The 56,279-nt window shown below is 70.4% G+C and carries 49 protein-coding genes and 1 pseudogene (1 of these 50 cut by a window edge); 25 read left to right on the top strand and 25 right to left on the bottom strand.

What is annotated here, in order from left to right:
• Positions 1-368: the beginning of a CDP-diacylglycerol--serine O-phosphatidyltransferase gene (gene pssA, locus ACFVX4_RS15100; protein WP_202553726.1), read on the bottom strand. It extends 490 nt beyond the left edge of the window; only the first 368 of its 858 coding nucleotides appear in the window; it begins with the start codon at positions 366-368; its stop codon lies beyond the left edge, outside the window.
• The gene (locus tag ACFVX4_RS15095; protein WP_266429156.1) at positions 355-1,002 is read right to left on the bottom strand and encodes a phosphatidylserine decarboxylase; all 648 of its coding nucleotides are present in this window, start codon (positions 1,000-1,002) and stop codon (positions 355-357) included. The genes pssA and ACFVX4_RS15095 overlap by 14 nt, the downstream gene beginning before the upstream one ends.
• 2 nt (positions 1,003-1,004) lie before the next feature.
• On the opposite strand from ACFVX4_RS15095, the gene ACFVX4_RS15090 reads away from it, so the two are divergent.
• Positions 1,005-1,148 (top strand): hypothetical protein, encoded by a 144-nt coding sequence (locus ACFVX4_RS15090; RefSeq protein ID WP_266429158.1) that lies wholly within the window; start codon positions 1,005-1,007, stop codon positions 1,146-1,148.
• Positions 1,149-1,183: 35 nt separating this feature from the next.
• On the opposite strand, the gene ACFVX4_RS15085 is transcribed toward ACFVX4_RS15090, so the two are convergent.
• The 8 genes from ACFVX4_RS15085 to ACFVX4_RS15050 form a co-directional block, all read right to left on the bottom strand.
• A complete protein-coding gene (locus ACFVX4_RS15085) occupies positions 1,184-2,389 on the bottom strand; it encodes an acyl-CoA dehydrogenase family protein (RefSeq protein WP_389976445.1) in 1,206 nt (401 codons plus the stop codon).
• A gap of 2 nt (positions 2,390-2,391) precedes the next feature.
• Positions 2,392-2,919 (bottom strand): MaoC family dehydratase, encoded by a 528-nt coding sequence (locus ACFVX4_RS15080; protein ID WP_266429162.1) that lies wholly within the window; start codon positions 2,917-2,919, stop codon positions 2,392-2,394.
• A 2-nt stretch (positions 2,920-2,921) separates the two neighbouring features.
• Entirely contained in the window at positions 2,922-3,884 is a 963-nt protein-coding gene (locus ACFVX4_RS15075; RefSeq protein ID WP_385338505.1) for an HpcH/HpaI aldolase/citrate lyase family protein, read from the bottom strand.
• On the bottom strand, positions 3,881-5,893 hold the full coding sequence (locus tag ACFVX4_RS15070; protein WP_389976442.1) for a protein meaA: 2,013 nt from the start codon (positions 5,891-5,893) through the stop codon (positions 3,881-3,883). The genes ACFVX4_RS15075 and ACFVX4_RS15070 overlap by 4 nt, the downstream gene beginning before the upstream one ends.
• A 1-nt stretch (position 5,894) precedes the next feature.
• Positions 5,895-7,268 (bottom strand): crotonyl-CoA carboxylase/reductase, encoded by a 1,374-nt coding sequence (gene ccrA / locus ACFVX4_RS15065; protein WP_389976439.1) that lies wholly within the window; start codon positions 7,266-7,268, stop codon positions 5,895-5,897.
• A gap of 370 nt (positions 7,269-7,638) precedes the next feature.
• Positions 7,639-8,433, bottom strand: coding sequence for a GNAT family N-acetyltransferase (locus ACFVX4_RS15060; protein WP_389976436.1), 795 nt, complete (start codon positions 8,431-8,433; stop codon positions 7,639-7,641).
• A gap of 80 nt (positions 8,434-8,513) precedes the next feature.
• Positions 8,514-9,329, bottom strand: a complete 816-nt coding sequence (locus tag ACFVX4_RS15055; protein WP_385339086.1) for a TetR family transcriptional regulator — start codon at positions 9,327-9,329, stop codon at positions 8,514-8,516.
• A gap of 133 nt (positions 9,330-9,462) precedes the next feature.
• A complete protein-coding gene (locus tag ACFVX4_RS15050) occupies positions 9,463-11,244 on the bottom strand; it encodes a 3-hydroxyacyl-CoA dehydrogenase family protein (protein ID WP_389976433.1) in 1,782 nt (593 codons plus the stop codon).
• A 360-nt stretch (positions 11,245-11,604) separates the two neighbouring features.
• Here ACFVX4_RS15050 and ACFVX4_RS15045 point away from each other — a divergent pair, with 360 nt between their 5' ends.
• Positions 11,605-12,186, top strand: coding sequence for an adenylosuccinate lyase (locus ACFVX4_RS15045; protein WP_389976431.1), 582 nt, complete (start codon positions 11,605-11,607; stop codon positions 12,184-12,186).
• A 13-nt stretch (positions 12,187-12,199) separates the two neighbouring features.
• On the opposite strand, the gene ACFVX4_RS15040 is transcribed toward ACFVX4_RS15045, so the two are convergent.
• The 3 genes from ACFVX4_RS15040 to ACFVX4_RS15030 all read right to left on the bottom strand — a co-directional run bounded on the left by ACFVX4_RS15040 (position 12,200) and on the right by ACFVX4_RS15030 (position 15,628).
• Complete coding sequence (locus ACFVX4_RS15040; RefSeq protein ID WP_389976428.1) at positions 12,200-12,769, bottom strand: GNAT family N-acetyltransferase; 570 nt, start codon at positions 12,767-12,769, stop codon at positions 12,200-12,202.
• Between the two features lie 61 nt (positions 12,770-12,830).
• On the bottom strand, positions 12,831-14,435 hold the full coding sequence (locus ACFVX4_RS15035; protein ID WP_389976425.1) for an alpha/beta hydrolase: 1,605 nt from the start codon (positions 14,433-14,435) through the stop codon (positions 12,831-12,833).
• Between the two features lie 152 nt (positions 14,436-14,587).
• Positions 14,588-15,628 (bottom strand): Rv2578c family radical SAM protein, encoded by a 1,041-nt coding sequence (locus ACFVX4_RS15030; RefSeq protein ID WP_389976422.1) that lies wholly within the window; start codon positions 15,626-15,628, stop codon positions 14,588-14,590.
• A 620-nt stretch (positions 15,629-16,248) separates the two neighbouring features.
• On the opposite strand from ACFVX4_RS15030, the gene ltrA reads away from it, so the two are divergent.
• The 4 genes and pseudogenes from ltrA to ACFVX4_RS15010 form a co-directional block, all read left to right on the top strand.
• Positions 16,249-17,505, top strand: coding sequence for a group II intron reverse transcriptase/maturase (ltrA, locus tag ACFVX4_RS15025; RefSeq protein ID WP_389976419.1), 1,257 nt, complete (start codon positions 16,249-16,251; stop codon positions 17,503-17,505).
• 193 nt (positions 17,506-17,698) lie between these two features.
• Positions 17,699-18,142: an SRPBCC family protein gene (locus tag ACFVX4_RS15020; protein ID WP_385339070.1), complete on the top strand. Its 444-nt coding sequence runs from the start codon at positions 17,699-17,701 to the stop codon at positions 18,140-18,142.
• A 187-nt stretch (positions 18,143-18,329) separates the two neighbouring features.
• Entirely contained in the window at positions 18,330-20,789 is a 2,460-nt protein-coding gene (locus ACFVX4_RS15015) for an MFS transporter (protein ID WP_389976416.1), read from the top strand.
• 138 nt (positions 20,790-20,927) lie between these two features.
• A pseudogene (locus ACFVX4_RS15010) lies at positions 20,928-22,305 on the top strand (SpoIIE family protein phosphatase); the annotation flags it as partial.
• Between the two features lie 43 nt (positions 22,306-22,348).
• Here ACFVX4_RS15010 and ACFVX4_RS15005 read toward each other — a convergent pair.
• The gene (locus ACFVX4_RS15005; protein WP_389976413.1) at positions 22,349-23,779 is read right to left on the bottom strand and encodes an amidase; all 1,431 of its coding nucleotides are present in this window, start codon (positions 23,777-23,779) and stop codon (positions 22,349-22,351) included.
• 47 nt (positions 23,780-23,826) lie between these two features.
• Between ACFVX4_RS15005 and ACFVX4_RS15000 the strand changes: the two genes are divergently transcribed.
• From ACFVX4_RS15000 to ACFVX4_RS14990, 3 genes are read left to right on the top strand one after another with little or no spacing between them, the layout of a single operon-like run.
• Entirely contained in the window at positions 23,827-24,477 is a 651-nt protein-coding gene (locus ACFVX4_RS15000; RefSeq protein ID WP_389976410.1) for a TetR/AcrR family transcriptional regulator, read from the top strand.
• Positions 24,474-25,367: an alpha/beta fold hydrolase gene (locus ACFVX4_RS14995; protein WP_389976407.1), complete on the top strand. Its 894-nt coding sequence runs from the start codon at positions 24,474-24,476 to the stop codon at positions 25,365-25,367. Before ACFVX4_RS15000 ends, ACFVX4_RS14995 begins: the two co-directional genes overlap by 4 nt.
• Positions 25,368-25,425: 58 nt before the next feature.
• Positions 25,426-25,983, top strand: a complete 558-nt coding sequence (locus ACFVX4_RS14990; protein WP_389976404.1) for a DinB family protein — start codon at positions 25,426-25,428, stop codon at positions 25,981-25,983.
• A 72-nt stretch (positions 25,984-26,055) separates the two neighbouring features.
• On the opposite strand, the gene ACFVX4_RS14985 is transcribed toward ACFVX4_RS14990, so the two are convergent.
• From ACFVX4_RS14985 to ACFVX4_RS14975, 3 genes are read right to left on the bottom strand one after another with little or no spacing between them, the layout of a single operon-like run.
• Positions 26,056-26,463, bottom strand: a complete 408-nt coding sequence (locus ACFVX4_RS14985) for a GntR family transcriptional regulator (protein ID WP_389976401.1) — start codon at positions 26,461-26,463, stop codon at positions 26,056-26,058.
• A gap of 45 nt (positions 26,464-26,508) precedes the next feature.
• Positions 26,509-27,483 carry an ABC transporter permease subunit gene (locus ACFVX4_RS14980; protein WP_389976398.1) on the bottom strand — a complete coding sequence of 325 codons (975 nt, stop codon included), beginning with the start codon at positions 27,481-27,483 and terminating at the stop codon, positions 26,509-26,511.
• The gene (locus tag ACFVX4_RS14975; RefSeq protein WP_389976395.1) at positions 27,480-28,424 is read right to left on the bottom strand and encodes an ABC transporter ATP-binding protein; all 945 of its coding nucleotides are present in this window, start codon (positions 28,422-28,424) and stop codon (positions 27,480-27,482) included. Before ACFVX4_RS14975 ends, ACFVX4_RS14980 begins: the two co-directional genes overlap by 4 nt.
• 216 nt (positions 28,425-28,640) lie before the next feature.
• On the opposite strand from ACFVX4_RS14975, the gene ACFVX4_RS14970 reads away from it, so the two are divergent.
• The 5 genes from ACFVX4_RS14970 to ACFVX4_RS14950 all read left to right on the top strand — a co-directional run bounded on the left by ACFVX4_RS14970 (position 28,641) and on the right by ACFVX4_RS14950 (position 35,709).
• Positions 28,641-29,474 (top strand): M55 family metallopeptidase, encoded by an 834-nt coding sequence (locus ACFVX4_RS14970; RefSeq protein WP_389976392.1) that lies wholly within the window; start codon positions 28,641-28,643, stop codon positions 29,472-29,474.
• Positions 29,467-30,810, top strand: a complete 1,344-nt coding sequence (locus tag ACFVX4_RS14965) for a M20/M25/M40 family metallo-hydrolase (RefSeq protein ID WP_389976389.1) — start codon at positions 29,467-29,469, stop codon at positions 30,808-30,810. Before ACFVX4_RS14970 ends, ACFVX4_RS14965 begins: the two co-directional genes overlap by 8 nt.
• Before the next feature lie 18 nt (positions 30,811-30,828).
• A complete protein-coding gene (locus ACFVX4_RS14960; RefSeq protein ID WP_389976386.1) occupies positions 30,829-32,811 on the top strand; it encodes an LpqB family beta-propeller domain-containing protein in 1,983 nt (660 codons plus the stop codon).
• A complete protein-coding gene (locus ACFVX4_RS14955; protein ID WP_389976383.1) occupies positions 32,808-33,752 on the top strand; it encodes an LD-carboxypeptidase in 945 nt (314 codons plus the stop codon). The genes ACFVX4_RS14960 and ACFVX4_RS14955 overlap by 4 nt, the downstream gene beginning before the upstream one ends.
• Positions 33,753-33,879: 127 nt before the next feature.
• Positions 33,880-35,709 carry a CocE/NonD family hydrolase gene (locus tag ACFVX4_RS14950; RefSeq protein ID WP_389976380.1) on the top strand — a complete coding sequence of 610 codons (1,830 nt, stop codon included), beginning with the start codon at positions 33,880-33,882 and terminating at the stop codon, positions 35,707-35,709.
• 16 nt (positions 35,710-35,725) lie between these two features.
• Here ACFVX4_RS14950 and ACFVX4_RS14945 read toward each other — a convergent pair whose 3' ends face one another.
• Positions 35,726-36,898 (bottom strand): LacI family DNA-binding transcriptional regulator, encoded by a 1,173-nt coding sequence (locus ACFVX4_RS14945; protein WP_389976377.1) that lies wholly within the window; start codon positions 36,896-36,898, stop codon positions 35,726-35,728.
• 318 nt (positions 36,899-37,216) lie between these two features.
• On the opposite strand from ACFVX4_RS14945, the gene ACFVX4_RS14940 reads away from it, so the two are divergent.
• From ACFVX4_RS14940 to ACFVX4_RS14925, 4 genes are read left to right on the top strand one after another with little or no spacing between them, the layout of a single operon-like run.
• Entirely contained in the window at positions 37,217-38,539 is a 1,323-nt protein-coding gene (locus ACFVX4_RS14940) for an ABC transporter substrate-binding protein (RefSeq protein ID WP_389976374.1), read from the top strand.
• A 56-nt stretch (positions 38,540-38,595) separates the two neighbouring features.
• Entirely contained in the window at positions 38,596-41,781 is a 3,186-nt protein-coding gene (locus tag ACFVX4_RS14935) for a hypothetical protein (RefSeq protein WP_389976371.1), read from the top strand.
• Entirely contained in the window at positions 41,778-42,839 is a 1,062-nt protein-coding gene (locus tag ACFVX4_RS14930) for an oligogalacturonate lyase family protein (RefSeq protein WP_389976368.1), read from the top strand. The genes ACFVX4_RS14935 and ACFVX4_RS14930 overlap by 4 nt, the downstream gene beginning before the upstream one ends.
• Before the next feature lie 59 nt (positions 42,840-42,898).
• A complete protein-coding gene (locus ACFVX4_RS14925; protein WP_389976365.1) occupies positions 42,899-43,462 on the top strand; it encodes a GNAT family N-acetyltransferase in 564 nt (187 codons plus the stop codon).
• On the opposite strand, the gene ACFVX4_RS14920 is transcribed toward ACFVX4_RS14925, so the two are convergent.
• Both ACFVX4_RS14920 and ACFVX4_RS14915 read right to left on the bottom strand, forming a co-directional pair.
• Positions 43,459-44,205 (bottom strand): carbon-nitrogen hydrolase family protein, encoded by a 747-nt coding sequence (locus ACFVX4_RS14920; RefSeq protein WP_389976363.1) that lies wholly within the window; start codon positions 44,203-44,205, stop codon positions 43,459-43,461. The genes ACFVX4_RS14925 and ACFVX4_RS14920 overlap by 4 nt on opposite strands.
• 77 nt (positions 44,206-44,282) lie before the next feature.
• On the bottom strand, positions 44,283-45,908 hold the full coding sequence (locus tag ACFVX4_RS14915; RefSeq protein WP_389976360.1) for a glycosyltransferase family 39 protein: 1,626 nt from the start codon (positions 45,906-45,908) through the stop codon (positions 44,283-44,285).
• Between the two features lie 366 nt (positions 45,909-46,274).
• Here ACFVX4_RS14915 and asnB point away from each other — a divergent pair, with 366 nt between their 5' ends.
• Positions 46,275-48,122, top strand: coding sequence for an asparagine synthase (glutamine-hydrolyzing) (gene asnB, locus ACFVX4_RS14910; RefSeq protein ID WP_389976358.1), 1,848 nt, complete (start codon positions 46,275-46,277; stop codon positions 48,120-48,122).
• A gap of 145 nt (positions 48,123-48,267) precedes the next feature.
• Here the strand turns inward: asnB and ACFVX4_RS14905 are convergent, their stop codons facing one another.
• Together ACFVX4_RS14905 and ACFVX4_RS14900 are read right to left on the bottom strand one after the other, a co-directional pair.
• On the bottom strand, positions 48,268-48,426 hold the full coding sequence (locus tag ACFVX4_RS14905; protein WP_389976356.1) for a hypothetical protein: 159 nt from the start codon (positions 48,424-48,426) through the stop codon (positions 48,268-48,270).
• Positions 48,405-48,791, bottom strand: coding sequence for a hypothetical protein (locus ACFVX4_RS14900; protein ID WP_389976354.1), 387 nt, complete (start codon positions 48,789-48,791; stop codon positions 48,405-48,407). Before ACFVX4_RS14900 ends, ACFVX4_RS14905 begins: the two co-directional genes overlap by 22 nt.
• Before the next feature lie 104 nt (positions 48,792-48,895).
• Here ACFVX4_RS14900 and ACFVX4_RS14895 point away from each other — a divergent pair, with 104 nt between their 5' ends.
• From ACFVX4_RS14895 to ACFVX4_RS14885, 3 genes are all read left to right on the top strand, one after another.
• Positions 48,896-49,915 carry a hypothetical protein gene (locus tag ACFVX4_RS14895; RefSeq protein WP_389976351.1) on the top strand — a complete coding sequence of 340 codons (1,020 nt, stop codon included), beginning with the start codon at positions 48,896-48,898 and terminating at the stop codon, positions 49,913-49,915.
• Between the two features lie 139 nt (positions 49,916-50,054).
• Positions 50,055-50,249: a hypothetical protein gene (locus ACFVX4_RS14890; RefSeq protein ID WP_389976348.1), complete on the top strand. Its 195-nt coding sequence runs from the start codon at positions 50,055-50,057 to the stop codon at positions 50,247-50,249.
• Positions 50,212-50,511, top strand: coding sequence for a hypothetical protein (locus ACFVX4_RS14885; RefSeq protein WP_389976345.1), 300 nt, complete (start codon positions 50,212-50,214; stop codon positions 50,509-50,511). Before ACFVX4_RS14890 ends, ACFVX4_RS14885 begins: the two co-directional genes overlap by 38 nt.
• A 19-nt stretch (positions 50,512-50,530) precedes the next feature.
• On the opposite strand, the gene ACFVX4_RS14880 is transcribed toward ACFVX4_RS14885, so the two are convergent.
• Entirely contained in the window at positions 50,531-50,866 is a 336-nt protein-coding gene (locus ACFVX4_RS14880; protein WP_389976343.1) for a DUF6204 family protein, read from the bottom strand.
• Positions 50,867-51,120: 254 nt separating this feature from the next.
• On the opposite strand from ACFVX4_RS14880, the gene ACFVX4_RS14875 reads away from it, so the two are divergent.
• Positions 51,121-53,091 carry a DUF5107 domain-containing protein gene (locus tag ACFVX4_RS14875; RefSeq protein ID WP_389976340.1) on the top strand — a complete coding sequence of 657 codons (1,971 nt, stop codon included), beginning with the start codon at positions 51,121-51,123 and terminating at the stop codon, positions 53,089-53,091.
• 51 nt (positions 53,092-53,142) lie between these two features.
• On the opposite strand, the gene ACFVX4_RS14870 is transcribed toward ACFVX4_RS14875, so the two are convergent.
• Together ACFVX4_RS14870 and ACFVX4_RS14865 are read right to left on the bottom strand one after the other, a co-directional pair.
• A complete protein-coding gene (locus ACFVX4_RS14870) occupies positions 53,143-53,508 on the bottom strand; it encodes a VOC family protein (RefSeq protein ID WP_385333370.1) in 366 nt (121 codons plus the stop codon).
• Positions 53,509-53,615: 107 nt separating this feature from the next.
• Positions 53,616-54,425: a methyltransferase domain-containing protein gene (locus ACFVX4_RS14865; RefSeq protein WP_389976337.1), complete on the bottom strand. Its 810-nt coding sequence runs from the start codon at positions 54,423-54,425 to the stop codon at positions 53,616-53,618.
• Positions 54,426-54,605: 180 nt separating this feature from the next.
• Here ACFVX4_RS14865 and ACFVX4_RS14860 point away from each other — a divergent pair, with 180 nt between their 5' ends.
• Complete coding sequence (locus tag ACFVX4_RS14860; protein ID WP_389976334.1) at positions 54,606-55,190, top strand: TIGR03086 family metal-binding protein; 585 nt, start codon at positions 54,606-54,608, stop codon at positions 55,188-55,190.
• An 89-nt stretch (positions 55,191-55,279) separates the two neighbouring features.
• On the top strand, positions 55,280-56,131 hold the full coding sequence (locus ACFVX4_RS14855; protein ID WP_389976331.1) for an SMP-30/gluconolactonase/LRE family protein: 852 nt from the start codon (positions 55,280-55,282) through the stop codon (positions 56,129-56,131).
• Positions 56,132-56,279 lie beyond the last annotated feature (148 nt).

Here is a 56,279-nt window from a genome sequence, read left to right as displayed (position 1 = left end):
TACGCCGGGGCGAGCCCGAAGCTGATCAGGTCCGAGAGGTTGTCCAGCTCGGCACCCATCGGCGAGGAGCGCAGCTTGCGCGCCACGAGCCCGTCGAAGAGGTCGAAGACCGCCGCCAGGAGCATCAGGATCACGGCGGTGGCCGCGGAGTGCCGGGCCATGCCGCTCTCGTCGCTGCCCGTGAGGTGCGGGATGAGGATTCCGGTGGTGGTGAAGTACACCGCCATGAAGCCGCACGTGGCGTTACCGAGAGTGAGGGTGTCCGCTATCGACAGCCGCAGAGAGAGCGGCATGTCCTCGCCGGCGTCCTCCTCGGACTCCGACTCGGGCACCCAGCCGGCCTGTGTATCAGGATCAATCACGGTCAATTCGAGTCACCCCCGCGGTGGTGGCCTGGCCGACCTCGACCGCGACATCGACACCTTCCGGAAGGTAGATGTCGACCCGCGAGCCGAAGCGGATCAGACCGATGCGCTCGCCCTGTTCCACCTTCGTGCCCTGCGGGATGTACGGGACGATGCGCCGGGCGACCGCACCCGCGATCTGCACCATCTCGATGTCGCCGAGCTCGGTGTCGAAGTGCCAGACAACGCGCTCGTTGTTCTCGCTCTCCTTGTTGAACGCCGGAACGAACCCGCCGGGGATGTGCTCGACCGACGTCACCGTGCCGGCCAGGGGCGCACGGTTGACGTGGACATTCAGCGGACTCATGAAGATCGCGACGCGGGTGCGCCCGTCCTTCCACGGCATGATGCTCTGCACCACGCCGTCGGCCGGCGAAATGACCCGGCCCTGGGTGATCTCGCGCTCGGGGTCGCGGAAGAACCACAGCATGCCCGCCGCGAGCGCGGTGGTGGGCACGGCGACCGCGGCCCAGCGTCCGGACTTGCGGGCCCGGGTGAGGCTGAGCGCCGCGGTGGCGACGGTCGGGAGGAGCCACGGCGAAGCTCCGCGCGCAAGGCGGACCCCGCCGCGTGGTGCAGAGGTTTGGCTGTCGGGCATGGATGACCTTCGTAGCGGATGATGCCGCGCTGGCAACGGGGGACGGCGGCTTTTCCGGCGATGTTATCGGTTGCGAGCAACAACTGGGCAAGCCAGCAGCCGAGTCGGACGGCTGGAAGGCACCGGCCGAGGATGACAGGGTGTGATCTTCTTCGCGGCTAAATTACCCCGAAAGGGACAATCACCCCTGGATCCGATACTCCTCGAGGATTCGGCGCCCGATGATCATTTTCTGGATCTCGGCGGTACCTTCACCGATGAGCAGCATCGGGGCCTCCCGGTAGAGGCGCTCGATCTCGTACTCCTTGGAGAAGCCGTAACCGCCGTGGATGCGGAAGGCGTCCTCGACGACTTCCTTGCAGTACTCGGAGGCGAGGTACTTCGCCATCCCTGCCTCCAGGTCGTTTCGTTCCCCGGAGTCCTTTTTGCGCGCTGCATTTACCATCATCGCATGGGCGGCTTCGACCTTGGTGGCCATTTCGGCCAGCTTGAACTGGATCGCCTGGTGCTGGGCGATCGGCTTTCCGAAGGTCTGGCGCTGCTGGGCGTAGGAAACGCCCAACTCGAATGCGCGCTGTGCGACGCCACAGCCACGCGCGGCCACATTCACCCGGCCGACCTCGACTCCGTCCATCATTTGGTAAAACCCTCGACCGGTGGTGCCGCCCAGCACCCGATTGGCCGGAATTCGTAGCCCATCCATGATGAGTTCGGTCGTGTCGACGCCCTTGTAGCCCATTTTGTCGATCTTGCCGGGAATGGTGAGACCGGGCCGGACCTCGCCGAAACCGGGCTCCTTCTCCACCAGGAATGTAGTCATCGACTTGTGCGGGGCGGTCCCCTCGGGGTGGCCTTCGTCACTCCGGCACAGAACGGCGACGAGCGAGGACGTGCCACCGTTCGTCACCCACATCTTCTGGCCGTTGAGGACGTACTCCTCGCCTTCCCTGACGCCCTTGGAGGTGATTGCCGAGACGTCCGAGCCCAGCGCCGGCTCGGACATCGAGAACGCGCCCCGGACCTCGCCCAGCGCCATGCGCGGCAGGAACGTGTCCTTCTGCTCCTGGGTGCCGTGCTGCTTCAGCATGTACGCCACGATGAAGTGCGTGTTGATGATTCCCGACACGCTCATCCAGCCGCGGGCGATCTCCTCCACGCACAGCGCGTATGTGAGAAGCGACTCACCCAGGCCCCCGTACTCCTCGGGGATCATCAGCCCGAACAGGCCGAGCTCCTTGAGCCCCTCGACGATCTCGGTGGGGTACTCGTCACGGTGCTCCAACCGGGTCGCGACCGGAATGATCTCCTTGTCGACGAAATCCCGGACCGTGGAGAGGATTTCCTGCTGGACGTCGTTGAGGCCGGCGGTCTGGGCGAGTCGCGTCATGGCTACTTCTCCACGTTCTTCTGCGAAGGCTGGTTCAGCTCCGGGCGGCCGGGCTGCTCGCCGCCGCGTTCCTTGATGTACGTCTCGGTGGGGACCATCACCTTGCGGCGGAACACGCAGACGAGTGTCCCGTCCTGCTTGTAGCCCTTGGTCTCCACGTGGACGATTCCGCGGTCGCTCTTGGATTTTGACGGAGTCTTGTCGAGAACGGTCGTCTCGCCGTAGATCGTGTCGCCGTGGAAGGTCGGTGCGACATGCTTCAGCGACTCGACCTCCAGATTGGCGATCGCCTTTCCGGAGACGTCCGGGACGGACATGCCGAGCAACAGCGAGTAGATGTAGTTGCCGACTACAACATTCTTTCCGAAATCGGTCGTCCGTTCCGCGTAGTTGCTGTCCATGTGCAACGGGTGATGATTCATGGTCAGCAGACAGAAGAGGTGGTCGTCGTACTCGGTGACCGTCTTCCCGGGCCAATGCTTGTAGACCGCACCGACCTCGAACTCCTCGTATGTGCGTCCGAACTGCATGATCAGGCCTCCGGTGCTTCGAACTTGGAGGTGCGCTGCATACCGGCCGCGCGGCCCTTGCCCGCGATGACCAGGGCCATCTTGCGGCTCGCCTCGTCGATCATCTCGTCGCCGAGCATCGCCGAGCCCTTCTTGCCGCCCTCCTCGGAGGTGCACCACTCGTACGCGTCGAGGATCAGCTCGGCGTGGTCGTAGTCCTCCTGCGAGGGCGAGAACACCTCGTTGGCCGCGTCGACCTGGCCCGGGTGGAGCACCCACTTGCCGTCGAAGCCCAGCGCCGCCGCACGGCCCGCGACCTCGCGGTACGCGTCCACGTCACGGATCTGCAGGAAGGGACCGTCGATCGCCTGGAGGTCGTGCGTACGCGCCGCCATCAGAATGCGCATCAGGATGTAGTGGTACGCGTCCGCGCCGTACCCGGGCGGCTGCTGACCGACGACCAGGGTCTTCATGTTGATCGACGCCATGAAGTCGGCCGGGCCGAAGATCAGCGTCTCCAGGCGGGGCGAGGCGGCGGCGATGTCGTCGATGTTCACCAGGCCCTTGGCGTTCTCGATCTGTGCCTCGATGCCGATCTTCCCGACCTCGAAGCCCATCGTCTTCTCGATCTGGGTCAGCAGCAGGTCGAGGGCGACGACCTGCTGGGCGTCCTGGACCTTGGGCAGCATGATGCAGTCGAGGTTCTGACCGGCGCCCTCGACGACCGTGACGACATCGCGGTACGTCCAGTGCGTGGTCCAGTCGTTGACCCGCACGACCCGGGTCTTGCCCGTCCAGTCACCGTTGTTCAGCGCGTCGACGATGGTGTGCCGGGCGCCCTCCTTGGCGAGCGGCGCGCAGGCGTCCTCCAGGTCGAGGAAGACCTGGTCGGCGGGGAGGCCCTGGGCCTTCTCCAGGAACCGCGGGTTCGAGCCGGGCACTGCCAGGCACGAACGGCGCGGACGCAGGCGGTTGACGGCAGTCATGCGGGGACCTCCAGAGGGTCGAGCTTGTTCGCTTTCCGGATCTCGTCGACGATACGGCCGATGATCTCCGTGATACCGAAATCCTTCGGGGTGAATACGGCGGCGACACCGGCCCCGATCAGGGCCGACGCGTCGGCGGGCGGAATGATCCCGCCCGCGATGACCGGGATGTCGGCGGCGCCCGCCTCGCGCAGCCGGGTGAGCACGTCCGGTACGAGCTCGGCGTGCGAGCCGGACAGGATCGACAGGCCGACGCAGTGCACGTCCTCGGCGAGCGCGGCCGAGACGATCTGTTCGGGGGTCAGCCTGATCCCCTGGTAGACGACCTCGAAACCGGCGTCACGGGCCCGTACGGCGATCTGCTCGGCGCCGTTGGAATGTCCGTCCAGGCCCGGCTTGCCGACCAGCAGCCGCAGCCGTCCGGCGCCCAGGTCGGCCGCGGTGCGGGCGACCTTCTCGCGGACCAGGGCGAGCGGGGTGCCCGCCTCGGCGGTCACCGCGACCGGCGCGGACGAGACGCCCGTCGGGGCCCGGAACTCGCCGAAGACATCGCGCAGCGCCCAGGACCACTCGCCGGTGGTGACACCCGCGCGGGCGCACTCCACGGTCGCTTCCATCATGTTGTCGGTGCCCGCCGCGGCCTTCTTCAGCGCCGCCAGCGCCTCGGTGGCGCGGGCCTCGTCGCGGTTGTCGCGCCAGTCGTGCAGGGCGGCGACGACCCTGGCCTCATTGGCGGGGTCGACCGTCATGATCGCCCCGTCGAGGTCCGCGGTGAGCGGGTTCGGCTCCGTCGTCTCGTAGATGTTGACGCCGACGATCCGTTCCTCGCCGCCCTCGATCCGGGCCCGGCGGGCGGCGTGCGAGGAGACCAGCTCGGACTTCAGATAGCCGGACTCCACGGCCGCCATGGCGCCGCCCATCCGCTCGATCCGGTCGATCTCGGCGAGCGACTCGGCGACCAGCTCGTCCACCTTGGCCTCGATGACGTGCGACCCGGCGAAGATGTCCTCGTACTCCAGCAGATCGCTCTCGTGCGCGAGCACCTGCTGGATACGGAGCGACCACTGCTGGTCCCAGGGCCGGGGGAGCCCCAGCGCCTCGTTCCACGCCGGCAGCTGGACGGCGCGGGCGCGGGCGTCCTTGGAGAGGGTGACGGCCAGCATCTCCAGGACGATGCGCTGGACGTTGTTCTCCGGCTGCGCCTCGGTCAGCCCGAGCGAGTTGACCTGGACGCCGTAGCGGAAGCGGCGCTGCTTGGCATCGGTGATGCCGTACCGCTCGCGGGTGACCTGGTCCCAGATGCGGCCGAAGGCGCGCATCTTGCACATCTCCTCGATGAACCGGACGCCCGCGTTCACGAAGAAGGAGATCCGCGCGACCACATCGCCGAACCGCTCCTCGGGCACCTGACCGGAATCGCGCACGGCGTCCAGGACCGCGATGGCCGTCGACATGGCGTACGCGATCTCCTGGACCGGAGTGGCCCCCGCCTCCTGCAGGTGGTAGCTGCAGATGTTGATCGGGTTCCACTTCGGGATGCGGTTGACCGTGTACGTGATCATGTCGGTGGTCAGCCGCAGCGAGGGGCCGGGCGGGAAGACGTGCGTCCCGCGCGAGAGGTACTCCTTGACGATGTCGTTCTGCGTGGTGCCCTGGAGCTTCGTGGGATCGGCGCCCTGTTCCTCGGCGACCACCTGGTAGAGCGCCAGCAGCCACATCGCGGTGGCGTTGATCGTCATCGAGGTGTTCATCTGCTCCAGGGGGATGTCCTGGAACAGCCGGCGCATGTCACCGAGGTGCGAGACGGGCACGCCGACCCGGCCGACCTCGCCGCGGGCGAGGATGTGGTCGGGGTCGTAACCCGTCTGCGTCGGCAGGTCGAAGGCGACCGACAGGCCGGTCTGGCCCTTGGCGAGGTTGCGCCGGTAGAGCTCGTTGGACGCCTCGGCGGTCGAGTGACCGGCATACGTCCGCATGAGCCACGGGCGGTCCTTCTGACGCCCGCTCATATCAGACGTCCCTGCTGTGTTCGTCGGCCCGCTCCGCTGACGCGTCACGGAACAGATTGATGGCGTCGATGTGCTGCTCGCGCAGTTCCTCGTTGCGCACGCCCAGCCCCTCGCGCGGCGCCAGCGCCAGCACGCCGACCTTGCCCTGGTGGCGGTTGCGGTGGACGTCGTACGCGGCCTGGCCGGTCTCCTCCAGGGAGTAGACCTTCGACAGCGTGGGGTGGATCTTGCCCTTGGCGACCAGCCGGTTGGCCTCCCACGCCTCGCGGTAGTTGGCGAAGTGCGAGCCCACGATCCTCTTCAGCGACATCCACAGGTAGCGGTTGTCGTACTCGTGGTTGTAGCCGGAGGTGGAGGCGCAGGTGACGATCGTGCCGCCCTTGCGGGTCACGTACACCGAGGCGCCGAAGGTCTCGCGGCCCGGGTGCTCGAAGACGATGTCCACGTCCTCGCCGCCGGTGAGTTCACGGATGCGCTTGCCGAACCGCTTCCACTCGCGCGGGTCCTGGTTGTGCTCGTCCTTCCAGAACCTGTAGCCCTCGGCGTTGCGGTCGATGATCGCCTCGGCACCCATCTTCCGGCAGATGTCGGCCTTCTGCTCGTTGGAGACGACACAGATCGGGTTGGCGCCGCCGGCCAGCGCGAACTGCGTGGCGTACGAGCCGAGTCCGCCGCTGGCGCCCCAGATCAGCACGTTGTCGCCCTGCTTCATGCCGGCGCCGTTGCGCGAGACGAGCTGGCGGTACGCGGTGGAGTTGACCAGGCCGGGAGCCGCGGCCTCCTCCCAGCTGAGGTGCTGCGGTTTCGGCATCAGCTGGTTGGACTTGACGAGTGCGATCTCCGCCAGGCCGCCGAAGTTGGTCTCGAAGCCCCAGATGCGCTGCTCGGGGTCGAGCATCGTGTCGTTGTGGCCGTCCGAGGACTCCAGTTCGACCGAGAGGCAGTGGGCGACGACCTCGTCGCCGGGGTGCCAGGCGTTGACGCCGGGACCGGTCCGCAGGACGACGCCCGCCAGGTCGGAACCGATGACGTGGTACGGCAGGTCGTGGCGCCTGGTGAGCTCGCTGAGCCTTCCGTAGCGCTCCAGGAAGCCGAAGGTGGACATCGGCTCGAAGATCGAGGTCCACACGGAGTTGTAGTTGACCGAGCTCGCCATGACGGCGACCAGGGCCTCGCCGGGCCCGAGTTCGGGCACCGGGACCTCGTCGAGGTGCAGCGACTTGCGGGGGTCCTTGTCGCGGGTGGAGAGCCCGTGGAACATCTCGGTCTCGTCCTTGTGCACGGTCACCGCGCGGTACGACTCAGGAATGGACAGGGCCGCGAAGTCCGCGGCTGTGCTGTCCTGCGATTGGATCGCGTCCAGGATTTCCTTCACGGTGTGCCTCCGGCGGATGGGGGCGCTGAGGGATCGCTTGAGAGTCCCTGCGAGCAAGAGGGGAGCGGTGTGGTGTGGAGGTGGTGCCGTCGGTTCGGCTGTCAAAGCTTCGGCTTGCTCTGTGGAGCAGAAGGGGTTGCCTGTGACGCAGGCGTCCGGGCGCGCAGGCAAATCGCTTGCGGGGACAGCCGGCGTACGTGAGATCTCAGCACGCCGGCCGCCCGGACAACTTCAACGTATGGCACTCCGTGACACCTGGCAAGGCACTCGGTGCCAACAATTTCTCTCACTTGTCACCCGCAGGGCACCGATGAGCGGTGAGGGGGGTGTTTCGCAGGGATATGCCGGGTAGGTGAGGGCGAATGATCGATCAGTGAGACCGGTACACATAGGGGGTCGTGGTGCTCAGGGCCACGAATCCGAGCCGCCGGAGGATCGGGCTGCTCATGTCGGAGGCATCGACCTGAAGGTAGCGGTAGCCGCGCTCCGCCGCGATCCGGGCGCGGAAGGCCACCAGGGCCCGGTAGACGCCCTTCCCGCGCCACGCCTCGACCGTTCCGCCGCCCCAGAGCCCCGCGAAGCCCGTGCCCGGGTACAGCTCCATCCGGGCCGAGCTCACCGGCTCGTCGCCCACCATGGCGAGGACGCCGACGAAGCCGTCCGGATTCTCGGCCAGCCTGGCCAGCACCTGATGCCGCAGCCGCGACCAGTCCGAGCCGAACGCCCGCTCATGGGCGCGGGCCATCAGCTCCACGTCCTCCGCGTCACTCACGGTGCGCAGCCGCACGCCGTCGGGGAGTTCCACCGCCGTCGAGAGGTCCGCGACCGGGGCGACCAGCAGGGTCTCCGGCTCCTCCGCCTCGAAACCGGCCGCCAGAAGCCTGTGCGCCAGATCGGCCGGCCGGTCGTGCGCGTACAGCTTCCACTCGAACTCGCCGTGCCCGAGCGCCGCGTAGTGCGCCACCTGGGCCGCGATCACCGCGTCCGCCCGTGCGGGATCCAGGTCCGGGGCCGACCAGACGACGCCGTTCCAGTCGTCGGCCGTGCCGACCTGCCGTACGACGTCACCGGTGCGCTCGACCCGGACGCCGGGGCCGTCGGGGCGGGCGTGCTCGCGCATCTCGCGGTCGAAGAGGGCCAGCAGTGCTTCGTGATCATGATTCATCCGCCCACCACAGCACCGGTGCGCGGCTGCGGCAACCAGGATTCGGCGGTGGTGCGGGCGTGCCGGCCGGCACGCCCCGGTCAGCGGTCCTGGAGCGCCTGCTGGATCGTGCGCATCACTTCGTCGAGCGGCGCGTCAGTGCGCGCCACGGCGACCAGCACCTCGCCCTGGGACGTCACCGAGGCGGCCGGCTGCTTCGCGGGCTCGGCGCCGACGGTCCGGCCGGCCCCGATGCCGGTCCCGAAGGTGTCGCGGACGATCGCGAAGGCATGGTCGAGCTGAGCCTCGACGTCACCCTCGCCGCCCGCCCGCAGCCAGCGGCGCAGCACATGGTTGTGCGCGGTGACCACGGCGGACGCCGCGACCTCCGCCAGCAGCGGGTCGTCGTTGCCGACGTGGTGGTCGCGCTCGTCGAAATGGCCCAGCAGATAGCGGGTGAACAGCCGCTCGTAGCGGGCCACCGAGGCGATCTCCGCCTCGCGCAGGGTGGGGACCTCGCGGGTCAGCTTGTAACGGGCCACGGAGACCGCGGGCTTGGCCGCGTACATCTTCATGACTTCCTTGATGCCGCGGCAGACGGTGTCGAGGGGGTGCTCGTGCGCCGGTGCGGCATTGAGGACGGCCTCGGCCCTGACGAGGGTGTCGTCGTGGTCCGGGAAGATCGCCTCTTCCTTGGAGCGGAAGTGCCGGAAGAAGGTCCGCCGGGCGACTCCGGCGGCGCCCGCGATCTCGTCGACCGTCGTTGCCTCGTACCCCTTCGTGGCGAAGAGTTCCATCGCCGCGGCGGCCAGTTCACGGCGCATTTTGAGCCGTTGGGCGGCGGCGCGCGTGCCTGCGGCACTTTCCGGGGCGTCGGGCGCGGCGGAGACACGGGGGGACCTGGCGGGCTGGGACATGGTGTGAACGTACTGCATCGGGTCGGGGGAGTGCGCCCGTGGGGGCGGGCCGCCCGAAGGATCGAGCAGCCCTCCCCACCCCGCCCCCGGCCCGGAGGGGCCGACGGCGGGTTCCGCGGCGTCGCGGACCCTCTCAGCGCCGGGCATGTTCGCGGAAGCCGCGCCCCGTCTTGCGGCCGAGGCAGCCGGCGGCCACCAGATGTTCGAGCAGCGGAGCCGGAGCCAGACCCGGGTCGCGGAACTCGCTGTGCAGCACCTTCTCGATGGCCAGGGAGACATCGAGCCCGACGACGTCGAGCAGTTCGAACGGGCCCATCGGGTAGCCGCCGCCCAGCTTCATCGCGGCGTCGATGTCGTCGAGGGTCGCGTAGTGCTCCTCGACCATCTTGATCGCGTTGTTGAGATACGGGAACAGCAGCGCGTTCACGATGAAACCGGCCCGGTCCCCGCAGTCCACCGGGTGCTTGCGGACCTTGGCACAGACCTCACGGACGGTGGCGTGGACGTCGTCGGCGGTGAGCACCGTACGGACCACCTCGACCAGCTTCATCGCCGGCGCCGGGTTGAAGAAGTGCATCCCGATCACGTCCTGCGGACGCGAGGTGGCCCGCGCGATCGCCACGACCGGCAGCGACGAGGTGGTGGTGGCGAGGACGGCACCCGGCTTGCAGACCTTGTCCAGGGTCCCGAACAACTGCTGCTTGACCGCCAGGTCCTCGGCGACGGCCTCCACCGCGAGATCGACATCGGCGAAGGCGTCCAGCGAACCGGCCGCGGTGATCCGGGCCAGGGCCCCGTCCCGCGCCTCGGCCGTCAGCCGCCCCTTGGTGACGGAACGCTCCAGCGACTTGGCGATCCGGCCCTTCGCCGTGTCCGCCTTCTCCTGGCCGCGGGCGGCGAGCACCACGTCGTACCCGGCCTTCGCGAAGACCTCGGCGATCCCCGAGGCCATCGTCCCGGAACCCGCGACACCCACCGAACGCACCGTACGCCCGGCCACCGCCGACCGGTCGTCCTGCGGGGTCAGCGCGTCCGGCATCACGGTCTGGCTGCCGGACGCCTCGTACGTGTAGAAGCCGCGGCCCGACTTGCGGCCGGTCAGCCCCGCCTCGCTCAGCTGCCGGAGAACGGGCGCCGGGGCGTGCAGCCGGTCGTGCGACTCGGAGTACATCGCCTCCAGGACGGTACGGGCGGTGTCGACCCCGATCAGGTCGAGGAGGGCGAGCGGTCCCATCGGCAGACCGCAGCCGAGCTTCATCGCCGCGTCGATGTCCTCCCGGGAGGCGTAGTTGGCCTCGTACATCGCGGCGGCCTGGTTGAGGTACCCGAACAGCAGCCCGTCGGCGACGAAGCCCGGCCGGTCGCCGACCGCGACCGGCTCCTTGCCCAGGCTGCGGGCGAGCGCGGTGACCGCCTCGACGGCCGGCGGCGCGGTCAGCACCGAGGACACCACCTCGACCAGCTTCATCGCCGGTGCCGGGTTGAAGAAGTGCAGACCGAGCACGCGCTCGGGGCGCAGCGATTCGGCGGCCAGCCGGGTCACCGAAAGGGCGTTGGTGCCGGTCGCCACGATCGCGGTGGGGGAGACGATCGCGTCGAGCTCCCGGAAGACCTGCTGCTTGATCTCGTACGACTCGGGCACGACCTCGATGACCAGCTCCGCCTCCGCGGCGGCCCGGAGGTCGGCGAAGGTACGGAACCGGGCGAGGACATCGCTCCGCTCCTCCTCGGTGATCCGCTCGCGCCGCACCGCGCGGGCGGTCGAGGCTTCCAGGGCGGCGACGGCCTGACGGGCGGCCGCGTCGCTGATGTCGATGCCGATGACCTCGTGGCCGGCGCGGGCCAGGACCTCGGCGATGCCGGTGCCCATGGTGCCGAGGCCGACGACGGCAATGGTGCTGAGCGGGGTGTCCATCACGGGACTCCAGAGAATGAGTGACGACTGTGAGGAGGCACGGCGCGCACTGAGAGGGAGAACCGGCGCGACACGTGCGGGAATTGCGTGTCGTGGTACTCGGGGCCGGGGCGCGATGAGCACGCCAGGACCCGGAAGGGGCGACGGACTCTGTCCCGGAGTCACGTCTCGCAAAACTGCCGAACCGACAAGCACTCCGGGTGGCTGCGTCACCAGGCCACCGGAGCAAGCGGGGATCGTGTCCCGCTCACATGAGGTTAACTGCTCGGTAACGAGCGCGCCAGCCCCCGGCCGTTGTGCGCCATGCCACATTCCCCCCGCCCCTCGATACGCAGAGTCCCCGCCGATACGCTGACGGTCATGGACGAGGAGTTCCGGTCGCTGGCGGACCGGCTTGCTGACGAGGCGGACGCGGCGGGGGAGTCGGCGGCGTACCGCGGACTGCTCGCCACCGAGGACGAGGAGGAGCTGGCCCGCGTCCTGGTGGAACGCGAACGCCCGCTCTGGGCCCGCGAGATGGCCGCCTTCCGGCTCGGCTGCGGCGGAGACCGGCGGGCCTTCGAGGCTCTGGTCCTGCTGCTCAACCACCGCGACCCGGAGCGGTGTGTCTCCGCCGCCCACGCCCTGGTGTGCCTCGGCGACCCCCGCACACCCCGGGCCGCCGCCGCCCTGGCGACCAACACCCTGCGCACCGCGTACGCCCTGCACCCGGTGCGGCTGCTCACCGCGCTGCGGGCCCCGGAGTCCGTACCGGCGCTGATGAGCACCCTGGAACGGCTGCTCGCCCCGGACGGCCCGTACTGGCGGGTGGCGCTCGCCTGTGTGGAGGGGCTCGGGCAGCTGGGGGACGAGCGGGCCCGCCCGCTGCTGGCGGCCGCTCTGCCGCACCCCAGGCTGGGCGGCGCGGCCCGCGACGCGCTCGGCCGGCTGGGCGCGTCGTGAGGAAGCGCCGGGCTCAGGAGGCGGCGGGGCCGCCGAGAGCGCGTACGTACCGCACTTCGGGCACGAGCGCGCCGTCCGCCTCGAAGGACTCCTCGGCGCCGTCGGGACGGAAGCCCGCGCGCTCGTAGAAGCGGCGGGCCGGGGTGTTCTCCTTCAGGACCCACAGCGCCAGGTCCGGGAAGCCGTCGGCTGCGGTGCGGGTGAGTGTCTCCGCCATCAGGGCGCGGCCCGCCCCGGTCCCGATCTGCTCGGGCGCCACGTAGAGCGCGTACAGCTCGCCCCGCGCGAGCGGCTTGCCGTTCTCCCGGTACGGCCCGTAGCAGGCCCAGCCGATGACACCGAGGCCCGGCCGTTCGGCCACCACGTTCACGATCGTGCTGCTCCCGGTGAAGGACGCGCGGCGCCGCTCCACGTCCTCGGCGACGGCGAGGCCCATGTCGTCCAGGTACGACTGCGGCACCAGCCCCGCGTACGCGGCCTGCCAGCCGCGTACCCGGACCCGAGTGACCGCCTCGCAGTCGTCGACGGTCATGTCCCGCACACGTATGTCGGAGGGCAGGGCGGCCGTGGTCCTTGTCGTCATACGGGCCATCCTGGCGCATCCGCCAGGATGGCCCGTACGCGAGTCGGGCCGCGGGCCGCCGTCAGCCGCGGAAGCCGAGCAGCCCGTGCAGGGTGCTGCCCCTGCTGCCGGAATCCGTTCCCCGGGCCGACTTCACCGCCGCCCTGCCGGTCAGCGGTTTCGGGTCGGGAGACTTGGCGCAGACCGCGTCCGCGTCGGCCCGGATGCCTTTGCCGCGCGGGACGGTGCCCTTGTCGAGATAGTCCGCCAGATAGGTGTCCAGGCAGTCGTTGCCGCTCAGTGTGATGCCGTGATTGCCGCCGCCCTGCTCGACCACCAGGCTGGAGTCGCGCAGCTTGCGGTGCAGGGTGACTCCACCCTCGTACGGTGTGGCCGCGTCCTCGGTGGCCTGGAAGAGCAGCACCGGCGGCAGGCTGTCGTTGGAGACCCGTACCGGGTTCAGCGGCTCCACCGGCCAGTCGGCGCACGGGGCGTTGTACCAGGTGTTGTTCCAGGTGAAGAAGCGTGCCTTGTCGTGCACCTTCCAGCTGTCGTTGCGCCAGGTGTTCCATTGACGGGGCCACTGGGTGTCGCGGCACTGCACGGCCGAGTAGACCGAGTACCCGTTGTCGGCCTTCGCGTCGACCGCGCCGAACTTCTTGTACGCCTTCACGAGCGCGTCCTGGTCCTGGTCGTTCACATACGCCGCGAACGCATCGGCCAGATAAGGCCAGTAGCCGTTGTAGTAGCCGCCGGGCAGGAAGGTGTCCTCCAGCTCGCTCGCCCCGATCTTCCCGCCCGCGGGGTGCGCCTTGACGGCGGCACGCATCGCGTACCAGGCATCCTCGACCTTCGCCGGGTCGCTGCCGAGCCGGTACGTGGTGTCGTGCTTCGCGACCCAGGCGGCGAACGCCTTGTGGCGGGCGTCGAAGGCGTAGTTCTGGCCGATGTTGTCGTCGTACCAGACGCCCTCCGGGTCGACGTTCGAGTCGAGGACCAGGCGCCGCACCCGCTCCGGGAACAGCTTGGCGTACACCGCGCCGAGGTAGGTCCCGTACGAGTACCCGAAGTAGTTGAGCTGCTGGGAGCCGGTTGCCTGCCGGATCACATCGAGGTCCTTGGCGGCGCTGACCGTGTCCATGTAGGGCAGCAGATCCGGGTACTTCTCGCCACATGCCTGCGCGAACGAACGGGCCCGGTTGCGGTTGGCCTCCTCGACCGCGAGCGAGTCCGGCACCGAGTCGGGGCGCAGTGGATCGAAGTACTTCGGTACGCAGTCCAGCGCGGGCTCGCTCTTGCCGACGCCGCGCGGGTCGAACCCGATCACGTCGTACTGCGCGGCAACCGACTTCGGCAGCGAGGACGCCACGAAGCCGGCCATCGAGAGGCCGCTGCCCCCGGGGCCGCCCGGGTTGACGAGCAGGGGACCCTGGAAGGTCTTCGCGGTGTGCGGAATCCGGGACAGGGCGAGGGTGATCTGCCGACCCGACGGATCGTCATGATCGAGCGGCGTACTCACCGATGAGCACTGCAGGCTCGGGTACGACTTGGTGCCGCAGTCGGTCCATCTGAGCTCGGCTGCGGTGTGCTGCGCACCGTTGTCGGCGGTCGCCGGGGGCGGTGCGGCGGTCACCAGACCGGCAACCGTCGCACCGACGGCGAACAGAATTCCTGAACGTTTCGTCATATGGCCTCCCGTGGTGGGGGAAACACGGCTGCGGGTGGCGCAGCCCCCGCCGCATGCTCCCCGCATTTGCGCCAGGAAGGACCTGTTGTGTCAAGAGTTGACCCGTTTGCCCGCGTTGGTTACGTCAGAGCCTCCGCGACGGTTCCGGCAGATCAGAGCAGGGTCAGCTGGGTGGGCCCGGGGCCGTCGAGCGGCGCGTGCTGTTCCTTCCGTGCCGGGAGCCGTCGGGCCGCGCCGCGGTGCGAGGGCCCGATGCCGAATTCGGCCGCCAGCTCGTGGACGTACCGGGTGATGCGGCGCTGGTACCGCTTGGGCGCGTAGGCCCCCTCGGCGTACAGCCGCTCGTAGCGCCGCACCAGATGGGGGTGGTGGTTCCCGAGCCACTGTATGTACCACTCCCGGGCGCCGGGCCGCAGATGGAGGACGAGCGGGGTCACCGAGGTCGCCCCGGCGGCGGCGATGGCGCGGACCGTGGCGCGCAGCTGGTCCGGATGGTCGCCGAGGAACGGGATGACGGGGGCCATCAGTACGCCGCAGTCGATGCCGTGCTCGCTCAGGGTGCGGACGGCGTCGAGGCGGCGCGCGGGGGAGGGGGTGCCGGGCTCGACGGTGCGCCACAGTGCGTCGTCGACGAAGCCGACCGAGACGGAGATGCCGACGTCGGTGACCTCGGTCGCCTGCCGCAGCAGGTCCAGATCGCGCAGGATCAGCGTTCCCTTGGTCAGGATCGAGAACGGGTTGGCGTGATCACGCAGGGCCGCGATGATGCCGGGCATCAGCCGGTACCGGCCCTCGGCGCGCTGGTAGCAGTCGACATTGGTGCCCATCGCGATGTGCGCGCCGTGCCAGCGGCTGGACGCGAGCTGGGCGCGCAGCAGCTCCGGGGCGTTGGTCTTGACGACGATCTGGGAGTCGAAGCCGAGGCCGGTGTCGAGATCCAGATAGCTGTGGGTCTTGCGCGCGAAACAGTAGACACAGGCGTGCGAACAGCCCCGGTACGGATTGACCGTCCATTCGAACGGCATCCGCGATGCGCCCGGTACCCGGTTCACGATCGAGCGGGCCCGGATCTCATGGAAGGTGATCCCCCGGAACTCGGGGGTGTCAAAGGTGCGCGTGGTCACCGCGTCGGCGGTGAAGAGCGCGCTGTTCCCGGTCGTGGCGGGGTTCTCGACCAGATTGTCCCAGCGCATGGACGCCTCCTCGGTAGCACTGGACAGAGAATAGAACACTTGGTGTGCCACGAATGCGGAAAGGGTTCGAATTGTAGGAAGAATTCTGGAAGCAATGCTTCACGAGAGATGAAGGATTGGCCCTTCGGAACCGCCCTGCGGGGGGAGGTTTCAAACCGCCACATGCTGCGGGAGTGGTAACGCGACCGTGGTGAGCGATGTGGAAAAGGCGCCTCAAGGCGTCAGGTAGGGATTAGGAAGACGAACGCAAGTGAACCGCTGATGAAGTGTCGTTATCTATAAGGTGGCATCAAAACCGGGGGAATCATGTGTCCTCCGGGAGGAGTCTGGCGGAAACCCGTTTACTGGCCAGGCGGTGTCCGGCATGAAGGCGGCGTGAGCCTAATCTGCTGCTCTTGTGAGGAACGTGGGAAGGCGTGTCTCGATACTGCTCCTGGTTTTGGGAGCGAGAGGGAGAGCCCCAAGCGGAGGTCCCGCGAGGGGCGGAGTACCGATGCGGGAGACGCTGGCGGACCAGCTCGTAGTAGTGGGGAAGCACCTGTAATGGGTGTGGAGCGAAGGGGCTGGGTCATTCGTAGCTATGTATGTCTGGTCAACCGGATGTTCTCCGGGAGGAGCCGATGAACAAGCTGAAGTCACCGAACAAGCCGTTTGACATTTCCAAGTGGGAAGTCATGGAGGCTTTCCGAGACGTCAAAAAGAATCAGGGCGCATCTGGAGTGGATGGTCAGTCCATTGACGAGTTCGAGAAAGACTTACGGGGAAACCTGTACAAGCTCTGGAATCGAATGTCGTCAGGGACGTACTTTCCTCCGCCGGTGCGTGCAGTTGAGATTCCGAAGCAGCACGGGAGCGGGACTAGGATGCTCGGCATTCCTACCGTTGCCGACAGGGTTGCGCAGACTGTAGTGGCACGGCATCTGGGAATCCGAGTGGATCCAATTTTCCACGAGGACTCATACGGGTATCGGCCACGAAAGTCAGCCCTGCACGCGATCGAAACGTGCCGGCAGCGCTGTTGGAAGCGTGACTGGGTCATCGATTTGGATATCCAGAAGTTCTTCGACAGCGTGCGCTGGGACCTGGTCGTCAAGGCTGTGCAGGCTCACACTGACGCCGTCTGGGTGAAGTTGTATGTAGAACGGTGGCTGCGTGCACCGCTTCAACTGCCCGATGGCTCCTTGCAGATGCGGGACCGAGGGACCCCCCAGGGGTCGGCGGTCTCGCCCGTTCTCGCGAACCTGTTCATGCACTACGCGTTCGATACCTGGCTCACGAGGGAGTACCCGGGGCTGGAGTTCGAACGCTACGCGGATGACGCGGTTGTTCACTGCGTCTCCCTCCGTCGGGCCCAGGAGGTCCTGGCGGCGTTGGAGGACAGGATGGAAGAAGTCGGGCTGCGGTTGCATCCCGACAAGACCAGGATTGTGTACTGCAAGGACTCGAACCGGCGCGGCTCGTATGAGCACACGTCGTTCACGTTCCTTGGATACACCTTCCAGGGCCGTGAGGCGTGGTCGCGGCGCACGGAGAGGTGCTACACCAGCTTCCTGCCTGCGATCAGCAAGGATGCCCTGAACAAGATCAGCAGTGAAGTTCGCTCCTGGCGACTCCACAAGCAGGTCAGAGCGACGTTCCATGAGCTCGCGCGGCGGGTCAACCCCATCGTGCGGGGCTGGATCCAGTACTACGGGGCCTTCTACGGCTCCAAGCTGGTTCCCCTCCTCCTGCGCATCAATGCCTACTTGTTGCGCTGGATCAGGAAGAAGTACAAGCGGTTCCATTCGTTCAAGAAAGCTCACGCGTGCTGGCAGCGCATCACCCGCCAGCACCCGAGGCTCTTCGCCCACTGGGCGCTGAACCCGAGAGCTTGGTGACCAGGATGACAAGAGCCGTGTGAGCTGAGAGGTTCACGCACGGTTCTGTGGGAGCCCGGAGGTGAGATTCCTCCGGGCCACCCGACTTCCCTTGATCGTTTTCTCCCCTTCGTCCCGGACCGGATTTTGAGCGGCGTGCCGGAGGTGATTGGCTCAGCACACCCCCGAACAACCGAGTGCTGGAGGAACAGCCATGGCGCAGGTCGAGGCCACGACAGAGCGAGTCATCGCGGCGGACGCGGAGACGGTGTTCGACGCGCTGGCCGACTACAAGGAGGTCCGGGGCAAGGTGCTGCCCGGACACTTCAGCGAGTACGAGGTGCGTGAGGGCGGTGACGGCGAGGGCACCCTCGTCCACTGGAAGCTCCAGGCCACCAGCAAGCGGGTGCGCGACTGCCTGCTGGAGGTCACCGAGCCCACCGACGGCCGGCTCGTGGAGAAGGACCGCAACTCCTCGATGGTCACCACCTGGACCGTCACCCCGGCCGGTGAGGGCAGGTCGAAGGCCGTCGTCTCGACCGTCTGGAACGGTGCCGGCGGCATCGGCGGATTCTTCGAGAAGACCTTCGCGCCCAAGGGGCTCGGGCGGATCTACGACGAGCTGCTGCAGAACCTCGCCGCCGAGGTCGAGAAGTAGCCCGACCCGCTCTTGACCGGCCTCACCGGTTCGGGTGGTTTTCTCGGCCCGCCGGTTGTGCGCCGTAGTGGCTCCCACCGGGAGTTAAGCCCTCCGAGTACGCCGTCGGCGCCCCCCGTCGCGTTTGCCCTCCCTCGTCGCGCGATGCGAGAAAAGGGCGGCGCAGATGCGACGAGGGGAGCAGCACGTGGTGGGTGGGATCACTCTGTTGGAGGAGGAGCCGGGCGGCGCGGGGACCGCCGAGGCGCCCGCCGGGCCGCCCCCGCCGCCGCCTGCCGAGGCCGCGCCGGCACAGGCGGCCCCCGCCCCGTCCGGCGTACCGGAGACCAACCCCCGCCGCATCCGGCTGATCTTCCTCGGGCTGATGCTCACGCTGCTGCTCGCGGCGCTCGACCAGATGATCGTCGCCACCGCGCTGCCGAAGATCGTCGGCGAGCTGCACGGCCTGGAGAAGATGTCCTGGGCCGTCACCGCGTACCTGCTCGCCTCCACGATCGGCCTGCCGATCTACGGCAAGCTCGGCGATCTCTTCGGCCGCAAGGGCGTCTTCCAGTTCGCCATCGTCGTCTTCGTCATCGGCTCCGCGCTCGCCGGCTGGTCCCGCACCATGGACGAGCTGATCGCCTTCCGCGCCGTCCAGGGCATCGGCGGCGGCGGGCTGATGATCGGAGTCCAGGCGATCATCGCGGATGTCGTACCGCCCCGGGAACGCGGCCGGTTCATGGGGCTCATCGGCGCCGCGTTCGGCCTCGCGTCCGTGGCGGGCCCGCTGCTCGGCGGCTTCTTCACCGACCACACCTCCTGGCGCTGGTGCTTCTACATCAACGTCCCGTTCGGCCTGGTCACGCTCGCGGTCATCACCGTCGTACTGAAACTCCCCAGGCCCACCGTCAGGCCCCGCCTCGACATCCTCGGCGCGCTGCTGCTCGCCGCCGCCTCCACCTGCCTGGTGCTGCTGACCAGTTGGGGCGGTACGGAGTACGCGTGGGGCTCGCGCACCATCCTGGGGCTGGGGGCCGGAGCCGCCGGAACGACTCTGCTGTTCCTGGTCGTAGAGCACCGGGCGGCCGAACCCATCATTCCGCTGCGGCTGTTCCGTGACCCGATCTTCAATGTCACCGCGCTCGTCGGGGCGGTCGTCGGGGTGGGGCTGTTCGGGGCCGCCAGCTATCTGCCGACCTTCCTCCAGATGGTCGACGGCGCCACGGCCACCGAATCCGGACTGCTGATGCTCCCGATGATGGGCGGCATCGTCATCGCGTCGGTCGTCTCCGGCCAGCTGATCTCCCGCACCGGCCGCTACCGCATCCACCCGATCCTCGGCGGCGCGTTCTCGGTGGTCGGGATGTGGCTGCTCTCCCGCCTCGAAACCGACACCCCACGCATCGAATACAGCATCGCGCAGGCCGTGCTCGGCATCGGGATCGGGCTGATCATGCCGGTGCTGGTGCTCGCCGTGCAGAACTCCGTCCAGCCCGCCGACATCGGCTCCGCCACCAGTGCCAACAACTACTTCCGGCAGATCGGCGGCAGCGTCGGTGCCGCCGTCTTCGGGACGCTCTTCGCGGGCCGCCTCGCGGACGCGCTCGCCGTCCGCCTGCCGTCCGGTGCCGACCTCCCCGACCCCGAGTCGATCACCCCGCAGCTGGTCCACGCGATGGAGCCCGCGCTGCGCGACAGTTACATCCAGGCGTACGCCGACGCGATGCCGCGGATCTTCCTCTACCTCGTGCCGGTGCTCGCGCTCGGCCTGTTCTTCGCCTTCTTCCTCAAGGAGAAACCGCTGGTGTCCCATCACAGCCCCGAAAGCACTGCCGAGTCCGTGACCGTTCCGGCCGCCCGCACCACCTCGACCACCGAGGCCGCCGCACCGCCGCCCGTCTACCTGTCGGGCGTGCCGGTGTGCGGCAGCGTCCAGCACTCCGACGGTACGAAGGTCCCGCGTGCTGCCCTCACCCTCATCGACGTCCAGGGACAGCAGGTCGGACGGGGCGCGAGCGGGGACGACGGGCGGTACGCGCTGAGCGTGCCCGGCGCCGGTTCGTACGTCCTCATCGCCGCGGCCGGCGGACACCAGCCGCAGGCCGTCAGCGTCACCGTGGGCGAACGGCCCGTCGAGCTCGACGTGGTGCTCGGCGGGGCCGGGCGCCTCGCCGGGACCGTCGTCACCGCCGACGGCATTCCGGTGCGCGATGCCGCCGTCACCCTCACCGATGTCCGCGGCGAAGTCGTCGCCTCCACCCGCAGCGGCCGTGAAGGCGGTTATGTGATCACGGAGTTGGTGGCGGGCGAGTACACCCTCGCCGCCAGCGCCCCCGCCTTCCGGCCCGCCGCGCTGCCGGTGAGCGTGCAGGCGGCCAGGGAGACCCGGCAGGACATCGAACTCGCCGGCGGCGCGGTGCTGCGCGGCATCGTACGGGCGAGCGGCGGCCGACCCGTCGAGGACGCCCGGGTCACCCTCCTGGACGCGGCGGGCAATGTGGTCGACACACTCACCACGGGGCCCGACGGGGCATTCCGGTTCGTGGACCTGTCCACCGGCGAGTACACGGTGATCGCGGCTGGATACCCGCCCGTGGCCACCGTGCTCCAGGTCGCGGGCGGCGGACGCACCGAACGCGACCTCCAACTCGGGCACGAGGACTGACCGTCCGGAGGAACGCCGGGCCGGCCGGTGGCTCCCCGGCCGCCCCGGCGCCGCGGCCGGACCGCTCCGTGCGCGCACCGGTGCGCCGGGCGTAGCACCCCGGACCGCGATCGGGCCGATGACCGGCGGGCGCCGGCCGCGGGGCCGTACCATGCCCCGTTCTTCCAGTGCATGGTCACCGGTGAGCCGGTCCTCATCCCGCACGTCAGCGAGGAGCTGAGCAACCGGATCTCGGGCGAGTTCGAGAAGCGCGACCTGTGCCCGCTGATCACCCACCGGTCGCTGCTCATCGTGCCGCTCAAGGCCCGTGACGTGGTGCTCGGCTTCATGGTCCTGATGCGCCGTCCCGGCCGTGAGCCCTTCGACGACATGGACCGACAGCATGCTGCCCCAGGTCGCACCCCGGATGGCGGGCTGCGACATCGCCACCCGCTATCTGCCCGGTGCCCGGCTCGGAAGGATCGGCGGCGACTGGTTCGATTCGGTGAAGCTGCCCGGCTCCCGGACCGCGCTCGTCGTCGGCGACGTCATGGGGCACGGCCTCAACTCGGCCGCGATGATGGGCCGGTTGCGTACCGTGGTGCTGACCATGGCCACCATGGAGATGCCGCCGGCCCAACTGCTGCGCAACCTCGACGACCTGGCGCAGCGCCTCGGTGAGCTGTATCTGGCGACCTGCCTCTACGCCGTCTACGACCCGATCCGCTCCGAGGTCCGGATCGCCGACGCCGGTCACATCCCGCCCGTGCTCGTCCGTGATGCCGAGGACGGCCGGGCCGAACTCCTGACCCTGCCCACCGGCGCCCCGATCGGTGTGGGCGGCGTCGCCTTCGAGACCGCGACCGTGCGGGTGCGGCCCGGCGACCGTCCGGTCCTGTGCACCGACGGCCTCGTCGAGGTGCGCGGTCAGGACATCGGCGCCGGGCTCGCCGCGCTCTGCGCCTCCGCGGCCCACCCCGCCGCCTCCATGGACGACGCCTGCGACACGATCATCCGGGCCCTGAACCCGAGCGGCGGACGCAAGGACGACGTGGCGTTGCTGATGGCCCGGCTGAACGGCATCCCGGACAGGGACGTCGCCGAATGGCAACTCGCCCTGGATCCGCGCGAGGTGGCGGGATCCCGGCGCCTGGTGCGCGGGAAACTGCTCGACCGGGAGCTGCCGGACGCGGTGGAGGCGGCCGAGCTGATGGTCAGCGAGCTCGTGACCAACGCGGTGAAGCACGGCCGGTGCCATCACATCGGGCTCCGTCCGGTCCGCACCGGTGCCCTGCTGTGCGAGGTCAGCGACGACGAACCCGCCCCGGCCACACTGCTCGACGCCGCCTCCCACGACGAGTCGGGCCGCGGCCTGCTCCTGGTGAGCAGCCTCGCCCGCGAATGGGGCACCAGCACCACGGCGGCCGACGCTCCTTCCCCGAGCTCTCGGCTCCGCTCGAGCAGGGGAGACCCCATCCGCCTCCCTCCTCCGCCTTGCGATGCACGGCACCGGACCCCGCTCCCTGATCCGGCCTGATCCAAACGCAAGACCCTGGCCCGGGGGTTCGGCGGCGGTCCGGTCAGGGGCGGCCCGCCGCCGGTGCCGCGGACCGGTCGCCGTAGCGGTGGGCCCACGGCAGGGCCTCCTCCAGTGCGGCCGATACGCCGAGCAGGAGGTCCTCGCGGCCCCAGCCTGAGGTGAGCGAGACCCCGAGCGGCAGGCCCTGCGAACTCCAGCCCAGCGGAAGGCTGATGGCCGGGAACCCGGTGGCGTTCGCCAGGACGGTGTTGCCCGTGAACGCGGTCATCGCGGCCAGCTCCGCCGCCGGGTCCGCGTCGTTGCGCAGCTGCCCGACGAGCGTCGGCGGGGTCGTCACGGTCGGGGTGATCACCACGTCCGCGTTCGCGTGGTCGAGCGACCAGGCGCGGGCGCGGGCCTGGACGACACCGATCGCGACGGCCAGCTCGCCCGCGGTGAACTCCTGGGAAAGGGACCGGAGATGGCGGACGATCGGGCGCAGGGACGACTCGTCGAACGCCATGGTCCTGGACCCGACCAGCGCCGTGAACATCACCTGGAAACCCTCGGTGAGCTCGGGGTCCGGCGCCTGGTCCCGGGCGAACACGTCATGGCCGAGCCCGGCCAGCGTACGGGCGGTGAGTTCGGCGGCGGCGGCGACCTCGGGATCCACGGGAGAGCCCGAGACCGACCCCTGGGCGAGCGCGATCCGTAGCCGTGGCACGGGTGCGTCGCACGCGCGCTCGTAGCTGTCGACCCGGGGCGGATGCACGGTGCCGACGCCGGTACGGGTGGTCAGCGCGTCGAGGAACGCGGCGGTGTCGCGGACGGTGCGGGCGAGCGGACCCCGTACGGAGAGCCCCATCCCGTCATTGCCGGCCGGGCCCGCGGTGACGAGTCCGCGGCTGGGTTTGAGCCCGACCACCCCGCAGGCGCTCGCGGGGGAGCGCACCGAACCGGCGGTGTCGCTGCCCTGCGCGATCGGCACCATCAGTGCGCCGACCGCCGCGGCCGCGCCGCCACTGCTGCCGGCCGCGCTGCGGGTGAGGTCGAAGGGACTGCGTGCCGGGGCGGACACCTCGGGCTCGGTGTAGCAGGCCGCTCCGAATTCGGGAACGGTGGTCTTGCCGAGGCTGATCAGCCCGGCGTCGGCCATGACCTCGACGATCTCGTCGTTGTGCCCGGGAATCCAGTCGCGGAACAGCGCGGAACCCAGCGTGGTGCGCACGCCCTCGGTGGCCTCCAGATCCTTGACCGCGGTGGGCACGCCGAACAGGCGCGGCAGTCCGGAGCGGTCCGCCGTGCGCAGGACGCGTTCGGCCCCGGCCGCCGCGACGCGGGCCCGGTCGGCCGACACGGTGGTGAACGCCCCCACCCGGTCGCCGTCCCCGATCCTGGCCAGCAGATGGTCCACGACTTCGGTGGGACTTGTTTCGCCGCGCTCGTAGGCGGCGGCCAGCTGAAGAGCGGTGAGGTCGTGCAATTCCGTCATGGGCGCTCCCATTGCCGTTTCGTTACGCGTATCGATATGGTGCGGGCATGGTGGGCGAGAAGGCAAGCACTCCCAAGAACGGCCGTCCCCGGGCGGTGACGCTCGACGCGATCCTGGACGCGGCGACCGAACTGGCCGACGACCAGGGGCTCGATGCCGTGAGCTTCCGCGCGCTGGCCGACCGGCTGGACGTGTCACCGATGGCGATCCATCGCACGACGGGCGGTATCGACGCGCTCCAGCACGCGTTGGTGTCCCGGATCGTCGGCGAGGTGACCCGGTCGGTGGACTGGCCGGAGGACTGGCGCGGCGTCGTCCGGCTGTTCGCGGACACGCTCCACGACCTGCTCATGCGGCACCCCGTCATCCTGGAGGCGCACCGCCGCGCCTCCCTCGTCGGGCCCGGCGCCGACGACGTCGCGTACCGGGTCGTGGCGGCGCTGCGCAGTGCGGGGCTCGACGAGGAGGCCGCCGCGTACGCGTACGGCACCCTGCACGACTTCGTCACCGGCCATGTGGCGATCCGCCTCGGCCGCGGCGATCTGGAACTGCACCAGGTCCCGCCGGAACGCCGGGCCGCGTCGGTGTTCGCGGACCACCACGACTACGACCGCCGGTTCTCCTTCGGCCTCGACTTCGTCATCGGCGGAATCGCCGCCGCTGCCGCCAACCCCGTAGCCCACGAGGAGCAGAGATGACCCCCTCCCCGCCGGACCTGCCGAAGACGCCGGAGACGGACCTGCCGGAGACGCACCGCCTGACGGCCCCGAACGGGCGCCGCATCACGTACTGCTCCTACGGCGACCCCGCCGCCCCGCCCGTGATCGTGCTCCACGGCACCCCCGGCAGTCGCTACGAGGGCCTCGCGCTGCGGCAGGCGGCGGCGGACGCGGGCCTGCATCTGGTCTTCCCGGACCGTCCGGGCTACGGCGAGACCGACCCTGTGCCCGGCCGGGGCTTCCACCGCTGGAACGACGACTTCGTGGCCCTGCTCGACCACCTCGGCCACGAGCGGGCTCCGCTCGTGGCGATCTCGGGCGGCGGCGGGTACGCGCTCTCGGCGGCCCAGCAGCACCCCGATCGGGTCACGCGACTGATCCTCGCGTGCGCCGCCGTTCCCGGGGCTCCCCGCGAGGCGTACGCGCGCCGGATCCCGCTGGTCAAGTGGCTGAACCGGATCGTCCTCCGGGCCCCGGCGATCGCCCGGCCGATGCTCGCCGGGAAGGGGATCTTCAAGAAGACGAGGCGCGAGCCGAACCTTGACGCCTGGCCCCGTTCCGATCGGCTGATCATGAGCACCCCCGCTTTCCGGGCGCTGTCCGACGTGGACACGGCCGAGGGCCAGCGCCAGGGCGTGGACGCGGCCATCACCGACCTCGCCGGCTACTTCCGCCCGCTGCCGGACCCGCTGGGCTCGGTCTCCGTACCGACCCTGTTCCTGCACGGCGAGGCGGACGGCAACGTCCCCGTCGAGGTGGCGCGGTGGGCGCACGCGCAGATCCCGGGCGCCGAGCTGCGCACCCTCCCCGACGGCGGTCATCTGTTCCTCCTCGCGGACCCGGAGCCGCTCCTGCGGGAACTGACCTGAGCGGTGTGTGCGGCGGTCGTCCTTCACACCCCGTACCGCCGGTGTGAGGATGGCCGTCATGACATGGACGGCACCTCGCATCGCACGTACGACGGTCGACGGCGACCAGCTGAACGTCCCGAGCACCGTGGACGAGCGGGTCATGCTGGACGGCTGGCTCGGGTGGCACCGCGAGACGCTGCTCACCAAGTGCGCCGGGCTGGCTCCGGCACAGCTCGCGCGCACCGCTGCCGAACCGTCGGACCTCACCCTGCTCGGCCTGGTGCGGCACATGGCGGAGATCGAGCGCTGGTGGTTCCGCCGGAGCTTCGCGGGCGAGCCGATCGGTGACGTCTTCACCGGTCCGGGCGACGGTGACGAGGGGATCGAAGGGGGCGACGCCGCGCACGCCGAGCGCGACTTCGCCGCCTTCCGCGCCGAGATCGAGGCGTGCGAGGCCGCCGTGGCGGGGCGCGGCCTCGACGAGACGTTCGTGTCGGCCACCCGTGGCCGGACCGTCAGCCTGCGCTGGGTGTACCTGGTGATGATCCAGGAGTACGCCCGCCACAACGGCCACGCGGACCTGCTGCGCGAGCGGACCGACGGCGCCACGGGCGACTACCCGGTGGGGGGATGATGAGGGACGACTGCTCCGGTCCCGGACCGGGACCGGAGCAGTCGCACACCCCGACGCGTACGGAAGCGCCCCTCAGCCGCCGTCCGTCCCGGGCGGATACACGGCCGCGTGGGCCGACCGGAAGAGGGCGTCGACCTCCTGGCCGCTGAGTCCCTGCGCCCGTGCCTCGTTCAGCCACTCGGCGAGCGAGGTGCGCAGAGGGGACTCGGGGCCCGCCTGGGCCGGGGCGAGCGAGCGGGTGATGAAGGTGCCCGCCCCCTGCCGGACCTCGGCGAGACCCGCGCGCTCCAGCTCGCGGTACGCCTTGAGGGTCGTGTTCGGGTTGACCTTGGTGTCCGCCGCGACCTGTGCGGCCGTGGGCAGCCGGTCCCCCTCCTCCAGGGCGCCCATGCGCAGCGCCTGTTCGACCTGTCGCACGATCTGGAGGTACGTTGCCACTCCGCTGCGCCGGTCGATGCGGAATACGACCACTGCCTTCACCTCCCGTTCGACTGTCGAAACCCTATGCACCTGCGACGGCAGGTCCTAGAGGGGGCGACGGGACACCCGCCACAGGACGAACGCGGTGAGCACGACGGTACCGGCGAGCAGGATGCCCGCCCCGGTCCACTGCATGGCCGGCATCTGGTCGAAGCCGAGGTACTCGTAGACGTTGTTGACGATGCCGTGTTCCTCGACGCACGCGTCGGAGGCCGCCTCGGTCGTCTTGGAGCACAGACCCCAGCCGTAGAGATGGCCGTCGGCGGAACCGATCCAACGGTCCACCTCGGACGACTCGTTCAGCCGCGCGGGCATGTCCGCGTCGAGCGGGTAGGTGATCGTGCGGGTCGGGGCGAGGTGGACGAGCATCTCGTCCCAGAACACCCCGAAGGCCGCGGCGAAGACGAGCGTGATCGCCATGGACGCGAGGATCCGGCGGACCAGCACACCGATGGTGATGCCGGCGGCGGTCAGGAAGAGACACAACGCGGGGAGCATCGGGCCGGTGCTGTCGAAGATCGCCCCGTCCCACCACAAGCCGGGGAACACCGACCGGTAGGGCTTCCACCACCAGGTGAACAGCGCCGAGAGCACCGCACCGGTCACGATCACCGCCGCGTAGCACCAGGCGAACTTCGTCGCCACCCAGCGGCGGCGTGACACGGACTGGGTGGTGACCAGCTGCGCGGTGCCCTGTTCCTGGTCTCCCGCGATCAGCGGGGCGCCGACGAAGACGGCGAGGAGCAGGGGCAGCGCACTCAGCGTGCTGATGGCGAGACCCACACCGTCCGAGTTGATGGTCGGCTGCGCCAGCTCCTTCCCCGGCCAGCCCGCGGCGTCCAGGAAGTCCTTCATGTGGCTGCGCTGGTACACGAGCCAGATCGAGCCGAGGACCGTCACGGCGAGCACGCTGAGCAGCGTGCCCCGGTGCTGGCGCACGACGAGCCAGCTCAGTCCGCGGAGCATGCGGGGCCCGGGGGTGCGCCCGGTCCGGGGGGCGTCGGTCAGGATGGTGTTCATGAGGTGTGGCTCCCTTCGGCCTCGATACGGGCACCGGGTGTGAACAACGGGGGCGCGTCCGGCGAGCGGAGATGCGCCAGCAGCACCTCCTCCAGGCTGGGTTCGGCCACCACCCAGTCACCCGACAGGGGGCCGTTCGTCCGCACCAGCGCGTGGAACTGCCGGCCCTGGACGCGGCACTCGATCACGGTGTGGGGAGCCAGCGCGTCGGCCGGGTTCCCGTCCGGGGCGAGCCCGGTCACCAGCGCGTGGGCCGGGACGAGCGCGTCCGCGTCACCCGCCATCCGGATCCTGCCGCCGGCGAGGACGAGCAGGTAGTCGCACATGTCCTCCAGCTCGGAGAGCATGTGGGAGGACATCACCACCGTGGTGCCGCGCTCGACGGCCTCCGACATCAGCAGGGTGCTCATGTCGTGGCGGGCCAGCGGGTCGAGGTCGGACATCGGCTCGTCGAGCAGCAGCAGGTCGGGCCGCTTGCCGAAGGCCAGCGCGAACGCGACGCGGGTGCGCTGCCCACCGGAGAGAGTGCCCACGCGGGCGTCCATCGGCACCTGGCCCGACCGTACGATCCGCTCCGCCGCGGCCATGTCCCAGCCGGGGTTGAGCTCGCTGCCCATGCGCAGCGTCTCCGCAACGGTGAACCGCTTGAACAGAGGCTTGTCCTGCCCGAGGAACGCGAACTTGGGCATCACCTCGGGATCTTCCACGGGTACGCCGAAGACCCGGAGGTCACCTCCCGTGGGCTGCACCTGACGGGTCGCGATCCCCAGCAGGGTGCTCTTCCCGGCGCCGTTGGGGCCGACGAGACCGCAGATCCGACCGGCCGGCAGCCGGAACGAGATGTCCTGCAGCGCCCAGCCGCGACGGTAGCGCTTACCCAGGCCGCGGGCCTCCAGAGCCCATGCGTCGGACCCGCCGTCCGGAGTGAATGTGTCTGCCATGCACTTCGCCTCAATTCCATTAGTCAATTAATGGAATCATGGTCTGGGGTGGTGGAATGTGTCAAGGCGCGCCGGGTGGCCCCCCGCGGCGGCCGGGGGCGGGTGTCCGTGTTGCGCCTGTTCGGGGCGTGCGTCGCACTCTCTTCGGAGGACTGGACCATTGAACGTATCTGTGGCTCTGGCCTGGCGGTTCTCGGGCGCGTAGCGTGGCCCGGCATGAAGATCCTGATCAGCGCGGACATGGAAGGCGCCACCGGTGTGACCTGGCCGGCCGACGTGCTGCCGGGCACCCCCCAGTGGGAGCGGTGCCGTGCCATGTTCACCTCCGACGTGAACGCGGCGGCGCTCGGCTTCTACGACGGCGGCGCGGACGAGGTCCTCGTCAATGAGGCCCACTGGTCCATGCGCAACCTCCTGCTGGAGCGGCTCGACGACCGGGTCCAGATGCTCACCGGCCGGCACAAGTCCCTCTCCATGGTCGAGGGCATCCAGCACGTCGACGTCGACGCCATCGCCTTCGTCGGCTACCACACGGGCGCCGGCGCGGAGGGGGTCCTCGCCCACACCTACCTGGCGAACTCCATCACCGGGGTCTGGCTCAACGGCGCCCGCGCGAGCGAGGGACTGCTCAACGCGCATGTCGTGGCCGAGTACGGGGTGCCCGTCGTCCTCGTCACCGGCGACGACCTGACCTGCGTGGACGCCGAGGGCTACGCCCCCCGGGCCCGCAAGGTCGCCGTCAAGGACTATGTGTCGCGGTACGCGGCGGTCTGCCGCACCCCGGCCCGCACCGCGGCGGACATCCGCGCCGCGGCGAAGGACGCCGCCGCGCTCGCCGTGCGGCACACACCGGTGGAGGGCGGCCCCTTCACCGTGGAGCTGGAGTTCGACGCCGAACACCTGGCCCAGGCGGCCACCGTCGTCCCCGGGGTGGCGCCCAGCGGCGAACGGCGCGTCGCCTACACCAGCGCGACGATGTACGAAGGTATCCGCACGTTCAAGGCGGTGACGACGATCGTGTCGTCCGCCGTGGAGGAACAGTATGGCTGAGGCGACCCGCCCCCAGGAGAGCGTCGACCAGCAGGCGCTCGACGAATCGGTGACGTTCACTTCCGAACTGATCCGGATCGACACCACCAACCGCGGCGACGGCGACTGCCGCGAGCGCCCGGCCGCCGAGTACGTCGCCGAGCGGCTGGCCGCCGCCGGACTGGAACCCACCCTGCTGGAGCGCACCCCCGGACGCACCAATGTGGTCGCGCGGATTCCCGGCACCGACCCGTCCGCCGACGCCCTGCTCGTCCACGGCCACCTCGACGTGGTCCCGGCCGAGGCGGCCGACTGGTCCGTGCACCCGTTCTCCGGAGAGGTCCGCGACGGTGTCGTCTGGGGGCGCGGTGCCATCGACATGAAGAACATGGACGCGATGGTCCTGGCCGTCGTACGCGCCTGGGCACGGGCCGGGGTCCGCCCCCGCCGCGACATCGTGATCGCGTACACCGCCGACGAGGAGGCCAGCGCCGACGACGGCTCCGGCTTCCTCGCCGACCGGCACGCCGAACTGTTCGAGGGCTGTACGGAGGGCATCAGCGAATCCGGCGCCTTCACCTTCCACGCCGGACCGGACATGCCGCTCTACCCGATCGCCGCGGGCGAGCGCGGCACCGCCTGGCTGAAGCTCACCGCGCACGGCAAGGCCGGGCACGGCTCCAAGGTCAACCAAGCCAACGCGGTCAGCACGCTCGCCGCCGCCGTCGCCCGGATCGGCAAGCACGAATGGGCGGTCCGGCTCACCCCGACGGTCCGCGCCGCGCTCACCGAGATCGCCGCACTGCACGGCATCCACCCCGACCTGGATGCCTCCGGCTTCGACGTCGACGAACTGCTCGGCAAGCTCGGCCCCGCCGCCGACCTGGTCGCGCCGACCGTCCGCAACAGCTCCAACCCGACCATGCTGGAGGCCGGGTACAAGGTCAATGTGATCCCCGGCCACGCCACCGCGTTCATCGACGGCCGGATGGTGCCCGGTGGCGAGGAGGAGTTCCACGCCACCCTGGACCGGCTGACCGGCCCTGACGTCGACTGGGAGTTCCACCACCGCGAGGTCCCGCTCCAGGCCCCGGTCGACTCGCCGACGTTCGCCAAGCTCCGCGCCGCGATCGAGCGCTTCGACCCGGCCGGCCACGTCGTGCCGTACTGCATGTCGGGCGGCACGGACGCCAAACAGTTCTCCCGGCTCGGCATCACCGGCTACGGCTTCTCACCGCTGAAGCTGCCCGTCGGCTTCGACTACCAGGCGCTGTTCCACGGCGTCGACGAACGCGTCCCCGTCGAGGCCCTGCACTTCGGCGTCCGCGTCCTCGATCACTATCTGCGTACTGCCTGACTGCTACAGGGGGAATCGATGAAGCTGCCCACCGGGGCTCACGGAACCTGGCCGTCGCCGATCGACGCCGCGCTCGCCGCCTCCCACGACGGACGCCCGGAGTACGTCGGCACCGTCGGCGACGAGGTGTGGTGGACGGAGCCGCGCCCCGCCGAGGCGGGCCGCCGCGCCCTGGTCCGCCGCCGGGCGGACGGGGACGCCCAGTGCGTGCTGCCCGCTCCGTGGAACGTACGGAGCCGGGTCATCGAGTACGGCGGACGGCCCTGGGCCGGGACCGCGCGCGCCGAGGGCGGCCCGCTGATCGTCTTCGTCCACTTCGCCGACCAGCGGCTGTACGCCTACGCCCCCGACGGCACCGACGAGCCCTGGCCGCTCACCCCGGTCTCGGCCGTCGGCGGCGGGCTGCGCTGGGCCGACCCGCAGCTCCACCCCGACCGGGGCGAAGTGTGGTGCGTCCTGGAGGAGTTCACCGGCGAGGGCCCCACCGAGCTGCGCCGGGTGATCGCCGCCGTACCCCTGGACGGCTCGGCCGCCGACGACCGCTCCGCCGTACGCGAACTCACCGACGACAGCCGCCGGTTCGTCACCGGGCCGAAGCTCTCGCCCGACGGGCGGCGGGCCGCCTGGATCGCCTGGGACCACCCCCGGATGCCGTGGGACGGCACCGAGGTGATGCTCGCGGACGTCGCCGAGGACGGCACCTTCCACCACCCCCGGGCCTTCGGCGGCGGACCCGAGGAGTCGGTGCCGCAGATCGAGTGGGGCACCGACGGGCAGCTCATCCTCGCCAGTGACCGCAGCGGCTGGTGGAACCTGTACCGCGCCGACCCGCACGGGGGCACGGTCGCGCTCTGCCCCCGCGAGCAGGAGTTCGCCGGACCGCTCTGGAAGATCGGCCTCAGCTGGTTCCGTCCGCTGGACAACGGCCTGATCGCCACCATCCACGGCAAGGGCACCACCACGCTCGGCATCCTCGACCCGCAGACCGGCGAACTGGTCGACGTCGCCGGGCCCTGGACCGAGTGGGCCGAGACGCTCGCCGTGCACGGCAGCCGGGTCATCGGCGTCGCGGCGAGCCCGTACAGCGCGTTCGAAGTGGTGGAGCTGGACACCGCGACCGGCCGCACCCGCGTCATCGGGGCACCGCACCAGGACGCCGTCGACCCCGCGTACTACCCGCGGCCCGAGCAGCGCACCTTCACCGGGCCCGACGGACGCGAGATCCACGCCCACATCTATCCGCCGCGCAGCCCCGACCGGTCCGGCCCCGAGGACGAACGGCCGCCCTACGTGGTCTGGGCGCACGGTGGCCCCACCGGCCATGCCGCACTCGTACTCGACCTGGAGATCGCCTACTTCACCTCGCGGGGCATCGGCGTCGCCGAGGTGAACTACGGCGGCTCCACCGGCTACGGCAGGACCTACCGCAACCGGCTGCGCGAGCAGTGGGGCGTCGTCGACGTCGAGGACTGCGCGGCCGTCGCCGCGGCGCTGGCAGACGAGGGCACGGCCGACCGGCGGCGGCTCGCCATCCGGGGCGGCAGCGCCGGCGGCTGGACCACCGCGGCCTCGCTGACCGGTACCGATGTCTACGCCTGCGGGACGATCATCTATCCCATCCTCGACCTGACGGGCTGGGGCACCGACGAGACCCATGACTTCGAGTCGCAGTACCTGGAGTCCCTGGTCGGCGCGCTCGCCGAAGTCCCGGACCGCTACCGCGAACGCTCGCCGGCCGGCCGCACCGACCGGCTGACCACGCCCTTCCTCCTTCTCCAGGGGCTGGACGACCCGATCTGCCCGCCCGTCCAGTGCGAGCGGTTCCTGGCCGCGCTCGACGGACGCGGCATCCCGCACGCGTATCTCACCTTCGAGGGCGAGGGCCATGGCTTCCGGCGCGCCGACACCATGATCCGCGCACTGGAGGCCGAACTCTCCCTGTACGCACAGACCTTCGGGATCGACCGCACCGACGTACCGCGGCTGGAGCTGAAGAAGTGACCCTCGCACCGCTGACCCGCCCGGCCCGGCTGCGCCCGGGAGCCAGGATCGCCGTCGTGTCACCGAGCGGGCCGGTGCCCGCCGACCGGCTGGAGGCGGGCCTGGACGTACTGCGCGGCTGGGGCCTGGACCCCGTCGAAGCACCGCATGCGCGCCAGGTCCACCCCGAGCTGGACTACCTCGCCGGCACCGACGAGGCGCGGGCCAGGGATCTCCAGGAGGCCTGGTGCGACCCGGCCGTGGACGCGGTGATCTGCGCCCGCGGCGGATACGGCGTGCACCGGATGGTCGACCTGGTCGACTGGGCGGCGATGCGCGCGGCCGGGCCGAAGGTGTTCGTCGGATACAGCGACATCACCGTGCTCCACGAGGCGTTCGCCCGGCGCATGGGGCTCGCCACCCTGCACGGCCCGATGGCCGGCACCGAGACCTTCCTCAAGGACCCGGACACCCAGGAGTCCCTGCGGGCCACCCTGTTCGAGCCCGATTCGGTACGGACCCTCGGCCTGCCCACCGCGCGGGTGCTGGTCCCCGGCAGGGCCCGCGGGATCACCTACGGCGGCTGTGTGAGTCTGCTCGCCGCCGACCTCGGCACCCCGCACGCCCGGACGTCGGCCCGGGGCGGGCTGCTGGTGATCGAGGACACCACCGAGGACCCGTACAGCATCGACCGCATCCTCACCCAGCTGCTGCGGGCCGGGGCGCTCGACGGGGTGTCCGGGGTGGCCTGCGGCTCCTGGGCGGGCTGCGGTCCGTACGAGAAGGTGCGGGCGGTACTCGCCGACCGGCTCGGCCCGCTGGGCGTACCCGTCGTCGAGGAGCTGGGCTTCGGGCACGGACCGACGGCGCTCACGATTCCGCTCGGCGTGCCCGCCGTGCTGGATGCCCCGGCCGACGGCGGTCCCGCCACGCTCACCGTCGAGGTGCCCGCGCTGCGCTGAACGGCGTCGTATCGCAAAGAAGTTGAGCATCGTTCAGAAAACGCCGACCTGAGCGTTGACATCACTATGACACGTGTCACAGCATGAGCGCGGTCCATTGCTTACCGGTCGGTAAGGCGCCCTCGGTGTGGAGGTCTTCGTGTCGCGTGCTGTTTCCCGCCCCCGGTCCGGCTATCGGACGTTCTCCCGGAAGTCGGTCGCCTATGTGGCCGGAGCCGCGCTCGCCGCACCGTTGGTCCTCACCGGTGCGGCGCGGGCGACCGCCGCCGAGGCCGGCCAATACACCATCACCCCGCTGAAGTTCACCCTTCAGGCGGGCGGTCGCTCCTGCACCGTCGATGCCGATCTGTACCGCCCCGCCGGGGTCGACGCACAGCACCCGGCCCCCGCCGTACTCGCCACCAACGGTTTCGGCGGCAGCAAGTCGGACGGCTCGGCCGGCGCCATCGGCAAGGCCTTCGCCTCCCGCGGCTATGTCGGCCTCGTCTACTCCGGCCTCGGCTTCGGCAAGTCGGGCTGTCTCATCACCCTCGACGACCCGGCCATCGACGGCAGGGCGGCCGCCGGGCTCATCGACTTCCTCGCCGGGACCCGCGCCGCCGACGACGGCACCGAGGCCGACTACGTCACCCGGGACGGCAGGGGCGACCCCAGGGTCGGCATGATCGGCGGCTCGTACGGCGGTGCCATCCAGATGGCCACCGCGGCCGTCGACCGGCGCGTCGACGCCCTCGTACCGCTGATCACCTGGAACGACCTGGCGTACGCGCTCGCCCCGAACAACGCCGGTACGCGCAAGGGTGTTTCGTCCGACACCGCCGGGGTCTTCAAGTGGCAGTGGACCAACGGCTTCTATCTGATGGGGGAGGGGCAGACGGTCCTCAACGCGAGCCTCGACCCGTCCCGGTTCAACAACCTCACCTGCCTCCACTTCGCGTCACGGGCCTGCGACACCATCCGGCTGCTCAACTCCGGCCGCTACCCGGCGGACCGGACCGCCGCGATGCTCGACTACGCGCGCAGCGTCTCGCCGGTCGACTACCTCGGCAAGGTCAAGGCACCCACACTGCTCGTCCAGGGCCAGGCCGACAGCCTGTTCAACCTGAACGAGGCCACCGCCACGTACGACACCCTCAAGGCACAGGGCACCACGGCCAAGATGATCTGGCAGGCCTGGGGACACAGCGGTGGGCAGGTGCCCGGCGAACTCGACCTGGGCAAGGGCAACCTGGAGACCAGCTACGTCGGACAGCGGGTCCTCGCCTGGTTCGACCGCTACCTCCAGCACCGGAAGAACACCGACACCGGGCCCGACTTCGCCTACTACCGGGACTGGAAGAGCGGTTACGGCACCGCGGACTCCGTGCCGGCCCTCTCGCAGAAGGTGTACCTGTCCGGCGACGGCAAGCTCGTCGACAACCGGTCCAAGGTCGCCCGGGGCAGCCGTCAGTACGCCAACTGGCTCGTTCCCACCAGCCATTCGGAGAACTCGCTCGCCGGCCTGATCGGACTGCCCGACCCCAAGCCCTATGACACCAAGGGCACCTACCTCGGCTGGACCAGCGCCCCGCTGACGTCCCCCGTCGATGTCGTCGGCGCACCGAAGGCCACCCTGAAGGTGGTCTCGCCGAAGACGGAGCGGGTCCAGAACAGCGGCGACGCCGCCGACAAGCTCGTCCTGTTCGCCAAGGTCTACGACGTCGCCCCGGACGGGAGCAGGACGCTGGTGAACCGGCTGGTCTCCCCGGTGCGGGTGCCGGACGTCACCCGCTCGTTCACCGTGCGGCTCCCGGGCATCGTCCACCGGTACGAAGCCGGACACCGGCTCGAATTCGTGATCGCGGCGAGCGACAGCGCGTACTCGGGCAACCGGGGAATCAAGCCGGTCACGGTGGTCAGCGCCCCGGAGGACACCGGCGTGCTGGAGCTTCCGGTGGTCGGCGGCCGGCTCAAGTGACGCGGCCCGGTCGGGGTCAGGCCGGCCGGGCCTGCCCGGCCCCGACCACCCGCAGATACGCCTGCGCGGAGTCGCGCGTCCGGATCTCGACGGGCAGCAGGATGTGCCGTACCTCGTGCGGACCGTCCGGGTTCCGGATGCGCTGCGCGAGCAGCTCCATCGCCCGGCGGCCCATCTCCCGGGAGGGGAGGCGGGCGGCGGCGACCGTCAGCGGAAGCAGGTCGAAGGGGCCGGCGTCGTCCATGCCGGCGAGTTCGATCTGACCGGGCACCTCGAGGCCGAGGACGGACAGGTCCCGGGCGGCATGCGCCAGGGTGTGGCCGTTGACGCAGAGCAGGACGGTGGGCGGCTCCGGGCGGTCCAGGAAGGCCGAGAGCACCTTGAGCCGCCGCTCGTCGGGGAGCTTGTGATAGGTCGTCAGGGCGGTGAGCTCCGGTGAGACCGGGATGCCGTGGGTGCGCAGCGCCTGGACGTGCCCGGTCAGCCGCTCCGTCACGCTGGTGACGTCGGTCTCGTCCCAGAGCGTGGCGATCCGGCGATGGCCACGCTCGATGAGGTGCTCGGTGAGCCCGAATCCCACCGCGTAGTTGTCGAAGACGACGGCATCGCTGGGGGATTCGGGGTGGTAGCGGTCGATCATGACGACAGGGACGCCGCACCGGGCGAGCTCGGCCAGCGCCGGTGAGTCCGAGTTGCTGTCGACGGGGTAGAGCACCACCCCGCCGGCGCCCGTCTGCAGGGCCAGACGCAGGGACTGCTCCTCCGCCTGCTTAGAGCCCTTGGAGTTCGACAGGAACATCCGCAGCCCCTCCTCGCCGCACACCGACTCGATGCCGTCGAGGACGTCCGACTGGTGCGGGCCGTGCCCGTGCATCACACAGGCGACCGAGCGTTCACGCGCCCCGGCTCCGGCAGCGGCCGGGGGTGAGCTCCGCTCCGCCACGAACGTCCCGCGCCCTCGCTGTCGGACCAAGTACCCCTCGGTGACCAGTTCGTTGAGGGCCCGCACCGCGGTCGTGGAGCTGACGCCGAACCTCTCGCAGACCTCGCGCTGACTGATGAAGGGCTGATCGGGCTCATAGGCACCCCGGTCGATGTCCGCGACAAGATCCCGCTTCACCATCCGGTAGAGCGGTTCCTGGCCGGTGCCGTCGCGCTCGGCCTCGATCATGCTGCCCCCATCGTTCACCGGCTCATTCCCTGACACGTTAACGCGCTAAGGGTAACTCCGGGTCGCCGCTGAGCAGAAGATGCCCCACGGGCCTGGGGTCCAAGTGGTGGGCGGGGACGAACAACGGCATTCCTGGTGTGTTAACTGCACGAACTTCGGCAGCGCTTCAAGCGAGTTCGCCGCGACATCTTTACGCGTTAACGCGCTATTGCTAGCTTCTGCTCAGCCCGATCCGCATCCATGGGAGCCGTGATGACCGAACCCACGCACAGATCACTCAGCAGGCGGACGAGGAGCCGACGGCCGCGATTCGCCGCCCTCGGAGCGGCTGCGCTGATGGTTGTCTCCCTCGCCGCCTGCGGGAGCGGCGGCGAGAGTGGGAAGAGTGCGGACGGCAGGACGGAGATCACCGTCGCGGGCATGCCGCCGACCACTCTTCCGGCCGGCCGGAAGGACTTCCTCGCTCAGGTCAAGGCCTTCGAGAAGGCCAACCCGGACATCAGGATCAAGCCGACCGACGCACTGTGGGACGCCAAGACCTTTCCCGCGCGTCTTGCCTCCGGCCAGCTGGAGACCGTCTTCCGGGTGCCGCTGACCTACCCGCCGGAGATGATCGAACGGCATCAGATCGCTGATCTCAGCAAGGAGATCAAGGAGCTGCCGCACGGAGCGGAGTTCGACAAGCGGCTGCTCGCCCCGGCCACCGGCTCCGACGGGAAGGTGTACGGCATCCCCACCGAGATGTACTCCGTCGGCCTGGTCTACAACCGCGAGTTGTTCACCAAGGCGGGCCTCGACCCCGACAAGCCGCCCACCACCTGGGACGAGTTGCGCACCGACGCCAGGACGATCACGGACCGGACCGGTGTCGCCGGCTTCGGCATGCACACCACCGACAACACCGGCGGCTGGATGCTGACCACCATGACGTACTCCTACGGCGGCCGGATGGAGAAGAAGGCGGACGGCAAACAGATCACGGCCTTCCGGGAGGGCCCGACCGGCAAGGCCCTCGGACTGCTGAAGTCCATGCGCTGGGCCGACGGGTCGATGGGGAAGCAGCACCTGCGTGGCACCGACGACCTGACCCGCGACTTCGCCAGTGGGAAGGTCGCCATGCTGCTGGGTTCGCCCAGCACGTACGGCGCCCATGTCTCCAAGTTCCACGGCAGTCCCGACGCCTACGGACAGGCCCCGCTCCCTTCGGGGGGCGAGAACGCCACCCTCCTCGGCGGCGGTGTCGCCGTCGTCTCGCCGGACGAGGCGCGGCGCAGTGCCGCGGCCAAGTGGATCAACTTCTTCTATCTGAGGACCAAGTACGATCCCGCGCCGGCCGCACAGCGCACCGAGCAGATCGCCGCCGACAAGAACCCCGCCGGAGTCCCCGGCCTGCCCTTCTACGACGCGAAGGTCTCCGGCCCGGCCGCCGCGGCCGAACGCAAGCACTCCAACGTGCCGCTGAAGAACTTCGCCCCCTACCTGAACAGTCTCGGCACGACCGAGTACGTCGTCGAACCACCCGTTGCCGCACAGCAGTTGTACGCGGCACTGGACAGCGCCGTGCAAGCGGTCCTGACCCGGGAGAGCGCCGACCCGGCCGCCGAGCTGGAGAAGGCGGACCGGAGGATCGGCCCGGTCCTCGACCGGTCGCAGCGGTGACGCCGACGCCATGAACGGCCCAGCAGCCCGACAGCTCCACGAGAAGGGACTTCGCGATGTCCGGAGCACCACCGAGAAGAAGGCTCCCCCGGCTGCGCCGCACGCTCACGACGCTTGCCGTCGCGGCCCTGGCAGCAACCCTGTTGCAGGCGCCCGCCGCCGCGCCTGCGCATGCGCAGGCCGCCCGTGCCACGGCCGTACTCGGCGCGCAGCCCGCGTACGAAGGCATCGAACGGGCCTGGCCCGGCGACCGCGACAAGGACCCCGCCCACGCGGTCCGCGAACAAGCGGGGCGAAGCTGCTGGACGATGACGGGTGATCCGTACAACCGGTACCTGTACGTCGACGTGGCGGCCGGTGCCGTCCCGGCCGGGGCGAAGCGGGCCGTGGTCACGGTCGACTACTTCGACGCGGCCGCGGTCGGCATGAACCTCCAGTACGACTCGCAGTCGAACGCCTTCACCGGCACGTCCGGTCTGTCGATGAAGGGCACCGGAACCTGGCAGAGCCACCAGTTCGAACTCGGCGACATCCGGTTCGCCAACCGCGCCAACGGGGCCGACTTCCGGCTCGATGTGCAGGCGACGGCCGAGAACATGCCCCCGGTCTGCTTCAGCCGGATATCCGTCGAGTTCACCGACGCCCCGCTGCTCAACATCACCTCGCGCCGTCTGCTCTTCGCCCAGGGCGCGGACCAGGGCCCGATCACCTTCGCCTCCGCGGCCGACCGGGTCGGCTGGACCATCGGCGACGCGAACGGCGTACCCCTGAAGTCCGGCACGGCGCAGGTCGCGTCGGGCAAGGCCGCCCTCGACATCAAGGATCTCGGCCCCGGCTACTACACGCTCACCGCCACCGCCGACTCCGGCGCCCCGGTGACGCGGACCACCTCGTTCGGCGTCGTCACCCCGGCACCCGCCAAGGATCCCTACTACGCCGTGGCCATGCACTACGGCTGGCAGCCGGGGTGGGAGGACACACTGCTCGATTCCGCCGCCACCGTGGGCTGGAGCGAGGTCAGATCCGATGTCAACTGGTCGGTGGAGAAGCAGAAGGGCGTCTACGACTTCGGCGCCTACCCCCTCGACGCGGGGCTGAAGAACGCGGCGAAGCGCGGCATCAGGACCATGCCGATCCTCGGATACCGCAACCCGCTCTACGACGGCGGCAAGACACCGAGCTCCCCCGAGGGGCTGGCGGCCTTCGCCAGGTTCGGCGCGGCAGCGGCCACTGCCTATGCCCCGTACACCAAGGACTTCTCCGTCTACAACGAGTTCAACGGGACCGGATTCAACGACGGAGCCTGCGGCATCACCGCCAAGTGCTATATCGACATGGCCAAAGCGGTGAAGCAGGCCATGCCGGACGCCAATGTGGTGGGCCCCACCTCGGCCGGCACCCAGCTCGCCTGGCACGACGACTTCATCGCCCGCGGCGGCCTGGACTACCTCGACACCTTCAGCGTCAACTACTACAGCAGCGCGGGGGACGCGCCCGGCACGCCGCCGGAGGAGATCAAGGCACTCGGGGAGTTCACACAGCTGGTGAAGAAGGTCGAGGCGCGCAAGAAGATGCCGATCTGGGTCACCGAGAACGGTTGGCCCACGAACACCGGCGGTTGGAGCGAGACCCAGCAGGCCGACTATCTGATCCGCGCCCAGACGCTGGCCCGCGCGGCCGGTGCCGACAAGTACTTCTGGTACGACATCCTCGACGACGGCGACAACCCCGGCGAACGCGAACACCGCTTCGGCCTGTTCCGCCGCGCCGGGGGCGGCGTCCAAGGGCTGGCCCCCAAGCCCGCCGCCGTCACCAACGCCGTCCTCATCCGCCGGACCGCGGGCAAGCAGCTCGGCGCCCGGGAGAGCGCGGGCGACCCGGTCGTCCACGTCTACCCGTACGGCACCACCACCCGTTCCCTGTGGGCCACTTCGCCCCGCACGGTCTCGGTCCGCACCGACCGGCCCCTGACGCTGACCGATCAGTTCGGCAAGCGGAGCACACTCGTTCCGACGGCCGGGCGCGTCACGCTCGGCCTCGACGGCAGCCCCGTCTTCCTCGAAGGGCCGGTCGCCGGCGTGACGGTCACGAACTCGCCGCTCTCGCTGAGTACGGCCGAGCAGTCGGTCACCGGCGCCGGCCTGAAGGTCACCGTCACCGCGGACCGCACCAAGACGGGCGCACTGCCCCGCCGGCTACCGGTCACGGTCGACGGCGTGCACGGCACGCTGAGGACCAAGCCGGGTGCGAGGACCTCGCTCACGCTGCAGGTGCCCGCCACCGCGACCACCGGCGTACGCGATGTCAGCGCCTCCTTCGGCCGTCGGGCCCTGCTGCGCACCACGACGAAGGTGGTCGAGCCGTACACCGTGACCGGGCGGCCCGACATCAGGAGGACCGGTGGCGGCCTCACCGTGAGGATCACCAACAACGACCCGGAGCGGGCGCTGGCCCCTTCGCCGGTGGGCTGGCGAGTCGGGCCGTGGATGGGCACGATCGCGGATCCGGGCCCGGTCCCGGCCGGGAAGTCGTTCGAGAAGACCGTCGAACTCCCCACCGGGGCCGCTCAGTTCGTGCCCTACGCCTACTCCGTCACGGCCGGCGATGCCGCGGACTCCGGCTCGCTCAGCCTCAGCCCCGTCGAACCCGCGGGTGACACCACCCTCGAACCGACGGACCTGAACTCCGTCGGGAACTGGGCGAGTCTGCGGGGCGGTACCAGGACCGGCCCCGACGATCTCTCCGGGACCGTCCGCTACACCCACACGGACCAGGACCTGATCCTGGACGCGGTCATCAAGGACGACGTGCACAACGCGGACCGGACGGATCCTTCGGCGGCCTGGCAGGTCGACTCCATCCAGTACGACCTCTACTCGGGCTTCCCCGGCACGCCCGACGGCAACCGGGTGGAGGTCGGTGCGGCGCTGCTGCCGAGCGGCCCCGTCGCCTACACCTGGGCCGCCCCGCCGGGGCAGCAGGCCGGGCCCACGCCGGGTGCGGACGTCTCCGTCGTGCGTGACGAGAAGGCCCGGACCACCACCTACCGGCTCGCCGTCCCCTGGACCTCGCTCGGATTCGACCGGCCGCCCACCGGGACGTTCGGACTGTCGTTCCTCGTCAACGACGCCGACGCGGGCACCGGCACCGACGCGCGTGACGGCTACCTCCAATGGGGTGCCGGAGTGGGCGCCTCGCCCAAGAACCCCGCCCTGTTCCGGTCCGTGAGGCTCGTGCGATGACTCTTCTGCTCGCCGGTGCGCACCTGCCCTACCCCCACACCAACGGATTCCACGCCGAGGGCGAACGACTGGTGCTGACCCGGTACTCACCGGCCACCGGCGCCCTCGGGCTCACCAGCGTCCGCTGGCGCGACGAGGAGCGTGCCGCACGCCCGCTGTACGAACCGGAACCCAGCACCACGGGGCCGGAGCAGCTGCTCTGGCCGGATGTGGCCCTGGCCGCCGAACGGGTGGCCTGGGTCTGGAACGGTGCTGTCCACGTCCTCGACCTGGACTCCGGTGCCCCCGAGCGGCTGTACACGGCCGCTCCCGGGCACACCCTGCAGAACCTGTGCTCCCTCACGGCATCGGGGGACCGGGTGGTGGTGATGGAACAGCCCGAGGACCGGGAGGCACCGGTGACCTGCCTGGAGATCTCCGTGTCCACCGGAAAGGCCGACGAACTGTTCGGCAAGGGCTGGTTCGCCAACCACCCGGCCCACAGCCCGCACGACGAGTCATGGCTGACCTTCGCCCACGAGGGGCCCGCCCGGGAGATCCCGGACCGGATCTGGGCCCGGCACCCCACGCGGGCGCCGGAGGGCCGTTGCGTCTTCGAGCAGGCGGTCGACGGCGCCACGCTCGCCGTGGGCCACGAACGCTGGATGTTCCACGACCTGGGCGCCGTGGTGTGCGCGTACGGCGAGAGCGAGGCGGGGCCGCGCGGCCTGTACACGGTCCACCCGGACGGCCGGGCGGCCCGCCTCGTCAGCGAGGGGGAACGGGACTGGCACTGTGACATCAGCCGCGACGGACGGTGGGCCGTCGTCGACACGAGCGGTCCCCACGACGCGACGGGCCGGGGCTGGCAGAACGCGGGACAGGTCTCCGACATCGTGCTCGTCGACGTCGCCACGGGCGCCCGTACGCCCCTGGCCCGGACGGCGGCCGACCGGCACCCCCGGCACCCGCACCCGGTGTTCACGCCCGACGGCACCGCCGTCCTCCACAACCACGGCGATCCGTCGACCGGCGAGGTCGCGGTGGCCCGGGTTTCCGTGCCCCGGGCCGTGCCCTGAGGACCCGTCCCGAGGTACGCGCCCGCCAGGGATTACGGGACAGCCCGTAGGCTGGCGTGATGTCTGGGAGCGACTATCTGGCCGAGGGGCGGCGCACGGCCATCCGCCCCTTCGCACTGGCCGATGCCGAGGAGTTCACCACTCGGGCGCGGGAGAGCCGGGACTTGCACAGCCCCTGGCTCTTCCCGCCCGACGACGCCCGTGCGTACGCCGCCTACGCGGGCCGGCTGATCGACGACCCCACGAGGGCGGGCTTCCTCGTCTGCGAGCGCGGCGGCGGGAGCGGGCCCGCCGACGGGATCGCGGGGTTCATCAACATCAACAACATCGTCACCGGCGCGTTCCGCTGCGGTGCGCTCGGATACGGAGCCTTCGCCCACGCGGCAGGACGCGGCCTGATGGGCGAAGGGCTGGACCTGGTCCTGCGGTACGCCTTCGGGCCGCTCGGTCTGCACCGCCTCGAAGCCAACATCCAGCCCGGTAACGAGGGCTCGCTCGCCCTCGTCCGACGGGCCGGATTCCGTCTCGAAGGCTTCTCGCCGGACTTCCTCTTCATCGACGGAGCCTGGCGCGACCACGAGCGGTGGGCCATCACCGCCGAGATGACCGGCAAGAAGTCCTAGGAAGCCTTTGACGCGGGCCGGGCCCCGCCCACCGCCGCGGACACCAGGGCGCCGGCTTCGGGCCCGGCCTGCACGACCGCGGTGCCGTCCGGCGCCCAGATGCCGGAGCCGCCCGATGTCCGTTCGTACGTTCCGCTCGGGCCCGCCGAGGTGGCCAGCACCGCCCACACCCCATGGGCGAGCGCCGTGCGGCTCATGTGTCCGTCGCGGCGGGCGGCCTGCTCGGGTCCGGGGCCGTAGAGGGTGCTCGCCACATAGGCGTCGATGCCGAGCGCGGCGGTGCCGGCGGCGTGATCGGGAACCGCGGCGTCGTAGCACACCGCAAGCCCCAGCCGATGCCCGTCGACCACCAGGACCTGCGGCTTCTCGCCGGGGGTGAACCGGCCGGACTCCGCGCCGTGCAGCCACATCTTGCCGTACACGCATCGCGCGCCCTGTCCCGTGACGGCCAGGGTGGCAAGGTACTCGCGCCCGTCCGCGGCACGCACCGGCGCCCCGGCCAGGGCCGTCGCCCCCGCCTCGCCACAGGCCGTGACGAGCGGGCGCAGCCGGGGGTCGTCGGGGGACACGGCCTCGGCGGCGAGGTCGTAGCCGGTGAGCGAGAGCTCCGGGAAGACGACCAGCCGAGCCCCCGAACGCAGGACCGCCGCCGCGTGGGCCGCGGAGTTGGCGGCGACGTCGAGAGGAACACAGGCGGGCTGGGCGACGGCGACGGCGACGGTGAGCGGTACGGGGACGTGCACGGGTACTCCGGATCAGCCGGTCGGCCGGGCGTTCCGGGGCGGGCTGCCCCGAAGGCGCGAACAGGGTCGTGGCCAGCCTATCGAGCGGTCTCCGGCCGGTGCGGTCCCGGGCCGTGACCCGGGGCGGGGCGGGGTGGGGCGGTCCGGCAGTGGCCGGGCCTGGCGAACACGGTGATGCGTGCCTGGGTGACCGTCCGGTCGGTGCACTCCTCGAAGAACTCGTCGAGGGTGGCCCGCTTCACCACCTCGCGCGCGTCCGTCTCCAGCGGCCGGCCCGCCAGGTCGCGTACGACCACGATGCGTTCGTCGGCCAGCATGCGCTCCCGGATCCTGTCGGGCGGCAGTTCCCGGCCGGACAGCGTGCCCGACTCGACCGGTGTCCGTTCCAGGGCGAGGTCGGTCAGGGCCCGGAAGTCGTCCGGCCGGGCCAGCGTCCACACCCGCCTGCGGATCGGCGTGAACAGCAGCCCGTCGCCCGGCTCGGCGACCCTTCGGACTGTCCGGGCGATGGCGACGGCGTCGTTCTCGCGGCTCTCCGGCTTCCGCAGCGCGATGCTCACGGGTACGAGCGCGAGGAACACCGCGGCCAGTGCCACCGCACATGTCACACGCCGCACGGTGCCGGCGGACCGGGCCGACCGCCCGAGCCGGTCCAGCATGGAGCCGGTCAGGAGTGCGAGGCCGATCGCCGAGGCCAGGACGTACCGGTCCACGTACAACGGGTGCAGCGGGCTCGTCAGCATCAGCAGCGCGGGGGGCAGGATCAGCAGCGGGAGCGCCAGCTCGGACAACGGAATCGGACCGCGCGAAAGCCGAACGCCGGTCGCGACCCGCGCACCGTGCGAAAGCCGGGGCACGCGGGCGAAGGCGACACCCAGCAGGGCCGTCACGACGAAGCCCAGCACCGCTCCGGCGTCCGGCGGACCGATCCAGTCCACCTGCTCGGACTGCGTGGTGCTGAAGGCGGCCAACGGCAGGAGCCCGGCGAGCACCCCGCCCGCCGCAATGCTCCACGCCCGCCTCACCGGGCGCTCCCGTCGCGCCCGGAAGACGGTCACACCATGGGCAAGAACTATCAGTACGGCCAACTCGTGGAGCAGACAGGCCGTCAGTATCACCGCGCCGTAGGCCACCCAGCCCCTCCGCCGGGGCCGGGAGAGATTGCTGACGAGGAGGTAACTCGCCCAGGTGACCAGGGCGCAGACCAGGGCGTAGGACCGTCCCTCCTGCGCGTACCGCTGCACCGGTGGCAGAAGCGGGAACACCGCGCCCGCCAGCAGACCGGCCCGCGTCGCCCCGAGCCGTTGCCCGATCCTGACGATGCCGACCGCCGCCGCGGCCACCGCCAGCACCGACGGCAGCCGCAGCGCCACCAGGCCGCCGTCCCAGAGGGCGAACACCCCGCGCATCAACAGGTAGTACAGGCCGTGCACCGCATCGATATGGCTCAGGGTGTGCCAGATCTGCGGCACATCGCGGTGTGCCATCGCGTAGGTGACCGCCTCGTCGCCCCACAGGGTGCCCTGGCGGCGGATTCCCCAGAGCCCGACGAGCAGCGCCATCAGGCCCGGGGCCCACGGCGCCCACCGGCGCAGGGGGCTCAGGAACGGCGGCGGGCGGTGTTCCGTTCGCGCGTCGGCGGGGGTGGAGGAGGAGTGCTCGACGAGAGAGATGACGTGCTCCGTCCGGTGGGGGTCTCTCACCCAGTTGATCGACGGTGATCGACTGCTCGTTGATTGAACGACTGGGGGCGGCAGCCGGTCGCGCTCGTCGCACCCACCACGGACCCCTTGCCCGGACCCTTCCACCCCACTGGCCGACCCCGGGTTGAGCAAGTCTTTACCGATGGCTGATTCGGGCTCCTTGCCGAGCTCACGAGCCGTTCCCACAAGGGTTCCGGAGGACGGCACTCCGTACAGGAAGCGGAAAACCGCGGCCGAAAGTAGGAGGGGTGTGCCCCCGCCCAGGTAACGGTCGTGTTGACCGTACGCAATCGCAGGCAGACGCTCGTCATATAGCTGCTAATTACAACTGGTTCTGCCGGGCGGGACCGGATCGGGAGGACGCATATGTGTGGCATCGCCGGCTGGGTCTCCTTCGACCGCGATCTGCGGGCGGCCGAGGAGGTCGCGAAACTGGACGCGATGACGGAGACCATGTCCTGCCGGGGACCCGACGACCGGGGGACCTGGACCGCCGGTCACGCCTCGCTCGGACACCGGCGGCTCGCGATCATCGACCTGCCCGGCGGGCGTCAGCCCATGACCGTCGACACACCCGAGGGGGCGGTCGCCCTCGTCTACTCCGGTGAGGCGTACAACTTCATCGAACTCCGCGGTGAACTGACCGCCCGCGGGCACCGGTTCACCACCGACTCGGACACCGAGGTGGTGCTGCGCGGCTATCTGGAGTGGGGCGAGGCCCTTGCCGAGCGGCTCAACGGCATGTACGCCTTCGCGATCTGGGACGGCCGCCACGACCGGCTCGTCATGATCCGCGACCGGATGGGCGTCAAGCCCTTCTACTACTGGCCGACGCCCGACGGTGTGCTCTTCGGCTCGGAGCCCAAGGCCATCCTGGCCAATCCGCTGGCCAGGCCCCGGGTGACCCTCGACGGGCTGCGGGAGCTCTTCACCGTCGTCAAGACCCCCGGCCACGCCGTGTGGGACGGCATGTACGAGGTGGAGCCCGGCACGGTCGTCACCGTGGACCGCGGCGGCCTGCGCCGGCACGTCTACTGGCGGCTGGAGACCCGCCCGCACCCCGACGACCGGGACACCTCGATCGCCACCGTACGGTCGCTGCTCGACGACATCGTGCGCCGTCAGCTGGTCTCCGACGTACCCCGCTGCATCCTGCTCTCCGGCGGACTCGACTCGTCGGCGGTCACCGCACTCGCCGCCCGGCAGCTCGCCGAGAGCGGCGAGAAGGTCCGCACCTTCGCCGTCGACTTCGTGGGACGCACCGAGAACTTCGTCGCCGACGAGCTCCGCACCACCCCCGACACCCCGTTCGTGCACGACGTGGCCCAGCAGTCGGGCACCCTCCACCGGGACATCGTGCTCGACCCCGACACCCTCGCCGACCCGGAGGTACGGGCCCGGATGATCCGGGCCCGGGACATACCCATGGGCCTCGGCGACATGGACGCCTCGCTCTATCTGCTCTTCCGGGCCATCCGCGAACACTCGACCGTCGCGCTGTCCGGCGAGTCCGCCGACGAGGTCTTCGGCGGCTACCTCCAGTTCTTCGACGAGGAGGCCCGTAGCGCCGACACCTTCCCCTGGCTGGTGCGGTTCGCCGAGCACTTCGGCGAGGACTCGGGCGTGCTCCGCGACGACCTCGGCCGGGCCCTCGATCTGGGGGCGTACGTCCGCGACAGCTACGAGTCCGCCGTCGCCGGCATCGAACGCCTCACCGGCGAGAGCGACTTCGAGTACCGCATGCGCAGGATCTGCCACCTCCACCTGACCCGGTTCGTGCGCGTCCTGCTCGACCGGAAGGACCGCGCCAGCATGGCGGTCGGCCTGGAGGTCCGGGTGCCCTTCTGCGACCACCGGCTCGTCGAGTACGTCTACAACGCGCCCTGGGCCATCAAGTCCTTCGACGGCCGGGAGAAGAGCCTGCTGCGCGAGGCCACCGCGGATGTGCTGCCCCGGTCGGTGTACGACAGGACCAAGAGCCCCTATCCGTCGACCCAGGACCCCAAGTACGCCATCGCCCTGCAGGGGTACGCCCGCGAACTGCTCGCCCGCCCGGACCACCGCGTGTTCGACATGGTCGACCGCGACCGGCTCCGCAGGGCAGCCGACCACCACGCGCCCCAGGTCACCTCGGCGTCCCGCCGCGGCCTGGAACGCACCCTGGACCTCGCCATGTGGCTGGATCTGTACGAGCCCGAACTGATCCTCGGCTGAACACGCCGCCGTCGGCAGGCGCGCCGGACGACGGCTCGACAGGTGGCGCGTCCGGGTTCGCGTCGGTCGAAGCAGGCGCCCACTTCGGTGGTGACAGAGCCACGGTCTCAGGGAACACGTCCGCGCGGATCTGCACCGAGCACGACTACACCGGTGACTGCCGCTGCCTGGACAAGGGCGAGTACGACGACTCGTACCGACCGGCGGGGGAGTCGTCGAGCAGCGCCAGGCCCATGGGGGTCAGCGCATGCCGCTCGGAGTTGCGCTGACGGCTGCTGGAGATCAGACCGGCATCGCGCAGCACGGCCGCGTGCTCGCTCGCCGAGGACAGTGAAACCCTTGCCCGCCGGGCCAGTTCGCCGGTCGTGCAGCTACGGTCGGGGACTCCAGTACGGCTGCCGGGGTGTGCCCGAGCAGCCGTGCGAGGGCCTCCAGGCGTGCGCGTGCCGACGTGGTGAGTGTCGCGGACGGCGGGTCCGCGATCCTTGCCGGGTAGACGAGGGTCGGCGGCAGCGAGTCGTCGGCCAGCGCGACAGGGGTCCGATGGCAGAAGTACGACGGGATCAGCAGCAGACCCCGGCCCCGCAGGTGCACTTCCTGGTCGACCGGATAGTCCGCCTCCAGCACTGGCGGCCGCCAGCGCATGAGGGGTCCGAAGGTCTTGAGCATCTCCTCGGTGCCATGGGCACACTGGGTCCGGGCCCGCCAGGTGCGGTCGGAATCGACCTGGGTGACGAGACGCGGGCCACTACGACTGGACCACGCTGCAGCGCATGGTCGATGCGGCCGAACGGAAGCGGCTGCCCGTGCTGTTCACCATCGCGGGCACCCCGCTGTGGGCGGCCGAGAACGGGCGCAGGTCCGGGTACCGCGACTCGCTCGCCTCGCCCCCGGACGACCTCGCCGTATGGGACCGCTTCATCGAGAAGCTCGTCACGCGCTATCGGGGCCGTATCGAGGCGTACGAGCTGTGGGACTACCCGAGCCACCGGCTGCACTACGCCGGGACCGTCCGGACCCTTGCGGAGATGGTCGAGCGCGCGGCCCGGATCATCCGCCGGGTCGATCCGGCGGCCACGGTCGTCTGTCCGTCCTTCGGGGAGCTCAGGCAACAGCGCGGTGAGCGGCTGCTGCGGGAGTTCGCACGTACGGGCGCCTTCGAGCGGTGTGATGCGGCGGCTCTGAAGATGCCGCCGCGCAGGGCCGACGGGCCTCCCGAGGAGATCATCGACCTCGCCGAGAGTGTGCAGCGCACGCTCTTCGAGGAGGAACAGTCCGATGTCGCGCTGTGGAACACGGGCCCCGACAGGAGCGTCGCCGTGACCGCGCCGCTCAGCGCCCGGCGTGCCCGCGACTACGCGGTGCGTTTCTACCTGTCCGGGCTCTACGCCCGGAACTTCGGGATCCGGCGGATGTATTTCTACAGCTGGGGCAGCTCGACGGTGCCCCTCGTGGTGCAGCCGGTGGGAGGCCCTCCGACCGAGGCGGGGCGCCGCATCGCACGGCTGCAGCGGTGGCTGGACGACGCCCGGATCGTGTCCTGCGGCCGTGGAACCCGGATGGGCCTCGCGCGGAGCGCGTACCTGTGCCGCTTCGCGCGCGACGGCGTGGAGCTGTCCGTGTACTGGACCACGGCAGGGCGGACCGAGGTGTCCCTGCCCGACGGCGCGGGCGCGTACCGGCTGAGTCGCATGGACGGGAGTACAGCCGACGTCCGCGGTGGCGCCCGGATCAGCTTCGGCGAGGAGCCGCTGCTCGTGGAGTCCCGCGCGATGTCGTCCGGGCGGAGTTGAAGGCCGGGTGACCACACCGCAACCCTCTTCGGGCTGCGCCGAAACACGTTGTCCGCACTGCGACCGCCCCTGAGCCTGGGACTGTGCCGCTGCTCACTCGGCGGCGGTAGCCGGTTCCCGGCCCACTCAGGGAGAACTCATGCAATTTCGTATTCCGTTTCCAGCGCGGTGTCATGCGTATCTGAAGAGCGCGGTCGCCGCCGCCGCCGTGTTCGGCGCGGTCGTGCTCCCGGCCGCGCCCGCCCAGGCGGACATGCGTACCGCCGCCTCCTGGCAGTGCGACGGCGGCCGGGTGAATGTGCCGAGCAACCCGGACTTCTACACCGCATGGTGACAAGAAGGGCAGCTCGTCGGTCCGGGTCGATTTCACCCCTGCCGCCGGGGACCGCAAGGAGTATCTGGATGTCCAGGACCACTTCGGCAACGGCCGAAAGACCGTCGCGTACCTGAGCGTCAAGGGCGAGGGAGTGGCGCGCTTCACCACCGGACGCTACACACGGGACTACCCCGAGGGACGCGACGTCGCTCTCATGGTCTGCACCTCGGGCTCCGCCAAGGCGGTCTGCTCGGACTGGGAGGACGGCGGCACCACCTGACCGCACCGAGCCCGCCGTCTCACCGGCCCTTGTAATTGATCTTCATCGTGTCCATGTCGGTCACCGTGGACCGCAGCGCGCCATGGCCGTACCCCTGCTCGTTCAGGTAGGTCTCCGCGCGGTCCTCGGCGATCGCGGCCGCCATCTCCTCGCCGTCGTCGGCGTCGGAGACGACCTCGTACCGGAAGCTGAAGTGCTTGAGCACACGGTCGTACGCGAGCGAGCCCTCCTCGGTGAACTGCATCGCGCTCAGGCCGTGTCCGTCCACCTCGGACAGCAGCCGGGCGCGGGCCCCGTCCGTCAGGCCGTCCCAGGTGCCGCGCACGATCACTCGGTAGGTGTGCTGCGTGCTCATCGTGTCCCGCTCCGCGTTCCGTACGTGTGTGCCGCATCGGCCACTCTCATGAACCGTCGGGGGCCAAGGTTACGGCGGTACGGGCGGGGCGCATCCGAATTATCGGGCGGCACCGGAGGCGGGCCGCGGGCCGTCCCCGTGGTCTTTGCCGAAGTCTGGTGGCAATGCCCCTGGCCGGGACGTTGTCCAGCGTGTTCCATGGTCATCGGGGGCGCCCGGACCTGCGGCGGCCCGTGCGAGGGAGTGAGGTTGCCTTGGCCACGACCGTACGACGCGCTGTACTGACTCTGCCCGCCGCACCACTGGGCCCGGAGAATCCGCTGCCCGCGCTGCGGCCGCTCGACGAGATGCATGTGGTCGACGAACGCGACCGGGCCGCACTGCCACGTGACATGGCACGCCAGATCGGCTATCGGCCACTGGCCACCGTGCTGCCGGTGCGCATCCTCGACGGGTACCGGCGTGAGCGCACCCCCACCGGACTCGACGCGATCGTCATCGAGAACGACCGGCTGCGGGCCACCGTCCTGCCCGGACTCGGCGGCCGCATCCACTCCCTCCACCACAAGCCGACCGGCCGCGAACTTCTCTACACCAACCCCGTGCTCCAGCCCGCCGACTTCGCGCTCAACGGCGCCTGGTTCTCCGGCGGCATCGAGTGGAACATCGGCGCCACGGGCCACACCACGCTGTCCTGCGCCCCGCTCCACGCGGCCCGCGTACCCGCGCCAGACGGGGGCGAGATGGTCCGCCTCTGGGAGTGGGAGCGACTGCGCGACCTGCCGTTCCAGGTGGATCTCTGGCTGCCCGAGGACTCCGACTTCCTGCACGTCGGCGTACGGATCCGCAATCCCCACGAGCACACCGCACCCGTGTACTGGTGGTCCAACATCGCCGTGCCCGAAGGCGAACGCACCCGCGTCCTGGCCCCCGCCGACGAGGCATGGCACTTCGGGTACCAACGAACCCTGACCCGGGTCCCGGTCCCTGTGACCGGCTCCGTCGACCGTACGTACCCGCTGCGCGGCGACTTCCCCGCCGACTACTTCTACGAGGTGCCCGACGGCGCCCGCCGCTGGATAGCCTCGCTCGACCAGGACGGCCACGGACTCGTCCAGACGTCGACCGACCTGCTGCGCGGCCGGAAGCTGTTCCTCTGGGGCAGCGGCGCGGGCGGGCGGCGCTGGCAGGAGTGGCTCACCGAGCCCGGCACCGTCGGATACGCCGAGATCCAGGCCGGACTGGCCCGCACCCAGCTGGAGCACGTCCCCCTCGAACCGGGTGCCGAGTTCAGCTGGCTGGAGTCGTACGGGCCGCTGTCCGCGGACCCGCTCGCCGTGCACGGCGAGGACTGGGCGGCGGCCCGAGCCGAGACCGAACAGCGGCTCGCCGAGGCGCTGTCGCGCACCGACGTCGAGGCCGCCTACGTCGCCTGGCGCCCCTGCGCCGACACCGAACCCGGCGAGTCGCTCGCCACCGGCTCGGGCTGGGGCGCGCTGGAGGTCCGGCGGGGCAAGTACGAGCTTCCCGGCACACCGTTCGCCGACTCAACCCTCGGCGAACAGCAGCGGCCCTGGCTGGAGTTGCTGGACCAGGGCACCTTTTCCGAGCCGCGCAGGGCGGCCCCGCCCGGCCCCTCCCTGGTCTCCCCGCACTGGCGCGACATGCTGGAGACGGCTCCCGCCGAGCCCCTCACCGAGTACCACCTGGGCGTCGCCCAGTGGCACGCCGGTGACCGCGCCCAGGCGGTCCGCAGCTGGGAGCGCGGACTGGCACTCGCCCCCTCGCGCTGGCCGCTGCTGCGGTGCCTCGCCGTCGCCGCCGAGGAGGGCCGCCAGTGGGACCGGGCCGCGGACCTCTACGGCGAGGCGTTCGACGACCTGTGCGCGGAACGCCGCGACGGCGGCGAGGCCTGGACGGCGGCCTCGGCGGCGCTGGGCCGGGAGGCGATGGAGGCGCTGCTGACGGCCGGGCGCCCGGCAGCGGTCCGGGCCGTATGGGCCGCCCTGCCTCCGGCGGTCCGGCAGCGCGGCCGGTTCCGCCTGCTGGAGGCACGGCTGCTGATCGCCGAGGGCGACCTGACCGCCGCCCGGACCGTCTTCGACGAGGGCTTCGAGGTCGAGGATCTGCGCGAGGGCGCGGAGATCCTGGACGAGGTATGGGCCCTACTCACGGACGAGCCGCTGCCCGATGCGTACAACTACCGGATGCGTCCCAAGAGTTGAGGGGGCCTGTCCGCCCCGGACGCCCTTGCCCGCGCCGGTCCGGGTCTGCTCTCAGCGGCCCGGTCCGGACGGCAGGGTCCGGTCGACGTACTCGAAGACCGAACCGTCCGGGTGCACGGCGATCAGGTTCCGGCCGACCGGCGTCGGTACCGGTCCGGCGAGGATCCGGGCACCGACGCGGGCGAGGGCGGCGTGCGCGTCGTCGACGTCCTTGACCGCGATCGTCGCCGTCACCTTGCGCAGGATCTCCAGCTCCGCCTCCGGGCCGCTCATCAGGAGGAAGCAGCTGATCGCGGCGACCGAGACCCCGCCGCGCTCGAAGCGGAGCGCCGAGCTGCCTGTGAGGTCCTCGTAGAAGGCCACCGCGGCCTCCAGGTCGTCGACGCAGATGCGGAGCGTGGTTCCCAGAATGTCCATGCCCGCAAGGGTAGTTGGCGGCACATCGGCGCGTGATCGATTCGGGGAGGGGCGCGGCGGAGCCCGCGGTCACAGCCGCCGGGAGGGCCGCGGAGTCCGCCGCGGGCTCAGGCCCGGCAGAGCACCTCGCCGTGCGGGACCATGAACCAGGCGTCGTCCCGCGTGCCCCACTCGCGCCACGCGGCGGCGATCCCCGACAAGTCCTCGGTGCCGGCACGGCCGCCGGCGGTGGCCATCTCCGCGTACGCCGAGCCGACCGTGCGGTCCGCCCACATGCCGCTCCACCAGGCCCTGCTCTCCGGGGTGGCGAAACACCAGTTGGCGGCGGTCGGGGTGATGTCGGTGAAGCCGGCCCGGCGCGCCCAGGACAGCAGCCGGCGGCCCGCGTCCGGCTCGCCGCCGTTGGCTCGGGCGACCCGGCGGTACAGGTCCAGCCAGTCGTCCAGGCCGGGAACCTCCGGGTACCAGGCCATCGCCGCGTAGTCGCTGTCGCGGGCCGCGACGATGCCGCCGGGGCGGCAGACGCGCCGCATCTCGCGCAGTGCCTGCGCCGGGTCGCCCACGTGCTGGAGCACCTGGTGGGCGTGGACGACATCGAAGGAGTCGTCGGGAAAGTCCAGGGCGTGCACGTCGGCGGTGGTGAATTCGACGTTGTCCAGCCCGCGTTCGGCCGCGACGCCCGCCGCCTGGGACAGGATCTGCTCGGTGGTGTCGACGGCGGTCACCCGGCCGGGAGCGACCAGCGCGGCCAGGTCCGCGGTGATGGTGCCGGGGCCGCAACCGACGTCCAGCACGGTCAGGCCGGGGCGGAGTTCGTCGATCAGATAGGCCGCGGAATTGGCGGCGGTGCGCCATCGGTGCGAGCGCAGCACCGACTCGTGGTGGCCGTGGGTGTAGACGGCGGTCTCCTTCGGCATGGCCGTGCATCCTTTCTCGGAACGCGGCTGGAAACGTCTCGGAACACGGCGGAGACGCGAGCCGCGAAGCGCTGATCGGTACCGTCACCGTACGCCGCAGTGTCGAATGATGAGATACATGTCTTGCTATATGGACGAGTTGCGTTCGCGCCCCGGCTCCGGGCCGGGGAGGGTGAACGCATGGCATCCGTCTCCGCAAGTGAACTCCTCGACCGCCACGGCGAGGCGCTCCGGCTCTTCACCGACCGGGTGCACGCGGTGCGCGAGGACCAGTGGTCCGCACCGACCCCGTGCACCGAGTGGACCGTCCGTGAGCTGGTCGCCCATCTCACCTCCGAACAGCTCTGGGTGGTGCCGCTGGTCACCGGGGGCCGCACCGTCACCGATGTCGGTGACGCCTTCGACGGCGATGTGCTGGGCGACGACCCCGTGACCGCCTGGGACCGGGCGGCGGACGGGGCGCGCAGGGCGTTCGAGGCGCCGGGCGCCCTGGAGCGGACGGTGAACCTCTCGTACGGGGACAGCGCCGCCGACGCCTACTGTGCGCAGATGGTGGCCGACGTCGTGGTCCACGCCTGGGACCTGTCCCGGGCGATCGGTGCCGACGAGCGGCTGCCCGCCCGGCTGGTCGAGTTCGCGCGCCGTGAGGTCGGACCGTACGCGAAGGACCTCTCGCAGAGCGGTCTGTTCGCCGCACCCCTCGACACCGCGGCGGACGCCGACCCGCAGGCGCGGCTGCTCGCACTGCTCGGCCGACGGGCCTGAGGTCACCCGCGGCCGGGTGGCGTTGCCGGGCCAAATGCCACGCGAAAAAGATTAGTGTGGGTTCGATATTCCGGTCACGAGAGGCAGAAGTGAACGCACCGTATCTGGACGTGGCCGTACATGAGCAGGCCGAGCTCGGCGAGGGCCCGACCTGGGACCCGGTCACCGGCCGGCTGATCTGGGTCGACATCGTCTCCGCGCGCGTGCACACCTACGACCCGGTGAGCGGCCGCCGTACGGTGATGGCGACCGAACAGCACGTCGGGGCGGCCAAGCCGCGCGCCGGCGGCGGACTCGTGGTCAATCTGCGCGACGGCATCGGCCTGTACGACCCGGACGGCGCCTTCCACTGGCTGGTCCACGACCCGGAGCCGGGCCGGCGCGGCAACGACGCGGCGGTCGCGCCGGACGGGGCGCTGTGGGCGGGCACCATGCGCTACGACGGAGCCGCCGACGGGGGCAGCCTCACCCGCGTCGCGGCCGACGGCGCGGTGACCCCCGTGCTGCCCGCCGTGGCATGCGCCAACGGCATCGGGTGGAGCCCGGACGGCCGGCTGATGTACTTCATCGACACACCCACGCGCCGGATCGACGTCTTCGACTTCGACGGCGAACACGCCGTGAACCGGCGCCCGTTCGCCACCGTCGAGGACGGCGCGGGATTCCCCGACGGGCTGACGGTCGACGCCGAAGGTGCCGTCTGGGTCGCCCTGTGGGACGGTGCGGCGGTGCGCCGGTACACGGCCGACGGCGCCCTGGACCGGATCGTCGCACTGCCGGTACGGCGTCCGACCGCCTGCGCCTTCGGCGGCAGCGACCTGAGCGACCTCTACATCTCGACGGCCCGCACGGGGCTCGCCGCCCCGCACCCGCTGTCCGGATCGCTGCTGGTACTGCCGGACGCGGGGCGCGGAATGCCCCAGGTTGCCTTCACGGGCTGATCCCGCCTCACCTGCCGGTCACCGCCGCGGCCGCTCCTCCTTCGTCTGGCGCGGGCAGTCGAAACCTCGCCCCAAAAACACCTAATGCAAAGCAAAGCGAAAAGAGAGATAGGAGGCAGCGAAAGAGGGCCAAGGCTGCCTGGCACAT

Source organism: Streptomyces sp. NPDC058240, assembly GCF_042882135.1.
In the GTDB taxonomy this organism is placed as follows: Bacteria; Actinomycetota; Actinomycetes; order Streptomycetales; family Streptomycetaceae; genus Streptomyces.
The sequence above is the reverse complement of the archived record's forward strand: the minus strand, read 5'-3'. Positions and strand labels throughout refer to the sequence as shown.

What these genes read in the sequence shown, in the direction of transcription:
- ACFVX4_RS14880 (WP_389976343.1), bottom strand. Translation starts at nt 50,866, where the DNA reads ATGAGCACGCAGCACACCTACCGAGTGATCGTGCGCGGCACCTGGGAC.
- ACFVX4_RS15080 (WP_266429162.1), bottom strand. Translation starts at nt 2,919, where the DNA reads ATGCAGTTCGGACGCACATACGAGGAGTTCGAGGTCGGTGCGGTCTAC.
- ACFVX4_RS14870 (WP_385333370.1), bottom strand. Translation starts at nt 53,508, where the DNA reads ATGGACATTCTGGGAACCACGCTCCGCATCTGCGTCGACGACCTGGAG.
- ACFVX4_RS14940 (WP_389976374.1), top strand. Translation starts at nt 37,217, where the DNA reads ATGGTTGTCTCCCTCGCCGCCTGCGGGAGCGGCGGCGAGAGTGGGAAG.
- ACFVX4_RS15095 (WP_266429156.1), bottom strand. Translation starts at nt 1,002, where the DNA reads ATGCCCGACAGCCAAACCTCTGCACCACGCGGCGGGGTCCGCCTTGCG.
- ACFVX4_RS14900 (WP_389976354.1), bottom strand. Translation starts at nt 48,791, where the DNA reads ATGCTCAAGACCTTCGGACCCCTCATGCGCTGGCGGCCGCCAGTGCTG.
- ACFVX4_RS14980 (WP_389976398.1), bottom strand. Translation starts at nt 27,483, where the DNA reads ATGAACACCATCCTGACCGACGCCCCCCGGACCGGGCGCACCCCCGGG.
- ACFVX4_RS15055 (WP_385339086.1), bottom strand. Translation starts at nt 9,329, where the DNA reads ATGTCCCAGCCCGCCAGGTCCCCCCGTGTCTCCGCCGCGCCCGACGCC.
- ACFVX4_RS14890 (WP_389976348.1), top strand. Translation starts at nt 50,055, where the DNA reads ATGCAATTTCGTATTCCGTTTCCAGCGCGGTGTCATGCGTATCTGAAG.
- ACFVX4_RS14935 (WP_389976371.1), top strand. Translation starts at nt 38,596, where the DNA reads ATGTCCGGAGCACCACCGAGAAGAAGGCTCCCCCGGCTGCGCCGCACG.
- ACFVX4_RS15020 (WP_385339070.1), top strand. Translation starts at nt 17,699, where the DNA reads ATGGCGCAGGTCGAGGCCACGACAGAGCGAGTCATCGCGGCGGACGCG.
- ACFVX4_RS14960 (WP_389976386.1), top strand. Translation starts at nt 30,829, where the DNA reads ATGAAGCTGCCCACCGGGGCTCACGGAACCTGGCCGTCGCCGATCGAC.
- ACFVX4_RS14990 (WP_389976404.1), top strand. Translation starts at nt 25,426, where the DNA reads ATGACATGGACGGCACCTCGCATCGCACGTACGACGGTCGACGGCGAC.
- ACFVX4_RS15035 (WP_389976425.1), bottom strand. Translation starts at nt 14,435, where the DNA reads ATGACGAAACGTTCAGGAATTCTGTTCGCCGTCGGTGCGACGGTTGCC.
- ACFVX4_RS14885 (WP_389976345.1), top strand. Translation starts at nt 50,212, where the DNA reads ATGTGCCGAGCAACCCGGACTTCTACACCGCATGGTGACAAGAAGGGC.
- ACFVX4_RS14865 (WP_389976337.1), bottom strand. Translation starts at nt 54,425, where the DNA reads ATGCCGAAGGAGACCGCCGTCTACACCCACGGCCACCACGAGTCGGTG.
- ACFVX4_RS14965 (WP_389976389.1), top strand. Translation starts at nt 29,467, where the DNA reads ATGGCTGAGGCGACCCGCCCCCAGGAGAGCGTCGACCAGCAGGCGCTC.
- ACFVX4_RS14860 (WP_389976334.1), top strand. Translation starts at nt 54,606, where the DNA reads ATGGCATCCGTCTCCGCAAGTGAACTCCTCGACCGCCACGGCGAGGCG.
- ACFVX4_RS15085 (WP_389976445.1), bottom strand. Translation starts at nt 2,389, where the DNA reads ATGACGCGACTCGCCCAGACCGCCGGCCTCAACGACGTCCAGCAGGAA.
- ACFVX4_RS15005 (WP_389976413.1), bottom strand. Translation starts at nt 23,779, where the DNA reads ATGACGGAATTGCACGACCTCACCGCTCTTCAGCTGGCCGCCGCCTAC.
- ACFVX4_RS14930 (WP_389976368.1), top strand. Translation starts at nt 41,778, where the DNA reads ATGACTCTTCTGCTCGCCGGTGCGCACCTGCCCTACCCCCACACCAAC.
- asnB (WP_389976358.1), top strand. Translation starts at nt 46,275, where the DNA reads ATGTGTGGCATCGCCGGCTGGGTCTCCTTCGACCGCGATCTGCGGGCG.
- ACFVX4_RS15070 (WP_389976442.1), bottom strand. Translation starts at nt 5,893, where the DNA reads ATGAGCGGGCGTCAGAAGGACCGCCCGTGGCTCATGCGGACGTATGCC.
- ACFVX4_RS14925 (WP_389976365.1), top strand. Translation starts at nt 42,899, where the DNA reads ATGTCTGGGAGCGACTATCTGGCCGAGGGGCGGCGCACGGCCATCCGC.
- ACFVX4_RS15060 (WP_389976436.1), bottom strand. Translation starts at nt 8,433, where the DNA reads ATGAATCATGATCACGAAGCACTGCTGGCCCTCTTCGACCGCGAGATG.
- ACFVX4_RS15050 (WP_389976433.1), bottom strand. Translation starts at nt 11,244, where the DNA reads ATGGACACCCCGCTCAGCACCATTGCCGTCGTCGGCCTCGGCACCATG.
- ACFVX4_RS14970 (WP_389976392.1), top strand. Translation starts at nt 28,641, where the DNA reads ATGAAGATCCTGATCAGCGCGGACATGGAAGGCGCCACCGGTGTGACC.
- ACFVX4_RS14975 (WP_389976395.1), bottom strand. Translation starts at nt 28,424, where the DNA reads ATGGCAGACACATTCACTCCGGACGGCGGGTCCGACGCATGGGCTCTG.
- ACFVX4_RS15000 (WP_389976410.1), top strand. Translation starts at nt 23,827, where the DNA reads ATGGTGGGCGAGAAGGCAAGCACTCCCAAGAACGGCCGTCCCCGGGCG.
- ACFVX4_RS14895 (WP_389976351.1), top strand. Translation starts at nt 48,896, where the DNA reads ATGGTCGATGCGGCCGAACGGAAGCGGCTGCCCGTGCTGTTCACCATC.
- ltrA (WP_389976419.1), top strand. Translation starts at nt 16,249, where the DNA reads ATGAACAAGCTGAAGTCACCGAACAAGCCGTTTGACATTTCCAAGTGG.
- ACFVX4_RS15045 (WP_389976431.1), top strand. Translation starts at nt 11,605, where the DNA reads ATGGACGAGGAGTTCCGGTCGCTGGCGGACCGGCTTGCTGACGAGGCG.
- ACFVX4_RS15040 (WP_389976428.1), bottom strand. Translation starts at nt 12,769, where the DNA reads ATGACGACAAGGACCACGGCCGCCCTGCCCTCCGACATACGTGTGCGG.
- ACFVX4_RS14995 (WP_389976407.1), top strand. Translation starts at nt 24,474, where the DNA reads ATGACCCCCTCCCCGCCGGACCTGCCGAAGACGCCGGAGACGGACCTG.
- ACFVX4_RS15090 (WP_266429158.1), top strand. Translation starts at nt 1,005, where the DNA reads ATGACCTTCGTAGCGGATGATGCCGCGCTGGCAACGGGGGACGGCGGC.
- ACFVX4_RS15075 (WP_385338505.1), bottom strand. Translation starts at nt 3,884, where the DNA reads ATGACTGCCGTCAACCGCCTGCGTCCGCGCCGTTCGTGCCTGGCAGTG.
- ACFVX4_RS15030 (WP_389976422.1), bottom strand. Translation starts at nt 15,628, where the DNA reads ATGCGCTGGGACAATCTGGTCGAGAACCCCGCCACGACCGGGAACAGC.